The organism is Mesorhizobium sp. LSHC420B00, from assembly GCF_000503055.1.
Lineage (GTDB): Bacteria > Pseudomonadota > Alphaproteobacteria > Rhizobiales > Rhizobiaceae > Mesorhizobium.
Map to the genome: position 1 here is coordinate 1 of NZ_AYVY01000047.1, position 48,027 is coordinate 48,027.

42 protein-coding genes and 7 pseudogenes are annotated in these 48,027 nt (G+C 59.5%); 38 read left to right on the forward strand and 11 right to left on the reverse strand.

The window, feature by feature from the left end:
• The 3 genes from X760_RS0140270 to X760_RS71790 form a co-directional block, all read left to right on the forward strand.
• Positions 1-296, forward strand: a 296-nt coding sequence (locus tag X760_RS0140270) for a DUF1403 family protein (RefSeq protein WP_031195286.1), incomplete at its 5' end; no start/stop codon positions are given.
• 2 nt (positions 297-298) lie between these two features.
• Positions 299-1,000 carry an SMC-Scp complex subunit ScpB gene (locus X760_RS71785; RefSeq protein ID WP_051409785.1) on the forward strand — a complete coding sequence of 234 codons (702 nt, stop codon included), beginning with the start codon at positions 299-301 and terminating at the stop codon, positions 998-1,000.
• A complete protein-coding gene (locus tag X760_RS71790) occupies positions 997-2,814 on the forward strand; it encodes an SWIM zinc finger family protein (protein WP_023722825.1) in 1,818 nt (605 codons plus the stop codon). Before X760_RS71785 ends, X760_RS71790 begins: the two co-directional genes overlap by 4 nt.
• A gap of 82 nt (positions 2,815-2,896) precedes the next feature.
• On the opposite strand, the gene X760_RS71795 is transcribed toward X760_RS71790, so the two are convergent.
• The 5 genes and pseudogenes from X760_RS71795 to X760_RS78615 form a co-directional block, all read right to left on the reverse strand.
• Positions 2,897-5,215, reverse strand: coding sequence for a DEAD/DEAH box helicase (locus X760_RS71795; RefSeq protein ID WP_245278782.1), 2,319 nt, complete (start codon positions 5,213-5,215; stop codon positions 2,897-2,899).
• A 154-nt stretch (positions 5,216-5,369) separates the two neighbouring features.
• Positions 5,370-6,437 carry a TniQ family protein gene (locus tag X760_RS71800; RefSeq protein WP_023722827.1) on the reverse strand — a complete coding sequence of 356 codons (1,068 nt, stop codon included), beginning with the start codon at positions 6,435-6,437 and terminating at the stop codon, positions 5,370-5,372.
• A 5-nt stretch (positions 6,438-6,442) separates the two neighbouring features.
• Positions 6,443-7,320 (reverse strand): annotated as a pseudogene (locus X760_RS71805) (TniB family NTP-binding protein).
• A gap of 7 nt (positions 7,321-7,327) precedes the next feature.
• Entirely contained in the window at positions 7,328-8,971 is a 1,644-nt protein-coding gene (locus X760_RS71810) for a Mu transposase C-terminal domain-containing protein (RefSeq protein ID WP_245278783.1), read from the reverse strand.
• Between the two features lie 44 nt (positions 8,972-9,015).
• Positions 9,016-9,213 (reverse strand): hypothetical protein, encoded by a 198-nt coding sequence (locus tag X760_RS78615; RefSeq protein WP_031195293.1) that lies wholly within the window; start codon positions 9,211-9,213, stop codon positions 9,016-9,018.
• On the opposite strand from X760_RS78615, the gene X760_RS71815 reads away from it, so the two are divergent.
• Positions 9,121-10,152, forward strand: a complete 1,032-nt coding sequence (locus X760_RS71815; RefSeq protein ID WP_280940438.1) for an RHE_PE00001 family protein — start codon at positions 9,121-9,123, stop codon at positions 10,150-10,152. The genes X760_RS78615 and X760_RS71815 overlap by 93 nt on opposite strands.
• Before the next feature lie 349 nt (positions 10,153-10,501).
• Here X760_RS71815 and X760_RS76930 read toward each other — a convergent pair whose 3' ends face one another.
• Entirely contained in the window at positions 10,502-10,783 is a 282-nt protein-coding gene (locus X760_RS76930; protein WP_156948341.1) for a hypothetical protein, read from the reverse strand.
• A gap of 45 nt (positions 10,784-10,828) precedes the next feature.
• Between X760_RS76930 and X760_RS71825 the strand changes: the two genes are divergently transcribed.
• The gene (locus X760_RS71825) at positions 10,829-12,613 is read left to right on the forward strand and encodes a RecQ family ATP-dependent DNA helicase (RefSeq protein WP_023722834.1); all 1,785 of its coding nucleotides are present in this window, start codon (positions 10,829-10,831) and stop codon (positions 12,611-12,613) included.
• Here the strand turns inward: X760_RS71825 and X760_RS77680 are convergent.
• Positions 12,610-12,816: a hypothetical protein gene (locus tag X760_RS77680; RefSeq protein WP_023722835.1), complete on the reverse strand. Its 207-nt coding sequence runs from the start codon at positions 12,814-12,816 to the stop codon at positions 12,610-12,612. The genes X760_RS71825 and X760_RS77680 overlap by 4 nt on opposite strands.
• Before the next feature lie 261 nt (positions 12,817-13,077).
• Here X760_RS77680 and X760_RS74030 point away from each other — a divergent pair, with 261 nt between their 5' ends.
• The 13 genes and pseudogenes from X760_RS74030 to X760_RS71895 all read left to right on the forward strand — a co-directional run bounded on the left by X760_RS74030 (position 13,078) and on the right by X760_RS71895 (position 29,600).
• Positions 13,078-13,521 carry a hypothetical protein gene (locus X760_RS74030; RefSeq protein WP_023722837.1) on the forward strand — a complete coding sequence of 148 codons (444 nt, stop codon included), beginning with the start codon at positions 13,078-13,080 and terminating at the stop codon, positions 13,519-13,521.
• 118 nt (positions 13,522-13,639) lie between these two features.
• The gene (locus X760_RS71835) at positions 13,640-13,969 is read left to right on the forward strand and encodes a hypothetical protein (RefSeq protein WP_051409787.1); all 330 of its coding nucleotides are present in this window, start codon (positions 13,640-13,642) and stop codon (positions 13,967-13,969) included.
• A 404-nt stretch (positions 13,970-14,373) separates the two neighbouring features.
• Positions 14,374-17,370, forward strand: a complete 2,997-nt coding sequence (locus X760_RS71845; protein WP_023722840.1) for an N-6 DNA methylase — start codon at positions 14,374-14,376, stop codon at positions 17,368-17,370.
• A gap of 170 nt (positions 17,371-17,540) precedes the next feature.
• Positions 17,541-17,834: a hypothetical protein gene (locus X760_RS71850; protein WP_023722841.1), complete on the forward strand. Its 294-nt coding sequence runs from the start codon at positions 17,541-17,543 to the stop codon at positions 17,832-17,834.
• A gap of 116 nt (positions 17,835-17,950) precedes the next feature.
• The gene (locus tag X760_RS71855) at positions 17,951-20,935 is read left to right on the forward strand and encodes a TrlF family AAA-like ATPase (protein WP_348633266.1); all 2,985 of its coding nucleotides are present in this window, start codon (positions 17,951-17,953) and stop codon (positions 20,933-20,935) included.
• Between the two features lie 268 nt (positions 20,936-21,203).
• The gene (locus X760_RS71860) at positions 21,204-22,463 is read left to right on the forward strand and encodes a DNA repair exonuclease (RefSeq protein WP_023722843.1); all 1,260 of its coding nucleotides are present in this window, start codon (positions 21,204-21,206) and stop codon (positions 22,461-22,463) included.
• Positions 22,460-25,929: pseudogene (locus X760_RS71865) on the forward strand (AAA family ATPase). The gene X760_RS71860 and the pseudogene X760_RS71865 overlap by 4 nt, the downstream one beginning before the upstream one ends.
• Positions 25,930-26,364: 435 nt before the next feature.
• On the forward strand, positions 26,365-26,811 hold the full coding sequence (locus tag X760_RS71870) for a hypothetical protein (protein ID WP_023722846.1): 447 nt from the start codon (positions 26,365-26,367) through the stop codon (positions 26,809-26,811).
• Positions 26,808-27,011 (forward strand): hypothetical protein, encoded by a 204-nt coding sequence (locus tag X760_RS71875; RefSeq protein ID WP_031195303.1) that lies wholly within the window; start codon positions 26,808-26,810, stop codon positions 27,009-27,011. The genes X760_RS71870 and X760_RS71875 overlap by 4 nt, the downstream gene beginning before the upstream one ends.
• Positions 27,012-27,104: 93 nt before the next feature.
• Complete coding sequence (locus tag X760_RS76935; protein ID WP_156948343.1) at positions 27,105-27,482, forward strand: hypothetical protein; 378 nt, start codon at positions 27,105-27,107, stop codon at positions 27,480-27,482.
• Between the two features lie 158 nt (positions 27,483-27,640).
• Entirely contained in the window at positions 27,641-28,162 is a 522-nt protein-coding gene (locus X760_RS71885) for a hypothetical protein (RefSeq protein WP_198030579.1), read from the forward strand.
• Positions 28,159-28,860 (forward strand): IS6 family transposase, encoded by a 702-nt coding sequence (locus X760_RS71890; RefSeq protein WP_023722851.1) that lies wholly within the window; start codon positions 28,159-28,161, stop codon positions 28,858-28,860. The genes X760_RS71885 and X760_RS71890 overlap by 4 nt, the downstream gene beginning before the upstream one ends.
• A 197-nt stretch (positions 28,861-29,057) precedes the next feature.
• Entirely contained in the window at positions 29,058-29,600 is a 543-nt protein-coding gene (locus tag X760_RS71895) for a hypothetical protein (protein WP_023722852.1), read from the forward strand.
• Between the two features lie 96 nt (positions 29,601-29,696).
• Here X760_RS71895 and X760_RS78620 read toward each other — a convergent pair.
• Positions 29,697-29,792 (reverse strand): annotated as a pseudogene (locus tag X760_RS78620) (DDE-type integrase/transposase/recombinase); the annotation flags it as partial.
• A gap of 588 nt (positions 29,793-30,380) precedes the next feature.
• Here X760_RS78620 and X760_RS74035 point away from each other — a divergent pair.
• Both X760_RS74035 and X760_RS75830 read left to right on the forward strand, forming a co-directional pair.
• On the forward strand, positions 30,381-30,809 hold the full coding sequence (locus tag X760_RS74035) for a DUF309 domain-containing protein (RefSeq protein ID WP_031195309.1): 429 nt from the start codon (positions 30,381-30,383) through the stop codon (positions 30,807-30,809).
• A gap of 1,687 nt (positions 30,810-32,496) precedes the next feature.
• Positions 32,497-32,696, forward strand: a pseudogene (locus X760_RS75830) (cold-shock protein).
• Positions 32,697-32,933: 237 nt separating this feature from the next.
• Here X760_RS75830 and X760_RS71920 read toward each other — a convergent pair.
• A complete protein-coding gene (locus X760_RS71920; RefSeq protein ID WP_031195311.1) occupies positions 32,934-33,404 on the reverse strand; it encodes a MucR family transcriptional regulator in 471 nt (156 codons plus the stop codon).
• A 708-nt stretch (positions 33,405-34,112) separates the two neighbouring features.
• On the opposite strand from X760_RS71920, the gene X760_RS71925 reads away from it, so the two are divergent.
• The 14 genes from X760_RS71925 to X760_RS71960 all read left to right on the forward strand — a co-directional run bounded on the left by X760_RS71925 (position 34,113) and on the right by X760_RS71960 (position 41,755).
• A complete protein-coding gene (locus tag X760_RS71925) occupies positions 34,113-34,379 on the forward strand; it encodes a DUF2285 domain-containing protein (RefSeq protein ID WP_031195313.1) in 267 nt (88 codons plus the stop codon).
• A gap of 348 nt (positions 34,380-34,727) precedes the next feature.
• Positions 34,728-35,114 carry a hypothetical protein gene (locus X760_RS77560; protein ID WP_023722859.1) on the forward strand — a complete coding sequence of 129 codons (387 nt, stop codon included), beginning with the start codon at positions 34,728-34,730 and terminating at the stop codon, positions 35,112-35,114.
• Entirely contained in the window at positions 35,005-35,466 is a 462-nt protein-coding gene (locus X760_RS74045; RefSeq protein ID WP_051409784.1) for a tyrosine-type recombinase/integrase, read from the forward strand. Before X760_RS77560 ends, X760_RS74045 begins: the two co-directional genes overlap by 110 nt.
• A 296-nt stretch (positions 35,467-35,762) precedes the next feature.
• The gene (locus X760_RS75840; protein ID WP_084643138.1) at positions 35,763-35,969 is read left to right on the forward strand and encodes an AlpA family phage regulatory protein; all 207 of its coding nucleotides are present in this window, start codon (positions 35,763-35,765) and stop codon (positions 35,967-35,969) included.
• A gap of 31 nt (positions 35,970-36,000) precedes the next feature.
• Positions 36,001-36,228, forward strand: a complete 228-nt coding sequence (locus X760_RS71935) for a hypothetical protein (protein WP_156948345.1) — start codon at positions 36,001-36,003, stop codon at positions 36,226-36,228.
• A gap of 77 nt (positions 36,229-36,305) precedes the next feature.
• Positions 36,306-36,752 (forward strand): hypothetical protein, encoded by a 447-nt coding sequence (locus X760_RS74050; RefSeq protein WP_156948347.1) that lies wholly within the window; start codon positions 36,306-36,308, stop codon positions 36,750-36,752.
• A 348-nt stretch (positions 36,753-37,100) separates the two neighbouring features.
• On the forward strand, positions 37,101-37,280 hold the full coding sequence (locus tag X760_RS71940) for a hypothetical protein (RefSeq protein ID WP_031195317.1): 180 nt from the start codon (positions 37,101-37,103) through the stop codon (positions 37,278-37,280).
• Positions 37,281-37,350: 70 nt separating this feature from the next.
• Positions 37,351-37,980 (forward strand): hypothetical protein, encoded by a 630-nt coding sequence (locus X760_RS76940; RefSeq protein ID WP_023722865.1) that lies wholly within the window; start codon positions 37,351-37,353, stop codon positions 37,978-37,980.
• Positions 37,981-38,273: 293 nt separating this feature from the next.
• On the forward strand, positions 38,274-38,885 hold the full coding sequence (locus X760_RS76945) for a hypothetical protein (protein WP_156948349.1): 612 nt from the start codon (positions 38,274-38,276) through the stop codon (positions 38,883-38,885).
• Positions 38,886-38,909: 24 nt separating this feature from the next.
• Positions 38,910-39,278 (forward strand): hypothetical protein, encoded by a 369-nt coding sequence (locus X760_RS76950; RefSeq protein ID WP_156948351.1) that lies wholly within the window; start codon positions 38,910-38,912, stop codon positions 39,276-39,278.
• A 34-nt stretch (positions 39,279-39,312) separates the two neighbouring features.
• Entirely contained in the window at positions 39,313-39,555 is a 243-nt protein-coding gene (locus tag X760_RS71955) for a hypothetical protein (RefSeq protein ID WP_023722868.1), read from the forward strand.
• A 15-nt stretch (positions 39,556-39,570) separates the two neighbouring features.
• Positions 39,571-39,789 (forward strand): HK97 family phage prohead protease, encoded by a 219-nt coding sequence (locus tag X760_RS79275; RefSeq protein ID WP_084643140.1) that lies wholly within the window; start codon positions 39,571-39,573, stop codon positions 39,787-39,789.
• Positions 39,683-39,958, forward strand: coding sequence for a hypothetical protein (locus X760_RS76955; RefSeq protein ID WP_156948355.1), 276 nt, complete (start codon positions 39,683-39,685; stop codon positions 39,956-39,958). Before X760_RS79275 ends, X760_RS76955 begins: the two co-directional genes overlap by 107 nt.
• Positions 39,959-41,518: 1,560 nt before the next feature.
• The gene (locus X760_RS71960; protein WP_023722870.1) at positions 41,519-41,755 is read left to right on the forward strand and encodes a hypothetical protein; all 237 of its coding nucleotides are present in this window, start codon (positions 41,519-41,521) and stop codon (positions 41,753-41,755) included.
• 680 nt (positions 41,756-42,435) lie between these two features.
• On the opposite strand, the gene X760_RS75865 is transcribed toward X760_RS71960, so the two are convergent.
• Both X760_RS75865 and X760_RS75875 read right to left on the reverse strand, forming a co-directional pair.
• The gene (locus X760_RS75865) at positions 42,436-42,612 is read right to left on the reverse strand and encodes a hypothetical protein (RefSeq protein WP_023722873.1); all 177 of its coding nucleotides are present in this window, start codon (positions 42,610-42,612) and stop codon (positions 42,436-42,438) included.
• Positions 42,613-43,136: 524 nt separating this feature from the next.
• Positions 43,137-43,205 (reverse strand): annotated as a pseudogene (locus X760_RS75875) (hypothetical protein); the annotation flags it as partial.
• A 380-nt stretch (positions 43,206-43,585) separates the two neighbouring features.
• On the opposite strand from X760_RS75875, the gene X760_RS71965 reads away from it, so the two are divergent.
• From X760_RS71965 to X760_RS78630, 4 genes and pseudogenes are all read left to right on the forward strand, one after another.
• A complete protein-coding gene (locus X760_RS71965; protein ID WP_023722874.1) occupies positions 43,586-43,783 on the forward strand; it encodes a hypothetical protein in 198 nt (65 codons plus the stop codon).
• A gap of 152 nt (positions 43,784-43,935) precedes the next feature.
• A pseudogene (locus X760_RS71970) lies at positions 43,936-47,323 on the forward strand (acyl-[ACP]--phospholipid O-acyltransferase).
• 256 nt (positions 47,324-47,579) lie between these two features.
• On the forward strand, positions 47,580-47,792 hold the full coding sequence (locus X760_RS71975; RefSeq protein WP_023722877.1) for a KTSC domain-containing protein: 213 nt from the start codon (positions 47,580-47,582) through the stop codon (positions 47,790-47,792).
• Positions 47,793-47,923: 131 nt separating this feature from the next.
• Positions 47,924-48,027: pseudogene (locus tag X760_RS78630) on the forward strand (ATP-dependent DNA ligase); the annotation flags it as partial.

Genomic DNA, 48,027 nt, shown 5'->3' on the forward strand with positions numbered 1-48,027 from the left:
AAAAGTTCGAGCGGGCGGTCTGCCTCGCGGTCGCGCAAGCCTCGGTGGAGGCCTGCCGGCTGGCCGCCGACATCGCCCGGAACGCCGCCCGGCTTGCCGCGGCGGCGCCCAAGCTCAGGGCGAAAGGGGCGGGGGAGGCGATCAGGTTGCTTCTCGACGAGGACGCCGTGCCCGGCTCGCTGCAGACGCCCCATCTGTCGCGATGGGGCGCGCGGCGCCTGTTCGAGCGGCTGACCGGTCTCGGCGCGGTGCGCGAACTGTCCGGCCGCGCCACCTTTCGCATCTACGGGCTGTGATGATGGCGGCGCGTCCGACGAAGGCTCGCCGAGGAAATGGGGATGGGCAACGACTGTTGCTTGACCGAGATCTCGACCACCTGCCGCCGGAGGTTCGGTGGCGTGAATGGATGGGGCGGGTCGAGGCCGTCATTTTCGCTTCCCACCAGCCGGTGTCGCGGGAGGTTCTTGCGCGGATGGTGGGCCGCGACTGCAATCTCGATCTTCTGATCGACGACATCCGCGCCGAACTGCGCGGCCGACCCTACGATCTAGTGGCGGTCGCCGACGGCTGGCAGCACCGCACCCGGCCGGCTTTTTCAGACGCTATCCGCGCCGCTTCGGGCGTCAGCGAACAGACCGTCGACCTGTCGCAATCGGAAGCGCTGGTGCTGATGACGGTGGCGTATTTCCAGCCGATCACCCGCGCCGAGCTGTCCGGTTTTTTCGGCCGCGAGATCAGCCGCGACCTCATTGGCAATCTGCGCGGCGCCGGCTTCATTGCTTCCGGACCGCGCGCGCCGCAGCCGGGGGCGCCCTACACCTATGTGACGACGAAGACCTTCCTGTCCCACTTCAGCTTCGAGACGCTGCGCGATCTCCCCGACATGGAGAAGCTCGAGGACGCCGGCCTGCTCGACAAGGCAAAACTGCTCGCCGACTTGTCCGGCGCGCTCGGCATTGTCAGCGAAGACGCAGAGGCGGAGGAGCAGGGGCTGCCATGACGCCACCGCCATTCGGGGAAGACACGATCCGTGCCCTCGCCACCGAGGAATCCTTCGCGCGCGGCAAAAGCTACTTTCGCAGCGGGGCTGTTTCCGAACTCGTGCGCCGCGGCGATGTCCTGACCGCGCAGGTCGAAGGCAGCGAATTCGCGCCTTACGTCGTGTCGGTCAGGCTCCGCGATGGCGGCGTCGCCGACACGCGCGGCGTGATCGAGACACGCTGCTCCTGCCCCTACGACTGGGGCGGCGCCTGCAAGCATGTCGTCGCCGTGCTCCTGAAGTTTGTTGCCAAGCCGGGCGAGGTCGTGGAAAGGCTTCCGCTCGCGGACATGCTCCGGGACCTCGATCGGGCGGCGCTGGCGGCGCTGCTGATCAGCCGGGCCGAGGAGGATCCGGGCTTGGTGCTCTGGCTCGAGGCGGAACTGGCCGTCGGCGCGCCGGACGGATTTTTGGCGGGTGCGCGTCGCACCGCCGTCGATCCGAAACCGATCAGACGGCAGGCTGAGGCGCTGCTGTCGGGGCGCAATTCCCGAAGACGCGGCTGGAGCGACGATGTCCCCGCGATCGACGAGGACGGCGTCGCGGCGCTGATCGACAAGGCGAGGCCTTTCCTCGAGGCGGGTGACGGTCGCAACGCCCTCGCCATTTTGGAGCCGGTCACCGAGGCCCTGGTGCCCGCATGGCTCGAACAGGCCGACTGGGACGAAACGCTGCACGAGTTTTTTCCCGTGCTCGGCCAACTGATCGCCGAGGCGGTCCTGATGAGCGATCTCGCACCTGGCGAACGCGACGACCTGATGGCGCGGCTCGATGTCTGGCAGGGCGAACTCGACGGCTACGGCCTCGACGACCATCTGCAGGTCGCGATCGATGCGCTCGAACAGGGCTGGGATGAGATCGGTCTTGCGGACGTGATGGCCGGCCGGGGACGAACCTGGCCGCTCTCGGGCCTGGGCGACTGGATCATGGAGCGGCTGACGGAAGCCCGGCTGCGGGTGCTCGATATCGGCGGGCGGGCGGAGGAATTTCTCAACCTCGCCAGAGCGGCGGGACGGCATGGCGATCATGCCGCGATGCTCGTGCGGCTGGCACGTGTCGCGGAAGCTGCCGCTTATGCCCGGAAACAGTTTCGCTCCGCCGAAGAGGTTCTGCTGCTCTCACAGGTCTTGAAGGAGGCGGGACAGATCGACGAGGCGCTGGAACTGGCCGAATGGGGTCTGACGCTGAAGGCGGAAGAGGACCGCTCCTATGGGATTGTCGGTCTCGCGCGCTGGCTGCGCGATTGCGCCGCCGCGCTGGCCAGGAGAGAACCCGCATTGACGGCGGCGGGCGCCGCTTTCGAGCACAGTCTGTCGCTCGATGATTTTCGGGCGGCCGAGACCCTGGCCGGACCGGAATGGACGGCGATGCGCGCCCGCCTTCTCGCGAAGCTGGCGGCGGCGAAACACGCTCACGACCGGACCGAGATTTTCCTGAACGAAGGCAGGATCGACGAGGCGGTGCGGTCCGTCGACGTCGAGAACGTTTTGCGCAATCCGTCCAATACGGTTCTTATGCGCCTCGCCGAGGCGGCGCACGCCAGCCATCCCGACTGGGTCATCGATGTCTGCGAGCGCATGGCCGTCAACGTCATGGATTCGGGCCAGGCCGGATTCTACGAACTGGCGGCGCAGTGGCTGGAAAAGGCGGTGCTCGCCTATGATGCGGCGGGCCGGTTCGACGACTGGATCGAAAGAATCGACAAGCTTATCGAAAAACACCGGCGCAAGCACAAGCTCAAGCCGCTGCTCCAAGCGTTGCGCCCGGGCGCATAGGCATGGCCGGACGGCCTTGGAGAGCCAAACCGCCATATCGTCGCACGAACGCGGCAACATCGTCGATAGACCCTGACCGACGCTATTCCAGACGGTAGCCAAGGGTCCGATATCCGGTCCGCCGCTTCGCGGCCATACGCGCCAGAACCTGCACGGCCCCGTCGACATAATCATAGACGAGAACGTCGGACTTGCCCTGATGTTCGCGATGCAGGCGCCCGACATACTGGGCGAGCGTCCCCTTCCACGAGATCGGCATGGTCAGGAACAGCGTGTCGAGCCGATGGTCGTCAAAGCCTTCTCCGAGATAGCGGCCTGTCGCCAGAATGAGCCGTTCCTGATCGTCCGATACGCGAAGGGCAGCCTCGGCCGCATTGCGGTCCGCAGCCTTCATGCCGCCGCGCAGGACCACGAGATTGCGAGCAAACTTGGCAAATCGCGCCTGCAAGCGTTCGAGATGATCCCGCCGTTCGGTCAGCACGACCGGCGACCGCCCCGCTTCCAGCGCCTTCAGCACGTCGTCGAAGATCAGATCGTTGCGGGGCTCGTCCACAGCAAGCGCGGCATAGATTGCTGGCATCGAGGGGCGTTCCATGTTCGCAAGGGAAAGCGGAAGCTGGAATGTGGTCGATCGTTCCAGGACACGGTGGCTCAATGTGCTTTCGATTGCCTGGTGGCGCGCACTCGCGCGATACCGGACCGGTCCGCATTGCATGAAGATGATCGGATGGTGCCCGTCCTTGCGCGCGACAGTCGCCGACAGGCCGAGGACGTATTTCGCCTTGGCGCGCCGCGCCACCAGCTCGAAGCTTGCTGCGGACAGATGATGGCACTCGTCTACGACGAGATGGCCGTAGTCGGCCACCAGATCCGAAACTTCGCCGCGCCGGACAAGGCTCTGGATAAGCGCGATGTCGATAATGCCTGTCGGTTTGCGGCGCCCGCCGCCAATGACGCCGATATGCTGCGGGTCAATTGCGAGGAAGGCTTTCAGACGTTCGACCCACTGGGCGAGCAGTTCTCGGCGGTGCACGAGGATCAGCGTGTTGCGGGCGCGCTGCGCGATCAGTGCCGCGGTGACGACCGTCTTGCCGAATGCCGTGGCGGCAGCTAGCACGCCAAAGTCGTGCGCCGCCAGCGCTTCATTGGCTTCGACCTGCCTGCCCCTCAGCGCGCCGAGAAACCGTGTGCCTTCGGGAAGCGAAGCTCCCGATTCCCGGCGATCCTCCAGGTCGACGTCACCGCCGTGATTCCGGATCAGGCCGATCACCTCGTCCAGACAGCCGCGCGGCAGGCCGACATGACTCGGATGCACCTCCGCGCAGGAAATGATCCGGGGTTTGCCGAAGGTCGACAGGCGCATGGCCTGGGCGCGATAGAACTCCGGATTCTGGAAAGCAGCCAACCGAATGAGCCGCGCCACCATGGTGGCGGGCAGGCCGGTGCGTTCGACATAGGCCTGATCCGCGAGCACGATCTTGATTCGGTCTGGCAGCGGCTCGGTGACTACGATCGGAGCACGCCTGGAAGGCGTCATCCGCCAGGGCTCATCCGCTGCTTCGTCCTCGACCGGCAATCGCACGCCGAGCACGCGGCCCCGCATCTCCGCCTCGTCTACCAAGCGGCTCACCGCGTCGGCGGGCAGAAGCGGCAATGACGACAGGAACGCCCACTGGTCGGCATAGGGACGCAGATCTCGATCGACAAAGACGCTGTTGCCCTGTTCCCGCGCGCGCCGCTGCAGCGGAAGGGCGATGAGGTTCCCGAATCCGCCAATAGGCATGGTGTCCTGGCTTGGAAAGAAGCGGTCGTAAGAAGCAACGCCGATTTCCGGGCGTCGCTCCATGGTCTCGGTCACGAGGAGGGAGCCGAGCTGTCGCGCGGTGCGCGCCGGGATCGGTTCGGAGAAGAAAATCCAGAGATGCCCGCCATTGCCGGACCGCGACCGCTCGAGCGCGGAATCAATGCCCTTGGCATCGCAAGTTTCCATCATGGCGATTGCATCCGCGGACCAACTCTCGCCGTCGAAATCAGCCGCCAGGAACCAGCAGGTTTCGTCGAGCAGCAGCGGGTAGACCCCGGCAACGAAGTTCTCGGAGCCGCGTCGCGACCCGGTCGCGCCACGCAGATGGTTTTCAATTACGTCGTCGGAGACCGGAATGAAGGCCTGACGTGGACATTCGCCACATTTTACCCGCGGCTTGCCGCAGATTCCCTTCACCCACTCATTGGCGCAGGCCGGCGCATAGCCCGACCGCCCCGCCTTCCTGTTTTCCCAGCGGACCGGATGCACGTCCGATCGGCCAGCAAATAGGCGGCGGAACAGAGCAATTTTGTCTACCGCCGTTGACGCATTGGTGACCGGCGCGGCTTCGGCGAAAGGCGCGGACAGGTCCGCCAAGGGGAGCAGTGCCTGTGGCTGATCAAGCTCGACAAGTCTTGCTTCAAGGGCTCGTCGCTCCGCAGCCAGCGATTCCAGGCGGGCACGGATACGGTCAATCTCATCGTCTCTTTCAAAATCGCATTTCGACACAGCCTGAACCACTGTCTGTCAATCAAACGCCAGATATGTCAGCTCGGCCTCCAACAGGCCGATATGCTCTGGTACCATGACCACCTAACTGCCGTTCTCTAACACGTCGATAAGCGCCAATCAGGGCAGAAAGATCGACGCCCTGGATATCAATCGTCCTTTGGGGAGCTTCGTCCTCGATCATGACACGCTTGCGCATCCACTGGCAGAGCGGTTGCAAGGCTGCAGCAAGGCTACCGGCGGCGAGAATGCGCTGACGCCAGAAGATGATTTCGAAAGCCTCCGTCCCGGCCGTCAGATGATCGTGACATTCTTCTGCTATTTGGTCGAAACAGCGGATGCGCGCGGCTGAAGATAGGTTGATCAGCGTCCTGGCCGAGCCGGGATCAACGGCCGTCGGAAGGCTGAGGAGTCGCGCGATCAGCGAACTCTTTGCGAGAAAGCCCTTGGCGGCCTCCATGCGGAGCATGTCATGAAGGCAGCGCTCGAAACGCCGCGTTGCCGCTTTCACGCTGACTTTCGCGGCTGTTCTCAGGTCGAAATGGCAAGTGGCGCAATGATGCTGCGGAATAAGGCCCGATTGATTAAATGCTGCAGTGCCGCTGCCGCAAGACGGACACCGGTCACGCAGCCCGCAGCCGTGCATCGGGCAGGAGATACTGCTCGCCATCCGCCACCGCCGGCGGAAGTAAGGCGCCAAATCGGAGGTGAGGCACTGAGGGCAGAATTGCAGCCAGGTCGAGCGCCCTCGGTGGCCGGTCTGGCGCAGTGGTAGCAGGAGGCGCGTGCGCTCATCCTGCGCAAGGGTCATTGCAGCCAAAGTGTCTCGCGCAACTCCGGAATAGTGATGAAGCAGGCGCGCCGCGCCATCCGGCAGCGCAAGATCGAGCCGCGCCGACCACATGCCGCCGTCTATCCCGAAAACGTCGGCAAAATGGCGCGGTGCGATGCCATTGGCGAACGCCAGGCGATTGAGCCAGCTCGATAGCAGCTCATCCGCTTGCGGCACGACCACGACTGGCCAGCGGTCGGAATGAATCTCCCGGTAGTGCGACTGCACTTCGATCGCGAACTCGGCCGTGCCGGTCATAGCCGCTATAGCAGGGCTTCGCGCACCGGCGCCTGACGACGGGCCGAGAGTGGAATGTGGCCTAACCGATCGATCATCGCCATCGAGATGCACTCGGCGCCGGATCGGACGGCGACCGCCGCCGCCTTGGTGAGGATGGCGACGACCTCGCCGATCAGGCCCTCCGAGAGCGAAAAGATCTTGCGCGCCATCTCTTCCTCCGACAGGTCGGAGCTTTTGGCGAGCGGCAGGGCCGCCTCGAGACTGTCGAGGAGCGCCAGATATTCTTCGCCATAGCGCCACCGCGGGACCGCGCACAGCTCGAACCGGCTCGCCATTTCATCGGTCGCATTGATAAAGTCATAGACGGCGACCTCACCGATCAGCACCGGCGAGATGTCGTGAATCCGGCCAAGCCGACGCAGGAAGGCGAAGATCGCCTCGACGTCGCGGGTGCGGCCGCGTAACGCGTTGTGGAATTCGTCGAAGATCAGGATTCGGGGCGCGAGGCTGGCGAGCAAGTGATCGAGTTGCGCAGCCTTCCGACCACATTGCGGACGTTGCCGATCGGCGCTTTCAGCGCCTGAAGGACGCTGGCATAGAAATGGGCAAGCCCCGCGCCCTCGTGGGTTTGCACGATCCAGACCCGTTGCGTCGGAGACATCCTCAAATGCTCGATTGCGAATCGCTCGGCGACCATCGTCTTGCCGTTGGCGTAAGGACCAATCAGCATCAGGCCGCCGGTGCGCAGTGCAGCCGGACGGGAAAGCAAGTCGGCCAACCGCTCATGAGCGTCCAGCGCCGCGTGATGGCCGATCCAGCGCGGCGAGCGGATGAAGGCGATCCGCTCCTCGATGTTTCCATCGAGATAGGGCCGTACATGGTCGAGAAGATGATCGGCCATTCACGCGCTACCATTCTTCGATCGGCAGCCGCCGCTTTTGACGCACCGGGTGCTCCACCGGGGCCGGCGGCACCGGCGCCATTGCCTCATAAGGCTTGGAAGCTCCCGCCGCATGGCCAGCGCGAACGGCGTTGCGCAATTCCGTCTTCTTGTGCTTGGCGGTTCCGGCAACGGACGCAATCTCACGGCGGAGCTGGACCTTCTCGACATTCGACCGGGCATTCGCCATCCGGCGGTTGGCGCGGTCGCTTTCGTGCTCCCACAGGGTGACCGGCGTCAAAATCCCGTCACGGCGCCGGACCGAGCGAAAGGCGACACCTGCGGGGTCGCGGACATAGACATGACTGATGTCGCGCGGATCGTAACGAATCTCCAGCTTGCCCAACCGGTCGCGTTCGGGAACGAACGAACCGAGCCATGGCGCGTAATAGAACAGGGCAAACATGCTGATGCCTTGCGGCGTCAGGCGCCGTTCGGCACCCGGCAGAAACGTCAGCAGGACGTCATGCGCGTCGTAATTGAAGCGCGGATTATCCACCGCGTGTGCCTGCCACTCGGTAAGCGGCACTTTTAGCGTCTTGGCGTTCTCCTGGAGATTGTGATCGACGACAGCAAGCGCGACGCAACGCTCGAGATCGGCAAAGCTCAGGCAAGCACGTTTCTCGGACGGATATTCGTCACGGTCGGCCACCGATCGTCCGGTCGATCCCGGGTGCGTAGCAAGCACGGCATTGAGCTTGCCCAGCAGACGCTCGACCACACCACCCTGATGGACGCGGCCGCGGTCACGATATCGGATGCCGATGCCGTATTCCTCGCAGCCGCGCTGAAACGCCCGCCCCTTGAACTCCTTGGCCGAGTCCGTGACGAGTCGGCGTGGTCGGCCGAGCATTGGCCAGTCATGGTCAAGGCCGCGTGCGGCCATCCACTGCTCCTTCGGGCACATTGCGTGCGCAAGACAGAGTGCGACGGAGAGGGAAGACGGCTTTTCCAGGGACAGGCAGAAACCCAGAATGCAGCGCGAGAACACGTCGGTGAGGATGGTCAGGTAGGCGCGGCCGACGAAAATGCCGGCACCGTCGACCACCTCGACGAAGTTGATGTCGGTCGGCGTGTGATCGATCTGACAGACGTCGAGCGGGCGCGGGGCATGGATATAGCCCGGCCGCGGCTTGAGGCGACGAAGGTGCTTCGGGTTGGCTGACCGCCCCTTGGCAATCTCTTCCGGCGTGAACAAAGCCGGGATGCGGCGCGCGGCGGCAATGTAGGACGGCGGTCGAAGGCCGGCCTCCTCGCAACGCGCGCGGATTTCGGCGACGACAGGGGCAAGCGGCGGCGCTTCCAGAACAAGCCACTGCTCGCGCAATGTCGCAGCAATGATTTCCTCGATCTTCGACGGCAACCGCTTCCGGCGTGTGTTGCCCGTTTTCGGCAAGAGCACCGTTACTGTTCGGTCGTCACGATAGCGCGCCAGGAGATTGTAGATCTGACGGGTCGACAACTGCAGCTCAGCCGCTACGCGAGCAATCGCCGATCGGCGCGGCGCGGAACCATCGAGGACCTTGTCGAGTTCGCTCGCTATCCGCCGCGCCTGCGACCAGTGGTCGTCGGTCGCAGTTCGGGACGCGGCCGAAGGCCCCTTTTGCACCAGCTTCTGCAAGGCGGCACCCCATGATTGAAATTCTTAGCGAGAAATCAGTCGCGCAATACCACCCAAAGCCAACGCGGATATGACATTCGCAGGATTGAAATCCGCAAGTAAAAGCCACAACCGCGGCACTGACCCGCCTCGACGAGCGGCTGGCCCGCTCGCCCGTCCGCGACGGCTTTGTCGAACGCCAGAACTTTGCAGATGCCGCCGCCGCGCTGTGGATCGAGGGCGAGCTCGTGCACCTTGAGGATCTCGTCCTGCACGACGCCCATATGGACATCCGCACCCCGACCCATGAGCTCACCCGGGCACATGCGGTGCTGCGCGCCCGCCGCCACATTTTTGCGAACAAGCCGAACTGGGCGCTCGGCCGCGACGGGCTTTTGGCGCTGACTGGCCGCGGCGGCGCAGCTGCGGAGCCGGCGCAAAAAGGCCGCGACGGCGAGGGTGCCTGGCCTTCTGAAGAGGGCGTCGATGAGGGGGGGTCGTCGGCCGAGCAGGACGCGTTGGCGCACGAGTTCGCCGAAATCGACGCCTTGCTCGCCCGATCGACAAAGGTGCTCGCCGGCATCGAGGCCGGTCCAAAAAGGCCGATCGCGAACGACCGGCCGGCGCTGGTCTACGACCTCGACTGGGATGAGGATGCACGGCTGGTTGAATGGCAGGCAGTGCTGCAGGCAACAATCGACCTGCCCGCCGTGCTGCGCGTCGCGTTGCTTATCGACGCCTGGACCGAGATCGAGGTCTTGCAGCACGCGCCATGGCTCGGGCCGCTTTTGGCCGCGGCCCTGCTGCGTCAGACCGGCACGACCGCCAACCATCTCGCCAGTCTCTCTGTCGGCTTGCGCGCTATCCAAAGGGACCGGCGGCGCGCCCGTGAGAAAAGTGTGCGGCTGCTCGCTGTCCTCGAGACCATCCACGCGGCGGCATCGGCCGGGCTGAAAGAACATGACCGGCTGGTGCTGGCGCGGTGCCAGCTGGAGCGGCGCTTGCGGTCGCGGCGGACGAACTCGCAACTGCCGCGGCTGATAGACTTGGTCCTGGCGCGGCCGCTGGTGTCGACGGCCATGGTCCAGAAGGAACTGGAGGTCAGCCGGCAGGGTGCGCAGGATCTTGTAGGTGCGCTCAATCTGCGCGAAATCACCGGCCGAAAGCGGTTCCAGGCCTGGGCCGTTGTCTGATGACCGGGAATGCAGCGCGTTCTCGGCGTCCGTGCGTCGCCGCCGGCCCGTCGGGCCCTCGATCACCTCCAGCCGACCGGCATAGCCGTCGCTTGAGGCGTCCAATTGGACGCCCATTTTGCCGTCTCTATCCATGCAGTCACCTCCGTCCAAATCAGAGGATTCTTCGCATGGTCAGGCCAGGCTGAGCAGGGCCGGAATCGAGGGGGTCGGATGAGCGCTTACAGGCGTTCACACACGAGAAAGAATGGTTCGCTGCCATCGTGCGGGCGGCGACGGCTGCGGAAAGCTGCCTGGAAGCCAATCTTTGAATCTGGCGACATGTAACGCCTGGCACCGGATACTCAGATCAGGCCGCAGGCGGAGTAGCATTCGCCGTCGGCGAAAACCGTTGTCGAGAATTTCGGAGCGGGATTTCTGCGCCGATCTGCAGGGCTTCCTTGATCAGGCCACCCGGACTTTGAAGAACGACGGATATCCGCTCCTTTTTCTCTACCAGCTCGTGGAACCGATCGGTGGCGCCATCGGTGATCTCGCCCTTGATGCTGATAATTTCGAGGTCGCCCGGGAGATCGAGAAGTTCGACTTCGGCGGCTATCGCTGAACTTGAAAAGATTGCCAGCCCCATCATCGCGCAGACGGCTGCCCAACGCATCATAAAATTCAAGAACCCCCGTTGCCCAGCCTATTCTCTACCAAAGCGGTGGCGCTGATCAATGGTCAGTCTTTGGTAAACCCACGTCTGCTACAGGTCTGTACCTTCACGGGGGATGGGCATGACCGGATGATGGACCAATCGTCTAACGCAGGCACATGGCAGGTCACTCGCCTCCTGGTTCTCAAACGCGACAACTACCGCTGCGTGGCCTGCTCGACACCCGTGAAATCCGCCGAGGCTGATGTTCACCATCTCCTGCCGCGGTCAATGGGCGGAAGTGACGAACTCTCGAACCTCATCACCCTCTGCGATGGGTGCCACGCATCTCATCATCCAAATCTTGCAGGCGGACTAGCACGCAGGGTTATCGAAAGATGGGCGGTCAGGCTGGCCAGATGGCTGGATACTGACGGTCAGTATTCGGAAGCGGTCGCGAATTTCGGCCCGGCTCTCCGTCTCTTCGGGTTGGATCGGTTCCGCCAAGGGCAACTGCCGATCGTTCTGGCTGCCCTGTCAGGCAAATCCGTTCTCGTCGTCAGCCCAACCGGATCCGGCAAGACGCTGTGCTTCCAACTTCCTGCGGTTCTCCGTTGCGGTCTCACCATGGTTGTCAGTCCGCTGAAGACCCTGATGGCGGAGCAGGTATCGGACCTACTCGCCAAAAAGATTCCGGCCACCTTCATCAATAGCGATCTGAATGCAGAAGAGAAGCAAACGCGGTTTTCGTTGCTCGGCCAATCCGCGATCAAATTGCTGTATCTCGCACCCGAGCGGTTTTTCGTCCGCAGCGAGGAAGAGCGACAGCGCCTCAAGCAAACGAAGCCAACATTCCTGGTCGTCGACGAAGCCCATTGCGTCGACCAATGGGGTCGCGATTTCCGAACTGAATACGGCCGCCTACGTGAGGTCAGGGAGAAATTGGGATCGCCACCCGTGCTCGCATTTACTGCGACGGCAGGGAGGGAGATGCAGGAACGCATCCTGGCTTCGCTTGGTGTTGACGATGCCGTAGTTTTCGTCCGGGACGTAGACCGCCCCAACATCGCGCTCGCCCGTTGGAGGTGTGCGACCGAACACAGGGCAACGGAAATCGCTACTCTGCTCAGATTGCCTCAGCTCCGCGGCCAGAAGGCGATGATCTTCGTGCCGTCGGTAGCAGTCGGCGAGCACTTGCAGCAGGCACTATGCGATGGCGGGCTTGATGTCCCGTTGTACCATTCGAAGCTGGGAACCTCTTGGGATCGTCAGGAACTCGTGAAAAGATTCCTCGGGCAGAGCAGACCGTCAGTCGACCAGATCATTTGCACGAACGCGTTTGGGATGGGTCTCGATGTCCCGAACGTCCGCCTGGTGATCCACTGGCAGCAGTCGGCCTCTGTCGAGGATCAACTGCAAGAATTCGGCCGCGCGGGCCGGGACGGAAGGCCCTCTGTGGCTGTCATGTTCCACAATGGCTCAAGTGTAAACCGCGACGTCTCGCGTCTTCGATTCATGGCCGAGAAAACAGTCGCATCGACTGATGTCTTGATTGTCGATCGCGAACACAGGCTTGAACAACGCTTCCGCCAGATCGACCAGGTGAACGAGATGATGAGGTCGCAGAGCTGTATGAGAGAGGCGATCTCGACCTACTTCCAAGGCCCGAAATCCAGGGAACGTCCGAGTCTGTCAGTCAGAATTCTCGACTGGGTATTCGGGAGCCGCTCGCCCACAATGGGATTTCGAGCTTGCTGTGATCATTGCGACCGGGCCGAAATCAAGAGGCGTGGCATGAGCGGATACGTTGCCGGGGTTCTCAGCTAGCGATCTATGCGCCCTAGCCGATCTCGATCGTCTACAGATTTGTCAGCCGCCCGGATGATGCCTTTGGCAACCGGACGCTGCCCGATCCAGCTCACGGGTATCTTTGCCAAGGCCACCTTCTCGGGGCCCTTGAAGATGACCTCACCCTTGAGGCTGTCGAAATCGATGTCGAAAAGCAGCAGGTGATCAGTACTCGTGTCCATATGCCGAAAGACCGGTCCGCGTCCGTACCGGTTGCCTTCACCTGAACGGATCGCCCGTCAGCCGCATGGCAAACGATGACATGCCGCCTTGGATGACCGGGAAAGCGGCTGTCCGATTGGCAAGCTGACGGCCGACACGTACCAAATCGTGGTGAAAAAGGGGCTTCTCGAGTGAAGCAACGGGAAAGCTGTACGGCTTCATAATTCTGTTGCCGGGGCTCAGATAGATGTGATTGTGTCGACGAAGGGTCGGGCTTGGGGATGGCGAATGCTTCGGACAGTAGCGATGTATCTGGTTTTGATGCCGGTTCCGCTTTCGCACAATCCGCAGAGACTGCCGCCTTTCTCTTTAGCGGGATCTCCGACACCGGGAGTGAACCCGTCACTGAAATGTTTAGGGCACGCAACCTCGAGCGATTGTCGGAAGAACCACCAACCCTCCAGACGCAGATCGACATGATCAATCGGCAAACCCAAGAGACTGTCTATCCGCCTCTCAGCTCGAGCACGGTCTATTGGCCACAGAAGGACGGCGTACCTTACGAGTATCGGCAGGATCCCGGCTTCGGATGCGGTGCTCGGGAGGGTGGATACATCAAGTGCAACAGCGACAGTATGCACGGTTCGATCCTGCGGGAACCGTCCCGGATTATTGCTGCTGTAAGCTACTTCAACGCCAATTTCTGCAAAACCAAGGCATTCTAGAGGTAGAAGGGCCGATTGTCGGCCTGGAAGATCAGGCATGTACCCGCTGAGCGCCATGAATGGTGCTTGAATTCCCTTCCTCTTTGTCCGAGTGTCGCCGCGGTCGTGGAGGGGCATGATGACAATCAGAACAGTGTTAATAGCGTCGTTTCTCATCGTGTCGACGTTGTACGCGCACGCGCAGGAGATCCCAAGGTATGACCCGGCGGGGTACGGCAAGGACGTTTCCGATGTGAGCGGCGGATCAGCGATGATCTACAACGGATGCATGAAAATGGAACAAGAGGCTTACGACGATCTCAGGCCTGTGTGGTCTGGCGTTCCATCACAGACTCGCAGCTATTGTGACGAAGTCGCCAATGTCAGTGGAAGTTCCTACTCAATCCTGAAGGGCTGCGTCGAAATGGAAGCGAACGCGTCGGCATCAAGACCAGAGTTCAAATTCTAATGGCGCGTCGTTTCCTCGCGTCCGCCTGGCTCTTACTGCTGCCAACCATGGCGACAGCCGCCGAACCCACCGTCGTCAGTTGCCAGTTCGAGAAGATGCCTCCCATGATCCTGACATTCCGCGGTGGCATGGGTGCCGACGACAACTCGCTTCAAGTTGGCCAGACTAAGCCCGTTCCTATGAGTGTAGGATCGAATTTGATGACAGCAGCCTACGGCGCTCAAGAATTCACATTTTCCCTAAGGCTCCCTGCGAACGTAAGCGTCAGCGCTCCCGGTCAGGACACCCAGACGTTCTATGGCGAGTGCATAAGCTCGCTGCAGCAGTGAACGAAAAAGCCTTCCGGTTGCACAAGAGGTGCGAACGGTGAATGGTGTGATCGGTTTGACGGGGCGGATACTGTATTGCTCGAATTATTTTCGCGGATAGCGCGGCGGAACGACAAGCGGACGGAATCGGAAATCCAGGCGGACGTGCGACAGTTTATTCTGTCTGCACCGTTCGAACTAGAGGATGACGATGTCCGCATCGTAAATCTTGAAGCCCAGGTGGGTGACGGCAAGCGGATTGACGTCGAGGTCGGCTCCACCGTCATCGAGGTGAAGCGAGATCTTCGTCGTGAGAAAGCGAAGCGCGAAGCGGAAGAACAGCTGGCGGACTATGTTGCCCGCCGCATGACACAGACGGGGCTTCGATATGTCGGCGTGCTGACCGACGGCACCGAGTGGATTTGCTACAACCTCGTTGATGACCGCCTCCATCTGGTATCCGCGATAACGCTCGTCGCTGGCGAGGTCGAGAGGCTCGTCGTCTGGCTTGAGGGTGTCTTGGCGACTGCCCACGGCATCGCGCCGACCGCACAGAACATTGAAATGCGCCTTGGTGCCGGCAGCAGTTCCTATGCGCTCGATCGGGCAACGCTGTCCTCACTCTACGAACGGAACAAGACAAACCCGAGCGTAATCATGAAGCGGACGCTTTGGGCCCGCCTTTTGACATCGGCACTCGGGACCCAGTTCGAAGATACCGATGACCTCTTTATTGAGCACACGCTGCTGGTAAATTCGGCGGAGATCATCGCGCACGCCGTTCTCGGGCTTCATCTCGAATCCATTTCGCCTGCTGCCCTCCTTGCTGGCGATAAATTCGATGAGAGCGGCATCTACGGCGTTGTCGAACCAGATTTCTTCGATTGGGTTGTAGAGGTTGAGGAAGGCGACACATTCGTCAGGACGCTTGCCAAGAGACTGGCGCGGTTCGACTGGAGCGCTGTTGAGCAGGACGTTCTCAAGGTGCTCTACGAAAGCGTCATTGGCGCTGAAACCCGAAAGCGGCTGGGGGAATACTACACCCCCGACTGGCTGGCTCATGTGATCGTTGCCGAGACGGTCACTGATCCATTGGAATCACGAGTGCTAGATGCCGCCTGCGGATCGGGAACATTCCTGTTTCACGCGATCCGAAAATATGTCGCGGCCGCGGAATCTGCTGGCATCGGCATTCGGGAAATGATCGATGGGATTACCAAGCACGTGGTTGGCATGGATTTGCATCCTGTCGCCGTCACGCTTGCCCGCGTCACCTATCTTCTGGCGATCGGGCGCGAAAGGCTCACCGACGAGGATCGCGGCGTAATCCAGATTCCTGTCTACCTTGGTGACTCCCTGCAGTTTCAGGAACAGGGTGTCGATCTTTGGTCGGCAGGAAATCTTGTCATCCGTGCAGACGACGAGCGCGAGTTGTTCGATTCCGAACTCCGCTTTCCCGATGCTCTGCTCGAAGACGCGGCCAGGTTTGACCTTCTTGTGAACGAAATGGCCAACAAGGCGGCAGGCAGGAAAGCGGGTGATCCCATCCCTTCGCTGAACCCTGTGTTCAACCGGTTGGCTATTCCGGAGCAGCACCGCGCGGTTATCAATGGTACCTTCAAAACGATGTGCCGCCTTCACGACGAAGGACGAGACCATATCTGGGGCTACTATGTGCGGAACCTGGCGAGGCCGCTCTGGATGTCGCGTCCAGGCAACCGCGTGGACGTGCTGATCGGGAATCCGCCATGGCTTGCTTACCGACATATGCCAGCAAACATGCAGGCGACTTTTCGTAAGATGAGCGAGGCCCGTGGTCTTTGGGCTGGCGCAGAAATCGCGACCCATCAGGATTTGGCGGGTCTCTTTGTCGTAAGGGCTAGCGAACTCTATCTTCGCAAAGACGGCAAATTCGGTCTCGTGCTGCCAAATGCGGCAATCGACCGGGATCATTATGATGGTTTCCGGCGCGGGCATTATGGCGACGGAGCTGGAGGACTTGCGCTTTCATTCGGCCCTTCATGGGATCTCCGGCGCATACGACCCCACTTTTTCCCGAGGGCGGCGAGTGTGGTATTCGGAACGAGGTCGGAAGTCAGCCGACCGATGCCTGAAGAAGCGGAAATCTGGTCTGGCCGCTTGCGGACACCCAACAGCCACTGGGAAGAAGCCCGCCTTTCTCTCGTGCGGGCTGACGGCAAAGTCCGCCGGGTCGGGCAGATTACGAAATCGCCATATGCTCCGGCGTTTACGCAAGGGGCGACCTTCACGCCGCGAGTTGCTTTTGTTGTCGAGAAACAAGAGGTGTCACCACTTGGACGGGTTCAGGGCACCGTTGCGGTGAAATCGTCGCGAAGCGTTCAAGAAAAGAAGCCGTGGAAGGACTCGCCCGCGATAGAGGGCGTGATTGAGTCGGAATTCGTGCGGCCGTATTTTACGGGCGACAACGTGTTTCCTTACCGGGTTGGCAATCCGCTTCTTTCGGTGATCCCATGCAGTGCGCGAGAACTTCTCGACCAAAGCCAGATCGAAATGCACCCCGGCCTGCATCAATGGTGGTCTCGAGCCGTCGAGTTGTGGGACAGCAATCGCTCAAGCGATCGGATGACACTTGCCGATCGGCTCGACTATCAAACGACCCTTTCCAAGCAGCTTCCGATCCCCCCGCTTCGGGTGGTCTACAACCGTGCTGGTATGCATGTCGCCGCAGCTAAAATCGATAACCGCAGAGCCATTGTCGCCAACGGGCTCTATTGGGCTGCGGTTCATTCCGTCCAGGAAGCAGATTACCTTTGCGCGGTGTTGAACGCGCCTGTAACCACGGAGCTTGCCAGGCCGTTCATGTCGTATGGCAAGGACGAGCGCGATATCCACAAGCACGTCTGGGAAGTGCCTATCCCGCTATACGATGCCAATAATGAAATTCATCGGACGCTATCGAGGTTGGGCAGTGCGGCCGAAAGCATTGTGGCAGGCTTTGCAATCGACCGTGATCTCCATTTCGCGGCCACGCGACGACATATCCGGGAACTCCTGGATTCCACAGACGAAGGCCGCGAGATCAACGAGATCGTGTTCGAGCTGCTGTCGTAATCAAGGGTAATCCGCATGACCAATGCAGTGGAAGATGCTCTCGCTGATTTGCGGGGCGAAGTCGAAGGTGGTGGCGAGCTGGCGGCTGCTACCAAATCGCGGCGGAACACGGACTCAATCCAATTCTTTTGGAACGAAAATTCACGGAACGCTTCGGATCGGCTCCCGCAGTGCTCGAAAAGCTGGAACACGCCAGGGCGTCAGCTCGCCCCGAGATCGACTACGAGATCGACTACGAGAAGGTGAAGTCACTGGTCGAATACCAGTGCAAGAGATTCCGAGTGAAACCTGACAAATTCTTTCCGCTCAAAGGGAAAACCAAAGTCACGATCACCTCGCGGCTCGTGGGCGACCACATGATTCATATCGACGTGGACTTTTACGAATGCGCCGTTATCGAGAGGGTCGGCAACCAAGTGCGCGAGGGCTTGGAAGCATTGTGGGGAAACCGGACGAGCAAATGATCCACCTTCTCGCCTCCAGCAGAGGCCGAGCGCGATATACATTCAATGGCAACAACAATTGACAAGTTGATAATCGTTGCAGACCGCACTAACAAATGGGCGAGATCGGGGGACGAATGAAACCAGGTTCCAAGAATGGGGCAGTGTGGCGCCGTTGGGATTTACATCTCCACCCACCGGGGACCAAGATGTCCAATGGATATGGGAATTCGTCTCCAGAGATCGATGAAAAGTACATTGATGCACTCGAAGCGTCTCCCATCGAAGTTTTCGGAATTACTGACTATTTCAGCTGTGACAGGTCGTTCGAGATAATTGACGCTTTCCACAAGAGGCATCCTGATTCCCCTAAGGCATTTTTCATTAACATCGAATTTCGCCTCTCCGACGCAATTAACGCAGCGAGTGACAGCCCGCATCTTCACGTGATTTTCGACAGCGACGAGCAGTTCTGTCCCCGCAGAAAGATCGAGAAATTTCTGCAGCTGCTGACAACGAAAGGTGTGGATCGTTCCGGCGCCTCCATATCCTGCGCTGAACTTTCAAAGCCTGCGGACTATGAGTCCGCCTCGGTGGCGTTCGAGGATCTTAACAAGAAGCTCAACGAAGCATTCGGTGATAGCCAGCCCTATCTCCTCGCGTTTCCCGCTAAGAACGATGGCATGAAGTCCACCGACATGTCTTCACCTCGGAAAGTGAGGGTAGCGGACAACATTGACCGGATATGCCACGCCTTTCTAGGTTATGGCGCGAGCCGCGACCATTTCTTGCGAAAAGATCGCTATGACGACGGCCAGTCGGAGCCCAAGCCCGTGATCTGGGGCAGCGACGCGCATTCATTTGAAGATTTAGAGCGGCTGCAGGGAAACATCCCCTCCTACCCATACACGTGGATCAAAGCCGACACGACGTTTCGCGGCCTGCAACAGATCTGTTACGAGCCCGAAGCTCGGGTGTTCATCGGAGAAGAACCTCCCGTCGAGACGCGAAAGATCCAACATCCGACGAAGATTCTCAGAGGACTCAAGATAGGGCAGGTGAGAGGCTATGATGGCGCCCAGGGGCAGTGGTTTAAAAACGTAGACCTTCCACTCAATCCCGAACTGACGGCAATCATCGGAAACAAGGGAAGTGGCAAGAGCGCATTGGTCGACATCATCGGTCTGCTCGGCGAAAGCCGCCTTGAGGAATACTTCGCATTCCTGTCAGACTCCCCCGAAAACAAGAAATTTCGGCAGAGACGCTACGCAGAGAACTTCGAGGCCGAGCTTGAATGGCAGAGTGGAAGCCTCACCGCGAAGCGGCTGAGTGACCATGTCGAAAGTACAAAGCCGGAGTTGGTCCGCTACCTGCCGCAGAACTATTTTGAAAAACTCACCAACGAAATCCAGATCGAGAAATTCCGGCGGCAGATCGAAGACGTTGTTTTCTCCCACGTGGACGAGACCGAACAGATGGGTCAAGCCTCCTTCAAGGAGTTGCAGGATCTGAAAACTTTGCGCAGCAAGGACGAGACCAGTGCGCTAAAGACGCGCCTTCGTGCCCAGAACGTGAATCTGGTCGCCTTGGAGGAACAAGCTGATCCGCAGTTTCGCCGGACTCTGAAAGCGCAGCTTGATGCTAAGTATAATGAATTGAACGCTTTAGCCAAGCCGGAGGTGATGGACGCACCGGATGATATTGAAACCCCAGAACAGAAAGTCCTTTCAGCGACCGTCGAACAATACAGCGCCCAGCTTACAGCTCTGCGCTCTCGGGAGCAACCCGCCATCGAGTATCTGGCTGAGCTAAAGAGAAAAAAGCAAGTTCTCGAAGGTGTTAATGAGTCACTTGAAAGTCTTACCAAGCGGGTCGCAGATGCGGTCGAGCAGATCCGATCGGATCTTGGTAAATTCGGGCTTGATGCCGATCAAATCGTTTCGCTGCGCATCCAGAATGCGGCCTTGCTTAGCCTTGCTGCCGACCTGACCAACCAGATCGGCAAGCTCGAAGCTAACAATGAATTAACGTTTGAGCACGGGTTTGACTTCTCGACCCTTGAGAGCCTGCCGGACATCCGGAAGGCCATCGACCATTTGGTCGATGCCGTCAATCTCGCGCGGGACAAGCTTAGCGCGCCGCGGCGCGCATATCAGCAGTATCTGGAGCGCCTCGACGCCTGGAAGAGCCGAAATATCCTGATCACGGGCAATGAAACCGACCCGCAACCGAACACCATTCGATATATCGAGAGCCAGATCACCGCTCTGGACAATGATTTGCCGGCGAAAATCGTCGCGGCTCGGGAGGCGAGGCGTAAGCTTGTCGAAGCGATCTATGCGAGCAAGAACAAGATCCTGAAATTCTATGCCGACCTTAAGAAGAGTGTCGACACCAAGCTATCCGAGGTTGCGATCGAGGGCTTCAGCGTCGAGATCGACGCGTCGTTCGTTCTCAGTAAGGACTTTCAGGATAGCTTTCTGTCCAAGGTCAGCAAAAACAAACGAGGCCCGTTCAATGGCCAAATCAAGGAGCCGGGCCAAACCTTGTCCGACTTCCTCCGCGATGTCAGCTGGAATGATTTCGCCGCGATTTCAGCGGGCCTCGACCGAATTCTCGACGCGATGCAGACGGAGGACTTGAAGTTCACCGACCAGGTGCGCGACCAGAAGGAGTTTTACGACTTCCTATTCAGTCTCGAATACATTGAACCATCGTACAAGTTGCGTCTTAGCGGCAAGGATCTTGAGGAGCTGTCGCCGGGTGAGAAAGGACTCCTTCTGCTTGTCTTCTATTTGCAGCTCGACAAGAACGACATCCCGCTTATCATCGATCAGCCCGAGGACAATCTCGACAATCAAAGCATCTTCTCGGTGCTTTCCAATTGCATTCGAACGGCCAAGAAACGTCGTCAGGTCGTTCTCGTGACGCACAACCCGAACCTAGCTGTTGGTGCGGATGCCGAGCAAATCGTCTATGTGAAACTCGACAAGACCAAGAATTACAAGTTTTCCTACGAGAGTGGCGCAATTGAAAATCCTAATATTAACCGGCGTATTGTCGATGTATTGGAAGGGTCTCAGCCGGCGTTCGTTAAGAGGCGCCTAAAGTATAATTTCTAGCCGTGCATCGTCAGGCCTGCGTCAGGGTTTAGCCCTGTGAGAACTGCCGGCGAAGCGGAACTAGATCGATGGTGCAAAGGCACATAGCAAGTCCCGCCAGAGCTTTGACAACTGCATCCTGCGACGTGATAGGAGCCTAGCGAAACTACGCCGGCATGAGTGCTAGATGAATGGCAGCCTGAGCTCAGGACAGCCAACACCGCGTGTCGTATAATTTTTTGTCGAGCCGCAGTCGAACACCCTATGTTCAGTGGCCGGAGACCGCCGAATGGCATTTCGATTTATACATACGGCCGATATTCATCTCGACTCGCCGCTGCGTTCGCTCGCGATGCGAAGCCCCGATCTTGCCGAACTCGTCGGAGACGCCAGTCGCCAGGCGTTTGTCTCCATTGTGGATCTGTGCCTTGCGGAGCGCGTCGATGCGCTCGTCATTGCCGGCGATCTTTATGATGGCGATCAGACTTCGATGAAAACAGCACGGTTCCTGGCATCGCAGATGACACGCCTCCACCAGGCCGGCGTCAGGGTTTTCAAGATCCGCGGAAATCACGACGCCCTGTCGCGGATATCGAAACAGCTCGTCTTTCCCGACACGGTAACGATCTTCAGCGGCCGTCCCCAGTCCGTACTTCAAACGGCCGGCGGTCTTGACGTCATGTTCCATGGATTGAGCTTCGCAAGCCCCAAGGCACCTGAAAGTCTGCTGCCCAAGTATACAGCCGCCCGTGAAGGGGCGGTCAATGTGGGTGTCATGCACACGAGTCTTGCCGGATCGCCCGGTCACGACGTCTACGCCCCTTGCAGCGTCGCTGACTTGCACGGCCATGGTTTTGACTACTGGGCGCTCGGGCACATCCACGTCCGCAAGGTTCATCCTAGAGCGAGCACGGTGGTGATGCCAGGAATGCCGCAAGGCAGGGACATAAACGAGGCCGGCGAAAAGTCAGTCACTTTGGTAACGATACGTGACGACCGTTCCGTCGAGGTCGAGGAAAGGCTGACCAGTATCGCGCAATTCGAGCGGGTGAACGTCGACCTGACAGGGACTGTCGAGTGGCCAGAAGTCGTCGGGCGAATCCGATCCGCGCTCGAAGATATCCGGGCTTCCGTCAGATCCCGTCACGTTGTTGTCCGTCTCGGTCTGACCGGTGACTCGCCTTTGTCTTGGGCACTGATCCGCGACAGGGACCTGCTCCTGGCCGAAGCCGAGCAGGTAGCGGAACAGGCCGGCGACACATGGGTGGAAAAGCTCGAGCTGGGCCTCTCTCCGCCCAGGACGGAAGCACTCGAAGGCGTCGCGGATCCGATTTTCGAACTCGCTGAATCCATGCGCGCCGATGCAAGTTCAGAAGCCTTCCGTGCTGAAGCGAGGGAATTCGTCCTGAAAACCATCGCGGACCTTCCGCCCGACGGGCGCGACTTCGCCGGAAAAGACGAGGCCGCGCTGGAATTATTCCTCGACAGGGTTCTTGCCAGCGGCGCTGACCTGGTCACGGCCCGCCTCAAGGCAGGTGGATCGCAATGAGGCTCCGGCGCCTTGATCTCATTCGTTATGGAAAGTTCACCGACAGGACGATCGAGTTCGGACCAAAACCGGATTCCGGGCCCGACTTGCATATTGTATTCGGGCTGAACGAGGCCGGCAAGTCAACCGCGCTTTCCGGCTATCTGGACTTGCTGTTCGGGATTGAAGAACGCAGCCGCTACAATTTCCTGCATGAATATAGCGCGATGCGCATCGGCGGCGTGCTCGAATTCGGGGGAGAGGAGCATACGTTCTCACGCACGAAACAGCGCAACAACTGTTGTTGAACGCAATGGGCCAGCCGGTGAGCGAACTGGCGATTGCGGCACATCTCGCAGGTCTGTCCCGGGACGCATACGGCACCATGTTCTCGTTGGACGACGAGACACTGGAAGCCGGCGGAAAATCGATACTGGAGTCGCGTGGAGACCTGGGCAAGCTCCTGTTCACGGCCAGCGCCGGTCTTGGACACGCGAGTGACACATTAAGCGCGCTCGAGGCAGAAGCGGACGGGCTTTATCGGAAGCAGGCACACGGAACCGAACTCGCGCTTCTCAAGAAGCGACTTGCGGAACTGAAGTCCCGGAAGGATGCTATCGACACACTGGCTTCGACGTTCGAGACCCTCGAGGCCGAACGTCTTGATGCGGCGGAAAAATACGATCGCAGCATCACCGAACGGTCGGTGCTGTCGGCTAGGCTCGATACCATTGCCAAGTATCTCCGCGCAGTCCCGATCCTCGCGGATATCCGACGTAAGGTAGCCCGGCTGGCTGAGTTGCCTGACATCGCTTCACCGCCACGGACCTGGACAGGTAGTGTCGCCGAAATGATCGATGAGGACGCCAGCCTGAGAACTCGGCTGTCAGCAAACGTCGACGAAGTCGAGCGAGTGACGATGAAAATCGCGTCGGTCGAGGTGGACGAGGTGATCCTTGCAATCTCCGAGCGGGTTCGCGGACTGGCGGATCGCAAGGTGCGCTATATCTCGGCAGGCTTGGACCTGCCCAGTCGCAGGACGGAGCTGCAAATACTCGATAACGCCATGGCAACTTGCCTTGCCGCACTGGGAAGGTCCTCCGAGCCAGAGCCTGCCGCCCTGATTTTGCCTGCTGCCATTGCTGGTGCTGTTCGCAATATGGTCGAGCAGCGATCCGGAATTGCTACCAGCGTGCGCGTCGCCCGAGACGAAGCCGCGGCAGCCCTTGATGCGCTTCAGACGGCACGCGAACGGGTCGGTGAAGAAAGGGCCGTGCCCGAGCCTGCCAGGGCAAGGCTTACCTCGGCTTTGTCGAAAGCGAGGGGGAGTGGGCACCTAAAGGAGATCAAGATGGCACGGGAGGCAGAGGACGAGAGCGGAATTCGATGGGAAACAGCGGTCCATCGCATGCATCCCTGGTCCGGAGATGCTCAGGCGCTGGCCAAGATCTCAGTTCCGACGGCCCGGCAGATTGGTGCATGGAAAACTCGCTCAGCAGAGCTTGGGACGAGCAGGGCAGTCCTTTCAGAACGTCTTGCCGAATACCAGGCCAATCACGAGTTGCTCTCGGCGCGGCTGGACGCCCTTCGTGGCTCGGTTGACATAACGGACGATGAAGCCGCCGCAGCCATCCGGCGTGCCCGGGACGAGGCTTGGACAAGGCATCGAGATGACCTTAAGGGCGAAACAGCGGACGATTTCGCGGTAGCGTTGGCTCGTGACGACAGTGTTGGAGCAGTTCGTCTGGCCAACGTGCGGGAGCTCGCCGAGATCCGAACCACGACCCGCAGCCTTGCCGAAACCGCGGCCTTCATCTCGCGTGCGAGCGCCCAACTTTCCCAGGTCGATTTGGACGTGGAAGCAGCACTGTCGGAAATCCGCGTATCGGCAAGAGATCTGCTCGGAGATAGCCTGGAATCTTCGCCTGAACGAATGATCGAACTGATCGAGGATCGTACTTCTGCCCGGACCGATGCGCTCGCGGCGTGGGAGGGGATCGAGGTCGCACGTAAGAAGGCTGGTCGGGCGGCCGACGAGGGAGACCAGATACGCCTGGAGTTGAGCGGGGCGCTGGAGAGCGTCGGAATACAGTCTGACTCCGAAGAGAGTTTGGAGACGATCATGGCCGTCACAGAGCTGTTCCTCGACAGGCAGCTCAAAGTGGACGCTGAACGTGCCGAGGCGCTCCGAACAGTCAGCGCGAAGGAGGAGGATCTGGCTGCCAGACGACGGGCCGTGGACGTGGCAGAAAGGCGTGAGGAAGAATGGCTGGCCGGCGTTGCGGAGGCGCTTAAGGGTACCTGGCTCGAGAGCGGGCTTTCGGCGCCCGGAGTGGGGAGCGTACTCGATCAATTGGCTGAACTGTCCAAAACCCTTCAGGATCGGGATGCCATGCAGCTCCGCATCGGGAAGATGGAGGCAGACAGAGATAATTTCATTGTCGAGATTACCGCAGCTGCAGCCGAAGCGGGTGAACCGCCGAACGACGACGAACCGGAACAGTTGGCGATCCGGCTTGCTGAGCGCCTGGAGCGCGCCGATCGCACTCGCGAGGCGAAGGCAAACCTCGTCAATGACCTGCAGCGCCTTCAAGATGCTCGTGGCACACTCGATGTCGAGATCGCGGCGCATGAACGCCGCAAGAACGAGGTCTTGGGCGTCTTTGGCGTAACCACCCTATCCGAAGTCGTGGAACGCGACGAGCTGCTGCGGGACAGAGATCGTCTGCGCGCTGCTGTAGCCGACCTTGAGGAGCAGTTGTCGACCGAGCTCGCTGTGGAGGGGATCGAACAGGCGTGTTCAATATTGAATGCTCTCGATTTCGATAGCCTTGCAATCGAAAAGGCTGAAGGCGAGCAGCGGCTTCGGGATCTTGATGAAGCGATACAACAACAGCTTATCCGGCAGACGCGAGCGGCGGACAAACTGGACGCCATTGGCGGCGATAGTGCTGTTGCCCGAATAGATGCCGAACGTCGCACCGTCCTTCTGGAAATCGAAGAAAAGGCCGTCCATTATATCGAGCTGAAACTGGGAGTTATGTCGGCTGGAAACGCTCTGCGCGTATACCGCGAGCGTCATCGCTCCGGGATGATGGCGCGGGCATCTGACGCTTTCGCGCTCATCACGCGCGGTCAGTACTCGGGCCTGGCAACCCAACCGGTGAAGGGCGGCGAAGTCCTCATCGCATTGCAGCGCGACGGGCAGTCCAAGGTCGCCGACGCGTTGTCAAAGGGCGCGCGTTTTCAGCTCTACCTGGCCCTGAGGCTTGCCGGGTATTACGAATTTGCCCAGTTTCGACCCTCAGTGCCATTCATTGCCGATGACATAATGGAGACTTTCGACCATTTCCGGTCCGAGGAGGTTTTCAGACTGTTTGGCGAGATGGCAAGTGCGGGTCAGGTGATCTACCTTACGCATCACCAGCACCTATGCGAGATCGCCAAGGCTGTCGTGCCGGGCGTAACGATCCACGAGCTCGGATAGTTGCCTGCTGTCGCGTAGCATGAGTTGATGCACCTGCTGCCCAAAGACGACTTCCGTAGGCCGAACCTTGGATGGCCGCTTTGCGCCCCATCTCCGCCTTTCGGACGACGACACGCTTCTCCCGAAACCGGTCATTCCTCCGAGGTCTCGGCGGCGAGCGACCCTAGCGACTGCGCCGGGACAAAGCCGTCATCCACGCGGGTCACACCGAACGACAATTTTCTGCAGGACCAGGCATTGTTGATTGGGATTGGACCCCGCCGCGAATCCCGGATGCTGACCGCTCGCTGACAATCGACATTGAATTGTAGGAGAGTGGACATTCGGACCGGTATAAATGCTTCCGTGTACTTGATCTCTCTACCGCATTGAGCAGAGGTAGGCACCGCAGCTGCTATCATGGCGTGACACAACAACAGCTCCGGGGGAAAAACGATGGATGAACAAGAGGCGAAGAGCGCTTATGATGAAATATCGGATGTGCTCCGAAAGGTCGGGTTGAATTGGGTAGTAGAGCAAGTTGAGGAGAGCATCTATCTCGGGAAGACGGTCATCACTAAAGCTGATGCCAGCGAGTTCATCGATGACCAAGTCGCGGGTCAGCGGCGCGGCAGACGGCAAATGCAGGAGTTCGTTACGACTCAGCTCTTTTCCAACATTGAGCGCCTAAATCTTCTTCTCGATGCCATCGATCGCATATTGGCTCTCCCGCAGTTCGCAACCGATGCGCTGAAGATCTTGGAAGTAAAGAGCGTGACGTTCGTTTCTGAACGAGAAGGCGATGATGGCCACAGCTTGCGCAGCGATTCAGGCAAACAGCAGGAGGCAGCCCGCCGCCGCTTCCGGGAACTGCGCCAGCAAGCTGGAGTTACCGCCGCATGATGACCGCATCGACTCTCGTCGGACAGATCTCCGCGATTCTCGGTCCGGCACATGGCATGAATTACTCCGCGGCGTCGGACGCCAACGACGTGTTCGAAGGCTATACGCTCGCGATCGTCGTGAGGGCGGCCCGCGCCGCTGGGGCCACCATCGCTTTCGAGGCGAACGATGGAAATGCCACCACCAACTTGATTTTCTGAACCTCGCCGGGCGACATCTTCAGCCCGAAGAAGAAATACACCCACGCCGTTATAGGCTTACCAGGCTGCCCGCCGCTTGAGGCGCATATCGGCGTGAAAGTGTCGGGGCGCTCGGGTGTCCTCCACGAATGCGATCTCGCCGTGATCGATCAACACGAAGCGCGCGTCTGTCGCAAAGAAAAGGTGCATCCTCGTGCTAGCAAGGTCCTGAACGCAGCCGAATGTAAATTTTACGCGAGCACCCTGAAGTTGGGTTTGGCGCGAGGATATCTCGGACTCGCCGAAGAACTCGGTAAGCAAGATCGGTTGCTGGTGACCAACACGACCTCCGATTCCGCAGCAAGGATGATTGCCTACCATAAAGCCGGTTGGGAGTTCGACCTGTCGTCACCGACTTCGGCCCAGGCAGTAGATCTCGAAGCGAAATTCAAAGAGGCCTTTCGCAACTATGTTGCGAAGCGCAAATCGTGAGCGCTGGTTCGATCCTAGTCAGCGGGAGCATTCCGCTGACGGAATCTAGCATTCGTTCGTCTCCGCATCGCAGAGGTGTCCGTTATGCGCTCGAGTACTAAATTGCTCTCGCCGCCCGGCGTCTTTAGAGAATGCGCTTGGCGAACGGAATGGGACTCATGACGGAGAACTTCAATTACATCTCTTTTGGCAACTGGGAATATGTCGAGGGGAACGTCGATGTCGTCACCATCGGGCGAGGGCGCATGTTCGAATACACGCCGCCTGACACCGAGAAGCGGCTTGAAAGCCTCGATTCCACTGCGATCGCCTTTCTCGAAAAGTTGCCGACTTTTCTGTGCAGTGAGATCAAGTCGGCCGGAGACGCCGTCTCCATGCTCATCAAGTACGGTCGGATCTCCGACACCACGCCAGGGCGAAGAGAGGTCTCCACCACTTTCGAGACATTGGTCGATTTCGGCGAGGTGGGTTTCGACGACATTGAGATGGCCGGGTCGGTGTTCGGCGCGGACCGGTTCCAGCTCTACCGCACGCATTGGGCAGTCCGTGAAGGCGATGCCCAAGAGGTGCTGGCCAGATTGGCCGATCTCAAACCCAATCTTGCCCATCTTATCGGGGAGCAAGGGGGGCATCGTCAACTTAACGAAGCGTGGATACCGATGTGCGATGACGGGCTATGACAGAGCGTGACCCACTCTACCGCCGCCATCGCTTCCCCGCCGAGATCATCGCCCATGCTATCTGGCTCTATTTCCGTTTTCCTCTCAGTTTGCGAATGGTCGAGGACTTGCTGGCGGCACGAGGGATTATTGTCTCGCATCAGACAGTCCGGCTTTGGGCAGAGAAATTCGGGCGGACCTTTGCCAGCGAGATCCGCCGCCGCTCAGCGGGTCGGCTGGGTGACAAGTGGCATCTCGACGAGGCCGTCGTTTCGATCCGCGGCAAGAAGCACTGGCTCTGGCGCGCCGTCGATCAGGACGGTTTCGTCCTGGAAGTTCTGGTGCAAAGTCGTCGCAATGCCAAGGCGGCCAAGCGTCTGATGCGCAAGCTGTTGAAGGGCCAAGGCCGCGCGCCGCGCGTGATGATCACCGACAAGCTTCGGTCTTACGACGCTGCAAAGCGAGAGATCATGCCGGGCGTCGATCACCGTTCGCATCAAGGCTTGAACAATCGGGCGGAGAATTCCCATCAGCCAGTCCGGCGACGGGAACGGATCATGAAACGCTTCAAGTCACAACGCCATTTGCAGCGCTTCGTCTCAATTCATGATCCGATTGCCAACCTGTTCCACATCCCCCGCCACGAAATCTCCTCCAGCCATCATCGCGAACTGCGTTCAGAGGCAATGAACCTCTGGGCAAAAATCGCGCGGGCTTGAACCGCCGTGGGGCAAGCGGGCTACGACCGCCTCGCGCTCTTTAAGTTTACGATGCCCCCGCAACTGCTCAGCAGAAGGAAGTGAACGTGAGTGCATCCATTTCGTAAATGTGTGTCTATCCAAGCAATCGATTTCTCTAATTATCCGATGAGGAATATGAACGCGCCAGGCAGGGTGCATCATTAGGAGTATTTTCGATGGCAAACATTATCGAGGGTGGCCCGGGTTCCGAAACACTCCTCGGCACCGAGCTTGAAGATTGGATGGAGGGTTTCGGGGGCAATGACTGGATTGACGGTCGTGGCGGCAACGACGAGATCTCGGGTGGCGCGGGCAGTGACCGAGTCATCGGCGGCGAGGGTAACGACCGCATCTTCGGCGGAGATGGCTGGGACGATCTCTCCGGCGACAACGGCCGCTTCAACNACTTCGTCAACAACGCCAGCATACAGTCCGGCTACCCGGTGAGCAGCTTCTACAGTGGTGCGGCCTCGGGTGCGAACGGCGAACACGTCGTGGTGATCACTGGCGAATCTTTCAACTCTGCTTCTGAAGCCGCGAGTGCGATCTCCGGCGAGCACGCCGGCGACATCATTGTCTACCAAAGCAGCTACAGCGACAGAGTCGCAACTCTGGCCTATGTCACCGCCGACAACAGCGCGCATGAGTTCGTCCACCTGGGCGGTGTGGTCACCGTGGCCGACCTAGGCCTGACCGCGTCGGACTTCACCTTCGTTTGATCCAGAAAACCCATACGGAACAGCGCCCCGCCCCCCTGGGCGGGCGCTTTCCGTTTCCGCTACTTGCGATGGGCCGGGGCGCCCGGGAGCAGTCGCAGCGTGTAGAGCTTGATGAAGCCGATACATCCATTGGCCGCGGACCTTGATGTACGTCTCGTCCATATGCCACTTGCTGCCGACCGTACGCTTGCGTCAGCTTCGGAGCTCTGGTCACTTCGCCCGTTCTAGCCGGCTGAGCGCCGCTTCCTAGCTTGCGGGCTAAGCAGATGGCGCGGCGGCGATGAGGCACCAGCGCGCGAATCCCCGCCAGCAGCAGCCGCTCCGCAGTGAGACCCAGCTTCGTTCCCGTCATCAAACTGCTCACGTTGAACGCCGGCGCGACTGGCTCCGGGGCAGAGATCGATCCGAACTACCCTGGCGTCGCCTTCGGCCTTGCGACCGGGCTTGCTGCTCGCAGAAGCAGCGTCAGTCTTCGGTGCGCGAGTAGTCGGGCTTCAAGACGGTCAAGCGCTATCGGCGTCTGCCACCGAAGACGTCCGGCGTCGTGCGTGTACGGCGGAGGCTGAAATCTCAGGGATGGAAGGACCCAGCAGCCAATGCAGCGGTGTCCATCAGATTCCATATGACATGATTGTCATCGACGTGCTTTCATGATTGCTGGGGTCTATGTCACGTCGTCGCTTGCTACCCGAAAAGAATTTCCCGGGCTACGCATACCTGCCTGGCAAACATCCGCATCCGGTTCGCGACCCGCTGGGTCACAGTTACCAAAGCGACCCGATGACCGTTGTTGCCGTCGAGGAATCACTCAGCTCAAACGGGTTCCGATGGGGTATCGACCTGTTCAATCACGGTTATTACTGGGAAGCCCATGAGGCTTGGGAGCCTCTTTGGCACGCTGCGAAACAAAGCACTCAGCATCGCCTTTTGTTCAAGGGATTGATCCTGTTGGCGGCGGCCGGGGTGAAGATCCGCGAGGGAAAGCCGGTCGCTGCCGCGCGCCATGCGGCGAGAGCTGCAGCGCTTTTTCGTCGGGTGGCGCCTCTGCCGAGCCGGCCCTTTGAGGCCGCACTCGGAATGACACCTGCCGCGCTCGCGGTACACGCCGAAGCGGCCACAACTTTCCCGGCTGTTTTGCGAGAGCCGATGCCTGGCCAGCCTGAGCCCGTTTTCGATTTCATTCTCGCCCCTAAATCCGAGGGCGTCTGATAGGCAACCCCTACAGTACGGTTCAAGCCTCTTAGTTATTTGGGTGCACTGCCGACCTGTCATGGACAGTTCGACAAGGGCAGCTTCAATCCTGGCGCAGTTGACCTACGGCACAGCCCGGCGCTGGCGGAGCACCCATGGCAGGCGCCGCTTCCATCGTTCATCTCGCGGCAAAGCAACATCTTTCTGCCACCGCTTCTTCTTGCGGGTCCGTCTGCCTCCAGTCGGTGCGTTCGATGCCTTCGGAACCGGCGCTTCCTCAACCGTCGGCGGCTTAGGAAGCGATACGTCGGGCATGATCACGTCCTTGGCGTCGGGTACTGCTTCACCAACGGCGGCCATGGGCCGAGAACGGATATCTTCGCAAGGAACAATCGGCGCTTCAGCGATCGGACCTTCAGTCTCGCTTCCGCGATATCGTTCGTGATGGCGGCCAAGTCGATGCCGGCCCAGATTGAGTGTGGCCGCTTCACGAGCCAACGCTTCTGTTTGATCTCGACGACAAAGGGTCGCTGCTGCCTCATAGGCTCTCGGCAGACTCAGGAGAGTTGCGAATGTCGTCTAGGCCGATCGCACGCTTTCGTCCACCCGCCCCCACGCATTCTCCAACGGTTTTCCAAGACGTTGCTGTCGTCCAAGCCACGACTGAAGCGGCTAACCGCTGAGGCCGGGGCCCACGCTCCCGATCTCTTGTCCTGCTGTCAGCATGACCGCCATAACGACAATATCGCCCACGCAGTCGCCTTTATTAGGCCCATCGCGAAGCCGCAAAATATTCAAAATGCAATGAAGATGGCCGCCACCCTTGTCCATGCTCGCATGTTCCCGTGTAAATCGGACCCGTCCAATGCATTTTTTGAATCGGTCACCTGCGACTGATTATGCTGCTGATGGTCCGCATGCCGGATGTCATGGGTGGCCGGGCACGGATTGCGCTCCGCAAGCGGTCGGCAATCCCAAAGCTACACTTGGTGCACATCGCATCGGCTTTCCTCCACCGATCAACCCTTAGTGTGGGTTGAGAAGTCGCAAGAGGTGGCGCTGACCAGGCTTGTTCCGCAGCCCTCGTTGTCGTTGATCCAGACGCTGGGTGGTGAATGAGGAATCGCAGCAGCGATCACCCACAGGATACAGGTCAGCTTTGCTGCGCTCGATTTTGTCGATGATCAGATCGGCCCCCTTCTTCGCGAGAGTGGGCGCTCTAATCAGCCTAGAACGGCCTGATCCTGGTCAATCTCACGCGCGCCAACTGCCTCGCCGGATTGTAGAGCCTCTTGCGGGTGTTTTCTACAACAACCACCAGGGTCATCAAATCAAGCAGGAAGTCGTCGATCGCTTGGGCGGTTGTTCCTGACTCACCTTTGGACTGATCCCAGCAAAACGCACGCCCGATCGATCGCATCCGCGCTGGCCGCAGTGATTAACGCTCCGACTCCTCTTGACGATGGCGATCGTACGAGGTGCCGGCCCCCGACTCCTCATTGCAAGGTTCACCACGTGATGCGTTAGTTTCGTCTGCCTTTGCGACTGCCGCTTGGTCGCGGCCAGTCCACTGGCTGCACGATGCGCTTACCACGGCGTGTCGCTCCGGGCCTTCCGGTCTTTCGCATTTGCTGCGTTATACTATGAACGGCCCGGCATGATCGCCGAACCAGAACGTGTTGCAAACTTTACAAGGAATACGCACATGGCAACTGGAACCGTGAAGTGGTTCAACAGCACCAAGGGATTTGGATTTATCCAGCCCGACAATGGCGGTCAGGATGTTTTCGTCCACATTTCCGCTGTCGAACGCGCGGGCCTCTCGACCCTCAGATCAACTATGAGATCGAACAGGATCGCCGCACTGGCAAATCCTCCGCTGGCAGCCTCAGCAAAGCTGGCTGATTTTTCTCCTGCCCCCCGGCAAGAGCCGGGAGGACGCGGCAAGTCCGGATGTACTGACGGCCGCTCGACAAGAGCGGGCGAGAATAGGGCTCGGCGCAGCAGATTGCTGCAAGCGGACGCGCTTCTTGTGAAACGAGAATGTTTGCAGTTGAAGGCGGGCTGTCCCCGCCTTCTCGTATTCTGCGCAAATGCCGACGGCAGTTGCGCGCTCCAGAACGAACCTCGATTGCCGAAATTCTAACCTGCGACCTTCTTGCGGGTCCGCTTCGCCACTGCCGGCTCCGGCGCTTCCGGCGCTTTCGGTTTGCGGCCGAGCCCCATCGTCTTGGCCAAAGTCGAGCGCGCCGCGGCGTAGTTCGGCGCGACCATGGGATAATCCGCCGGCAGGCCCCATTTGGCGCGATATTCATCTGGCGTCAGCCCATGGTGGGTCGACAGATGGCGCTTTAGTGATTTGAATTTCTTGCCGTCTTCAAGGGAGATGATGTAGTCCGGTGTCACCGACTTCCTGATTGGGACAGCAGGCGTAAGCGCAACCGGCTTTTGTGCGGTGACGCCTGCGGCCGTGCCTTTCAGCGCCGCGTGCACTTGGCCGATCAGGGCAGGGAGATCCCCCACCGGGACCGGATTGTTGGAGACATAGGCTGAGACGACATCGGCGGTGAGCTCGATGAGGGTGTCAATGTTTTTTGCGGCTTCTTCTGTCATGAAACTCTCCAGGCGGCGTGAAACACAGTCGGCGAAGCGTCGCTTCATAGTNCTTCTGTCATGAAACTCTCCAGGCGGCGTGAAACACAGTCGGCGAAGCGTCGCTTCATAGTGGCGGTCGCCGCTGAAAGCAAATACAGCCCGGCAGGACTATCGCGATGCTCGTCGGCACCGAGGACCATAGCGCTGCATCCGCCGTCGTGGGCGTGTTGATCTGCGCGCTGTCGGCCGGGCAAAACGAAGGGCCAAAGATGCTTTGCGCCACCCATGAAGCCCCAAGGTCGTCCTTGCGCAGCTCACGAAGCCCTCACGGACGCGGTAGCTAGTCTTCGGTTCTTGACTTTCGATTTGACCTGCGCCCCGGCCAGCGCGCCCTCGGCAGGCGCTACGAACTCGAATAAGGTGGTTGAACCGATGCTGAGCATCACGGTAATTCAAGCACAAGCTTTGCCTGTTAATCCTGTGGTCACAAACGACCTTGATGGCCAACAATGCGAAACCCGATGTGCGCGCCGCACGGTCTTGAGCTTTTTGCAATTCATCCCTCACCTGGGTCGAACCGGTCAGAAGATGCGCATATCGCCTCGAGCGGGCGCTTGCGGGTCATGATCGCGATGGTGTCTTAGCTACGATGTTTCCCATCCTTGGTTAGGCTGTCGAAAAGAACAATCGCTCTTCGATCACTTACTTCCGGAGCCCGATGTCATGATGAAATATCCAGACGTTAAACCAGGTCTTAAAGAAGAAGTGCCCTGGTCTGACAGCCTGACCAGCTACGACCGTCAGCACTTCACGACCTACCTGAGGCTCCTGGATGCAGGTGCCGACGAGGCAAGCTATGAGGAGATGGCGCAGGTCATCCTCGGCATCGATCCGGTGCAAGAGCCGGAGCGGGCCCGGAAAACTGTGCGAAGCCATCTCGATCGGGCGAACTGGATGGTGACGACCGGTTACAAGGAATTGTTCGCCGGATGAGGGCGAACAGGCGGCGACACGCTCCGCCTGTTCAGATGTGGTTACGGCGTCCGCGAAAAGAGCGGTCTCACGGTCGGGGCTGCGGGAATTAGGTTCAAATTGAAAGACCTCAGTTCTTTGCTCCATCATGACGATCGACCAGATGGCGGCGACCGGTGCGAGCACCAGACCCGCCACGCTGGACGACAGCAACACGAGGCCAACCAAACCCGAACCGCCAACATGAAAAGCCAACCATGCAGGCAGGACAATTCCGACGCCAACGATAACGAAAGAAGCCGATGAAAAAGCTATAAACAGCGGGTCTTTCGAATCGTCAAGCGAGACACTTTCCCGGCTCGCTTTCCGATGAAGATAGCGGTGAAGGAGAAGTCTTTCCGCAATGGGAAGCACAAGGCGCAGTGGTCGATGACGTTGCGTGAATATGCCAAGCCGCTGCACAAGAGGCCGATCGCCGAGATCGCGCGCGACGACGTGGTCGAGACGCTGAAGCCGATCTGGGAGAAGATACCAGAGACTGCTGACCGCCTCCGCATGTGCATTGCAGCAGTAATGGATCACGCGAAGGCGAGGCGGCTTTTATGTCGGCGACAACCCTGCCGACTGGCGGAGAGGCCTGAAGGATATGCTTCCGGCTCGACAGAAGCTCACGCGCGGCCATCACGCAACAGTCGGCTACAAGGAACTGCCTGCCATCATCAAGCGCCTACGAGCCGCCGCTGGCGTGTCAGCTAGGGCTGTGGAGTTCGCCGCATTGACCGCAGCGCGTTCCAGTGAGGTTCGCGGCGCAGTGTGGCCGGAGATCGACCTTGATGCGGCCTTGTGGACGGTACCCGCCGCAAAGATGAAGGCTGCGCGCGACCATGAGGTTCCGCTTTCCGAGCGCGCCGTGACAATCCTCCGCGCTACACAGCAGCAGTCGACCAGCGATCTGGTGTTCGAAGGTGGACGCGACGGAAGGCCAATCAGCGACACAGCGATGACGAAGGCGCTTAGGGCCGCTGGTGCGGGCGATGCGACCTTGCATGGTCTGCGCTCATCGTTCCGTGATTGGGCTGGCGATAGACCGATTACCCGCGCGATGTAGCCGCGGCGGCCTTGGCTCATGTGCTCAAGGACAAGACCGAAGCCGCATACAGACGTGGCACCGCGTCGCAAAAAAGACGCGGCTTGATGGTAGACTGGCACAGTATTGTGAAAATAAAGCCCGTTGACCATATCGACATTACAGGCGAAAACGCATATTGTTCTTCACCTTGGCTTACCTCGCCTAAGTTAACGGCGACCCGAATCCCTCTCTAAAGATTCAGAGTTTGAACGTGCCCCTTCGCACGTTGGATTTTCCGCACGCTCTTTTTGCGCCGGGTTGCACTGGGGATTCCGATGACAGCAAACGACAACCGACCGCGCCTGATCGCACCAAAAGACGCGGCGGCAGCCACGTCTCTTTCTCGTACACTATTGATTTTGATGGCCGAAGCCGGGGGGTTCCCGAAGCCCGTTTCGCTATCCGAACGACGTAGTGCATATATGCGTGCCGAGGTCGAAGAGTGGATTGATAAGCATATCGCCGCGAGCGCGGCAGCATGAGCCACAATGCCGAAACTGTTGCGAAATGTTTATGCTTTGGAAGGCTACCGAGAAGGCGTTCCTGCAGCATCTTCTGATCCGCTTGATAGAGGATGTTCCGGACTTCAATAGGGAAAAGTTCGCAACCGGCTTGCACCTACTGCAAGAGGAGTGGCCCATCGACCGAACAGACAAAGATCGAGAAGCGCAGGGCTTAGTCAGCATCCGCTTCCTTGGCGAATTGATTGAAATGACAGCAATGCGCATCGCTCGAGAGTGAGCACACTGACGGGCCGCGGCGTTTCTTCAAAAAACACCGCCGACCAACGGCGGCACTCCAAGACTGGACCGCTCCCCTTGAAAATCCTTGATGCCCGACCGGAGCCGCCAGGCTGCGGCAACGTCATTGCGCGCGTCGACGTAGCACTGAATGATGCCGTGAAAATCTATAATCTGAAGGTGTCCAAGCGACCCGATGGCGGCTTCGCCGTTTTCGCGCCGAACGCTCATGGTGGGCGCGTCGTCACGTTTTCTCGTTCTCTTGTTGCCGAAATTGCCAGCGCCGCTGTTGCCGCGCTCATGGAGCCGACGCCGAATGACCGCACCCACACTGAAGCAGAAAGGTTCCTCGACCTTATCAACAATGGCGACGCAGAGAGGCTGGCCAGTTTTCACTACGGCAATATGGCCAGGACAGGCGGATCGATCATGGTTGCGCCGGAAGACGTGGCCTGGGAACCACTACACGTTCAAGCGCGAACTGTTACAGCCGCGATCCGACAACGAACCTGCAGATATCAGTGAGGCCCTCCGCTGGTGCGTTGTGGTCGACAACATTCCAGAATGTGACGCCGACACGGCCGGGATTATTTACATCGAGAGAGAGACGCCCTTGATGAGAAAGTTCTTAGGGCGGCTATCAGCAATGTCGTCAAACCAGGTCATCTTGAAGCGGGACTTAGGAGGATTGTCGTTGTAAGTCTCGGCCGATTTGGAACACCGCATGAGCGCGCCAAGACCAAGTAAAAATTTTAGCATGATCGTCCTCCTTTCAATGGAGAAACCAATGCGGCGGGCAGATAGTTCCACAGGTCCGGAACAATGCTCGCTAGCGCTCGTTGCCTCTGATCGATGGGCGAGGAGCGCGGAGATATGGCCGTGAAGAAAAAGAGCGACGATAGCCGCGTTAAGAAGGGCGCAGAACTTGAGGTAGAGCACCTTACCGAAGTCACGGACCTATCGGCCAAACAGGCGCGCACATTATTGCGGAAGCACGGCGCTGACTGGCAGAAGCTCAAGGACGAAGCCGAAGATTTAAAGGATGACGACTGACTACCCGTCCCGCGCATTGCGGAAACGGACTACCCGGCCTGGCCGGTTTCTCGAATTGGGATGACCACCCATGACAAAGACCACCCGCAAGGAAATACTAGAAGCAACAGACGCCTTCCTGAAGGCCAACCCGGCGGAGAAGCGCACCGCTGTACGGATTCGTTTTCGTGGCGGTCGGCCAGCTTGGAATTGGCTGAAAAAGCACGACGGGAAGGGGGCCGCCGCATTGTGGCTCATCGTTCGAGAGCGCCTTCCGCAGGCCGCCAACGACAACCTGCCCACTGACGCGGGACTGCATGTCGACCGGAGCCGAAAGGACGGCAGGCCAAGAGGGAAGAATCCAGATCCACGTTCGTTGGATGCCTGCATAGCGCTGCCGTCTGCCCAACCGCGGCTCGGCGATGCCGAACCGGAACCGGCACGAGCAGGCAACTGGGATACGGTGTCGCGAGGTGTCTCTATAAAATCGCAGGAGTGGATACATCCCGACGCAGTATTCACGTCGGCAACTTGCTTCAGCTTCCATCCTCCAGAGATCGCACCTGGCGCATTCTTTCTGGGTGCAATAGGCGGACTAGGCCAGCTTAAGTTGGGCAGGAGTCGTGGAGACGTACGGCTGGCTGGAACTGCCGATCCGATCACCCCACCGGCCAATATCGATACTGTCATCGAGGTCATCTTAGCAGGCGGCAATTGCTGAGGTCGGCAAGGCTTTCGGCGCTAAAGGCGGATATGCAGACCGTCGCGGAGGCGCTGAGCTATTGGCGGCTGGCAAGTGGGCGAAGTTGGCGGTGGCGAATGACAACCCGAGAATCAGGGCCGCTTAGGGACGTGTGCCAAATCGTGGCCCCAAAAACCTAAAGGGGCAACAGCAACGAATGGGGCGCTTCGGCGTCCCACCCGCTTTGGGCCCTACGCCTCGTCATCGTCAGGCGCAACCCGTCAATCTGGCACCAGAGGCGGGAATTATTGCGCGCGTTCCGGCCAGGCTGCGTGCGCTCACCGTCCAGCCTTCAGGGCTGCGACGGTGTTTTTTTTAAACCATCGCAATCACGAATTTCCAAACTCAAGGATCAAATATGCCTACAAGCCGTAGCCGCCATTGTGCGGCGTATCGGCTTCGATGAAGGGCGCGTGGGCGCGGTAGCCCGCATACTCACGGACGCCGCTGTTCTGCCGCCCGGTGCGCCTTGGACATCTCCAGATCTCAGCCCGCAAGACGTGGCGTCACTCATGCTTGGCGCGGCGCTGGACGTGCCTTTGCGTGCTGTTGTTGACGCGGTGCGCGATTACCGCGCCCTGCGCCGTGAAGGCGTTCCTGATGGCGCGCCATTTGCTATCAGTGTTGCCACAACTGGTGAAGAGCTAGACGTCCTGGCCGAGATCGCTGCAACTGGCTCGCCAGAGGCGAAAGCACGGGCAGCAAAGACCATCATCACCGTAGTCAATAGTTGGCCGGAAGTCGTGCCGATCGACCAGATCGACACCCGACGCTTCAGCGCGGGCGCGCCAAGTCACTGGCAGGCCTCTCGCCATCGCAAATCTGTCGAAATCAATGCCGCCGCGCTTGTCGACGTCATCAATGAACTTTTTGGAGACCAGTAAAATGTCAAAAGCTGACCTTTCGTAATGCCCGAATTGACCGATGTCGACCCGGAATTCGCAAAACTCGAACGGCAACTTCAGGACCTAAACTCCCAAAAATGTTTGGCCGATCGCGAGCTTGCGAGCCCGCGTGAAGAACTGGCCGAAGCGCGCGGTCCGTCCATTCCGTCCAGCGTTGCAGCCCTGCTTGGTGATGAACCCGACTCGGCGACGGGAAAACGGCAGCGTGCCGCCGAACTGAGCAAGTTGGTCGGCGATCTTATGGTTGCCATTGACATCATTTCTAAACGTCTGCGGGAGCGTCGCGACATACGGCAGCCGTGCTGCTGTCGCGCGCCGCCGCATTGGAGGCCGCGATGGTGCCGCTTCGCGAGTTGGAACAGTTGCGCATAGATTTGGAAGCTCACGATGCATCAGGTCATTTTCAATGGCCGCACGGGAATCTTTCGCATTTTTCCAGCGCGTTCTGCGCGGCTGTGCGCAAGGGAGTGTGAGTATGGAACGGCGAGAATACGAAACCGCCACGGATAAGGGGCGCCCTGGTCAACGTCTGGTGAGACTGCCGGGCGATAAACAGCACACCAAGCGTGGTGACAGCGCAAAGGTCATCGCGCGCCGCATTGCGCTAGACAAAGCGGAGAAGCGCCTGCAGAGGCTGACGAATGGCTGAGTATCGGGCTACGCCATCCAATGGAGCCAACCCGCGACTATCGCGGGTCTCTTCGTTGAACAGTTTGCGCGCGGATCTTTCGACAACTCATTGCTCCACAATCCTGACGTGGCGGCTCTGTGGTCGCATGACAGCAGCCGGCCACTTGGGTGTGTTGGCCGCCGCGACAGCAAATATCGCAGCGGCCGGTCCACCCGCCGAGCAAGTCATATTCTTCCACCATGTAGCTCTTGATCTTCAGCCAACTGCCGTGCCGCCAACCGGCTTCCATGGATGCAGGTCAATTCACGATTTGCTGAAACGCGCTGTTTCCGCCCGGGTGGAGCTAGCCTGTCAGTTTAGTGAAGTCGTGGCGCCGCGCGCCAACATGTGCCAGCAAATTCGTTTCGTTTACGACCCCTGATTGAAAGAGATTCAGCGTGGTCGAGGCCAGAATCTGACCGTCTATCGGGGTGCTGTACCATTTGGCGTCGGCGGTTACCTGGTCGACAANCTAGCCTGTCAGTTTAGTGAAGTCGTGGCGCCGCGCGCGAACATGTGCCAGCAAATTCGTTTCGTTTACGACCCCTGATTGAAAGAGATTCAGCGTGGTCGAGGCCAGAATCTGACCGTCTATCGAAGTGCTGTACCATTTAGCGTCGGCGGTTATCTGGTCGACAACCCGCTGGCAAATCGCCCGATCTTTAGGTTAAGGAACTGACTTTTCGGCGCTCGTAGCATCTCGATGCCTTTAAAGGGGAGTCACTTGTCTCCCAAGCGACACCCAGGCGTGGGTCTCCCGAGAATGGATACTAAACGCATCCAGGCCATTCGTTTGAGTGGTACGATGCGGGGCGTTGGCATCGGTGACGTGGTTGCGATCACGGCCGCGGTACGGAGGCGGTCACCGACGACCGTATCAGTGATACAACGCACTTCCTTAGCGGGCGGCCCAGCAGCTTGGGTTAGGGGGGCGGCCGCTGGGCCTGACCAGCGAGCGTTCGGGAATGCTCGACTGGCTGGTTAGTATATTAGATCAAGCTAATGTAATCGAACCATGCGAACGAAGTACGCGCGGCAAGAGGCTGGCACGCTTCACTTACCGCGCGCTCTTGCCTTGGGTTCTGGCGAGCTTTCGGACGGGTTTGCAGCCAATTTTGCAGATCGCCGATCTGTTACCCACAGGGACTTTTTCCTCGCCACCAAATCGTCACGATCGCCCTCAACGGTCGCTCGGCTATGCATCGCAGCTGTGGCGTAGTCGGCTCTGTTGGTTCGATAGTCTTCTTTTTGGACAGTCATCGTTTGCTCCCAGTTTCATAGCCCCTCTTTTTGCCCTGGCGGGGAGATTAACTGCCGGTGCATTACGCGAGTCAATCGAATTAAACGACCACTCCGCAGTCGCGAGGGCGGGAAGCAAGCCGACAATTTTAACGTTGGAACGGCTTACAGAGTGCCGGCAACACAGCCGCCCTTTCGTCGGNCGGGAAGCAAGCCGACAATTTTAACGTTGGAACGGCTTACAGAGTGCCGGCAACACAGCCGCCCTTTCGTCGGGCTGCGTTGATCGCGTCCATGTTGCCCTTCAGCTCGCTGATCGTGGCTTAACGTGCCTTCATGTCTGTGTTGTCCATCATGCTGCCAACCGGCAAGCCAAGCCAAAACACGCCGTCCACGTCATGGCGGGCGGTTCTGTCTTGTACGGCCATTATTCGGCACCAGGTCGGAACTCGTTCGGCAAAGTTCGGCTTCCAACTGGCTGCAGGACTTGCCCGCGTACGCTGGACGAAACCAGCATGGGCTTGGTGTCGGCTGGGCGAGTAGCGCAGCCCGACAAAACGTCGATGGCTACAAACGCACATAACTTGATTTTCATGCTTCCCCCAAATGTCCGCGGCGAGCATGCGCTGAGGGCGGGACGAAGTCTATGTGCCTTGACGGCATTAGGAATATATTCCTATCCTGTTCACCCAAGGAGAGCGGGATGCCACGCTATCGCCGCCATGAAGAGATTTCCGAATTCCATCTCGCCAAAATCGAACGGCAGGCATGGCTTTTGACGGTAGAACTCCGCGATGCGCAGTTGGCGCTCAAGCCGTTCTGTGCGCATTGGGAAACAATCGACCAGTTGCATCGTGATATGCGAAAGGCGCTCAATCTGCTGAATAATAGGCCGGCGGACTACGAGGAGCCGCATTTCGCGCCCATGTCGCGAGGGTGAAGAACTAGCCTGTCAGTTTAGTGAAGTCGTGGCGCCGCGCGCGAACATGTGCCAGCAAATTCGTTTCGTTTACGACCCCTGATTGAAAGAGATTCAGAGNGCTGTTTCCGCCCGGGTGGAGCTAGCCTGTCAGTTTAGTGAAGTCGTGGCGCCGCGCGCGAACATGTGCCAGCAAATTCGTTTCGTTTACGACCCCTGATTGAAAGAGATTCAGAGTGGTCGAGGCCAGAATCTGACCGTCTATCGGGGTGCTGTACCATTTCGCGTCGGCGGTTACCTGGTCGACAACCCGCTGGCAGATCGCCCGATCTTTAGGTCTAAGGAACTGACTTTTCAGTGCTCGTAGCATCTCGACGCCTTGAAACGGGGAGTCACCTGTCTCCCGCGCGACACCCATGCGAGTCTCGAGCATGGACCCTAAACGCATTCAGACAGAAAATTGCCATTCGTTTGAGTGGTACCGATGTCGCGTGGATAAGCGGCGGTCCGCGAGCTAATCCACCATGTCGCGCAGCGGCTTCTTGCGCTTTGGCGTCCTGTACTTCTCGACCAGCCTGACCTTGTCGATGTCGATCGTCACCAGTGGTCCCAGATCGACGGTCACCCTGCCGCCTTCCTCGTCTATGAGCGTGATCTCTCCGGCAAGCTCGATCTGCTGCCCCTTCTNGGCGGTCCGCGAGCTAATCCACCATGTCGCGCAGCGGCTTCTTGCGCTTTGGCGTCCTGTACTTCTCGACCAGCCTGACCTTGTCGATGGCGATCGTCACCAGCGGTCCCACATCGACGGTCACCCTGCCGCCTTCCTCGTCTATGAGCGTGATCTCTCCGGCAAGCTCGATCTGCTGCCCCTTCTTCACCTTGGTTGTTCGATGATCGAATGCGGAAAGCTATAGCTCGCAATCGAGACGTTTAGGTGCTGAGTGACCCGTTTGCGAAGGTGGCCTTGATCGCCACCTCGTCACGAATGGAAATTCCGCGCGCGGTTCCATGAGTCTGGTGCGCTCGGCGCCTTACTCAAGATATTGCTAATTATGGATGAGCCCGCTTCCTCCGATCGATGGATGAAGCCGATCGTGGGCCACTGCTACTTTGATGGATCGCGCGACTTACCCGACAAGAGCCTGGCTCCAGGGGCAAAATACGAGCAAGACGACTCTCATTGCTATCGCAATCCTCGCCATCAGTGTCGGCTGTGCCGAAGCCAAGGACCGTAAGGTCGAAACCGCGACCCTCGGCACGTACGCCAATTCGAAGAACCTGCCGGTTTGTGCCGCGTCAAGCTCACTCTTCGAAGTCCTCGGTGATAAATGTTTTCTCGTCACAGGTTCGATGATCTATGGCGACATCGCCGAACTCTCCCGGACAATCACTTTGAGTTNCAGACGATGGCGCGGGCAAGCGCGACGCGCTGGCGCTGGCCACCCGACAATTCGGACACGCGGGCCTCTCCAAAATTCTTATGCCGTCCCCACCTGCGGTCGAGCGTGTCGCGCCAACACAGCAGCGCCTCTGGATCGTTTGGGCAACCCAACGCATACCTTCCGGTCGGGAAACTCGCTTACGCGTTTCATCGTCCATTCGGCAGTGGAAAATTAGGCCGATTTGGCAGTGCTCAGATTCGCGTGGCCGTCCTGCGATCCGTTCGGAGACGATCCGCGAGTGGTTGCGGCAACTGCGCCTCAAGCTGGCGACCGCCGTCTGCAGCGTGCTGCTGCGGAGCAGCGCTGACGCTGCGCTCGTCCGGACCGTCGCAAGACCGCTTGATTGTATCCGGCCTGGAGACAGACCAACGCCGGCGCAAGCTCACCCTGAAACCAAAAGACAATATCGATGACGTCCAACAGCTATGCTCCCAAGGGTTCAAGCGCCTGCAAACATTTCACCATGCCAATTTCGCCATCGCCGCTTGCGACCAAGCTCGTGCATACCTCGATCACCATCACCAAGACCCTGCGAGACGCGGAAGAGGCAAGCCGCTTCATGAAGAGGCTAGAAGTCCCCAAACCCAAAAGCCGCCGATCGATTTGAGCCGCAGTAACGAAGTGTAACCGGGTTCGCACTACAAGAAGCTCAAACCGCGCAAGACCGCTGATCGATACGACCGCGATGTTCAACGGTCTTGCCCAATGGAAGCCGCCCCAATGGAAATCGTCACGAACAACCCTACGACTAGCCATCTGATGACTTCACGGCGTTTTGCGCCTCTCTTCTGGACGCAGTTCCTGTCCGCCTTCAACGACAATTTCCTCAAGAACACGCTGGTGTTCCTTATTCTGTTTACCCTGGCGGCGGACAAGGCAGCATCACTGGTCACCCTGGCGGGTGCCGTCTTCATGGCTCCTTTCCTGCTCCTGTCTGCCCTTGGTGGCGAGATCGCCGACCGGTTCGACAAGGCGCTCATCGCCTGTCGGCTGAAATTCACCGAAATCGCGGCAGCTGCTGTCGCAGTCGTTGGGATCGCGCTGTCGTCGATCCCGGTGCTGATGATGGCGTTGCTCATGTTCGGCATCATCTCGGCACTGTTCGGACCGATCAAGTACGGCATCCTGCCGGATCATCTCGAGCGCAAGGAATTGCCCCGCGCCAATGCCTGGATCGAATCGGCAACCTTCGCCGCCATCCTCGGCGGCACTATCGCCGGAGGCGTCGTCTCGGCCGATGGCATAGGCGTCTCGCTCTTCGGGCCGATGATGATGATCCTCGCCATCGGTTGCTGGTTTGTCAGCCGCTACATCCCGCCCACCGGTTCTGCGGCCCCCGACCTAGTCATCGACAAAAACATCTTTCGCTCAACGTGGCGACAGGTCAACGGCTTGCGTGCCGACAAGCGGATCTGGCGCGCCGGACTGATGACCTCGTGGTTCTGGCTGATCGGGGCCATTGTCCTTTCGATCCTGCCTACGTTGGTCAAGGATTCGCTCGGTGGCGGAGAAATCGCTGTCACCGCCTATCTGGCGGTGTTCGCCGTCTCGATCGCCATAGGCTCTGCCATAGCCGCATGGATGTCGCAGGGCCGCATCGTGCTCTTGCCAGCCCCGGTTGGCACGGCGTTGATGGCGCTATTCGGCATGGACCTGGCCTGGACCATCTGGAGTATGCAGCCTTCGGTCAGGGCCGAAACGCTCGCAATATTCTTCGCCGGGCCAAACACGGTCCATGTTGCGATCGACCTTGCCGGCATGGCTATTGCCAGCGCATTTCTTGTCGTACCGACCTTCGCCGCCGTACAGGCCTGGGCGCCCGAAGCCAGCCGCGCTCGCGTCGTCGCCGCGGTGAGCATCGTCAATGCAGGCTTCATGACGGTGGGCGGCATACTTGTCGCCGCGATTCAAGCAGCGGGCGTCTCCACTGGAGGTATCCTGTTCGGCCTCGCCGCACTCAACGTGGTCGCCGCCTGGCTAATGCTGAGATATCTGCCAACCAACGCCTTCCGCGACTTCGTTTCCATTCTGTTCCGAGCCTTCCATCGTCTGGAGGTTGGAGGGGCTGGAAAACCTCAAGGCGGCCGGCCCGGCACCCATCCTGGCGCTCAACCATGTCAGTTTCCTCGACGGCCCGCTGGCTTTGACTCTGACCGATGAGGAGCCGGTGTTTGCCATCGACTACACCATCGCCCAGGCCTGGTGGATGAAGCCGTTCATGAAACTTGCGCGCGCCCTGCCGCTCAATCCGGCCAAGCCGATGTCGACCCGCACGCTTATCAAGGTCGTGCAAGGCGGCGATCCGCTTGTCATCTTCCCCGAAGGCCGGATCACCGTGACCGGCGGCCTGATGAAGGTCTATGACGGTGCCGCCATGGTGGCCGACAAGACCGGCTCGATGATCGTGCCAGTGCGCATCGACGGCCTGGAGAAGAGCTATTTTTCGCGGCTGACCTCGCAGCATGTTCGTCGCCGGCTGTTCCCGAAGGTCAAGGTGACCATTCTGGAGCCCGTCAAACTTCAAGTAGCGCCGGATCTGAAGGGCCGGAAGCGCCGCGCAGCGGCGGGCGCTGCCCTCTACCAGGTCATGTCCGACCTCCTCTTCCGCACCCAGGACATCGAGAAGACCGTGCTGGAGAAGATCGTCCAGACGGCGAACGAACGCGGCATGAAGCAGCTGGCCGTGCAGGACCCCGTTAGCGGGTCGCTGAGTTACGGCAAGCTGCTGACGGCGGCTGCGGTGCTTGGCGAGAAATTCGAACACCTCTATGCCGGCCAGCAGACGCTCGGCATCATGCTGCCCAACGCCAACGCCGCCTGTGCGACGCTGCTCGGCGTGATGTCCGCCGGCAAGGTTCCGGCGATGATGAACTTCACTGCCGGTGCGGCCAACATCCTCTCCGCTTGCAAGGCCGCCGAGGTGCGCACCGTGCTGACCTCGCGCGCCTTTGTCGAACAAGCGAAACTCGGCGCCGTGATCGAGGAACTCGGCCGATCGGTCGACATCGTCTGGCTCGATGATCTGCGGGCCACCATTGGCCTCAAGGACAAGCTGCTCGGCCTTTTGCGCAAGAGCGCACCCCGGGTCGCCCGCAAGTCTGAAGATCCAGCGGTGATCCTGTTCACTTCAGGTTCCGAAGGCACGCCCAAGGGCGTGGTGCTCACCCACCGCAACATCCTGGCCAATGCCGCGCAGGCCGCTTCGCGGATCGACTTCCATTCGGGCGACAAGGTCTTCAATGTGCTGCCGATCTTCCATTCCTTCGGCATGACGGCGGGCACGGTGCTGCCGCTCATCTCGGGCGTGCCGGTCTATTTTTATCCCTCGCCGTTGCACTACCGGATCGTGCCGGAGTTGGTTTACGCCTCAAACGCAACGATCATCTTCGGCACCGATACGTTTCTTGCCGGCTATGCCCGCACCGCACACCCTTACGACTTCCGCTCAGTGCGCTATTGCTTTGCCGGCGCGGAACCGGTCAAGCCTTCGACGCGCGCGACCTATATGGAAAAGTTCGGGCTGCGCATCCTCGAAGGCTATGGCGTGACCGAAACCGCGCCGGTGATCTCCATCAACACGCCGATGTACAACCGCTCCGGCAGTGTCGGCAAAATCATGCCGGGTATGGAGTATCGCCTGGACCCGGTGCCTGGCGTCGAGGATGGCGGACGGCTGTTCGTGCGCGGGCCCAACGTCATGGCAGGCTATCTGCGCGCCGAGAAGCCGGGCGTGCTCGAACCGCTCGAAGACGGCTGGCATGACACCGGCGACGTGGTCGCCGTGGACGACGTCGGCTTCATCACCATTCGCGGCCGCGCCAAGCGCTTTGCCAAGATCGGTGGCGAGATGATCTCACTGGCCGCCGTCGAGGCGCTGGCGGGCGAATTGTGGAAAGGCTCGCTCTCGGCGATCGCCGCCGTGCCAGATGCACGCAAGGGCGAAAAGCTGATCCTCATCACCGAGGCCGTCAACGCCACGCGTGCCGAATTCCTGGCCTTCGCCAAGGCCAACGGCGCCATGGACCTGATGGTGCCGGCCGAAGTGCACGTCGTTGCGAAAGTGCCTGTCCTGGGCTCAGGCAAGCTCGATTTCTCCGCTGTGACCAAAATGGTGAGCGGCGAAGACATGAAAACCCAGGCGGCTTGACAATAGCGACCGGGAAGTCGGCCTGTTTGCTCAATCAGGTGAAACTGGGCTAGACGCGGATGCATGCAGTTTCGAACGAGGCTTCGACTCGTTTTTGCGGCTAACTTTTTTGTGTGTCTCGGTTGGGAACACGGGACCGCCGCGAAAGTTCGGTGCACGCAGCGAATCCTCCCCTCCGGGTGTTGCTGCAGATCGGTATCCCGATCGGCCCGCGCCCCCGCATGGGCGCGGGCCTTGGCGCGTTGCTGTGGTGCTTATGCCATCTACTTCGATCCGCAAAACGGAATATGATCCCGACAGCAAAACCCTTTCGGTGTGGTTTGTCGCCAGCGGCAAACGGTACGAATTTGAGAACGTGCCGCCGGACATTTACGCCGAATTCCGAGCCGCCTTCGCCAAGGGCCGCTACTTTAACGATCACATTCGCAATCATTTCCGTTACCGGCTTGTTCCTACCGACGACCGGTGACGACCCTTGGAGGAAAGGATAGCGCATCCACCGTTCGAGGGATGCGTTCTGGCGTAACAAAAACCTAGACCTGTGTCGTGAGCAAGGGGTCGACTGCCGGCGCAGGGGGTCTAGAGTTCATACCTCCCATGATGCCTACTCTGGTAGCGAAGCCGCCCCAGGGCGACGGATGGACTCACGAGGTCAAGTTCGACGGCTACCGCTCCCAGATCATCATCGACGCCGGCCGGGTGCG

Coding starts and splice junctions, on each gene's coding strand:
- X760_RS71885 (WP_198030579.1), top strand. CDS start 27,641: ATGACGGAGAACTTCAATTACATCTCTTTTGGCAACTGGGAATATGTC.
- X760_RS76955 (WP_156948355.1), top strand. CDS start 39,683: ATGACAGCAGCCGGCCACTTGGGTGTGTTGGCCGCCGCGACAGCAAAT.
- X760_RS71835 (WP_051409787.1), top strand. CDS start 13,640: ATGACAATCAGAACAGTGTTAATAGCGTCGTTTCTCATCGTGTCGACG.
- X760_RS71975 (WP_023722877.1), top strand. CDS start 47,580: ATGCCATCTACTTCGATCCGCAAAACGGAATATGATCCCGACAGCAAA.
- X760_RS71965 (WP_023722874.1), top strand. CDS start 43,586: ATGACGTCCAACAGCTATGCTCCCAAGGGTTCAAGCGCCTGCAAACAT.
- X760_RS77560 (WP_023722859.1), top strand. CDS start 34,728: ATGAAGATAGCGGTGAAGGAGAAGTCTTTCCGCAATGGGAAGCACAAG.
- X760_RS74030 (WP_023722837.1), top strand. CDS start 13,078: ATGGCGAATGCTTCGGACAGTAGCGATGTATCTGGTTTTGATGCCGGT.
- X760_RS71940 (WP_031195317.1), top strand. CDS start 37,101: ATGGCCGTGAAGAAAAAGAGCGACGATAGCCGCGTTAAGAAGGGCGCA.
- X760_RS71800 (WP_023722827.1), bottom strand. CDS start 6,437: ATGACCGGCACGGCCGAGTTCGCGATCGAAGTGCAGTCGCACTACCGG.
- X760_RS71920 (WP_031195311.1), bottom strand. CDS start 33,404: ATGACAGAAGAAGCCGCAAAAAACATTGACACCCTCATCGAGCTCACC.
- X760_RS71790 (WP_023722825.1), top strand. CDS start 997: ATGACGCCACCGCCATTCGGGGAAGACACGATCCGTGCCCTCGCCACC.
- X760_RS76940 (WP_023722865.1), top strand. CDS start 37,351: ATGACAAAGACCACCCGCAAGGAAATACTAGAAGCAACAGACGCCTTC.
- X760_RS71860 (WP_023722843.1), top strand. CDS start 21,204: ATGGCATTTCGATTTATACATACGGCCGATATTCATCTCGACTCGCCG.
- X760_RS71955 (WP_023722868.1), top strand. CDS start 39,313: ATGGCCGCACGGGAATCTTTCGCATTTTTCCAGCGCGTTCTGCGCGGC.
- X760_RS71855 (WP_348633266.1), top strand. CDS start 17,951: ATGAAACCAGGTTCCAAGAATGGGGCAGTGTGGCGCCGTTGGGATTTA.
- X760_RS74045 (WP_051409784.1), top strand. CDS start 35,005: ATGCTTCCGGCTCGACAGAAGCTCACGCGCGGCCATCACGCAACAGTC.
- X760_RS71785 (WP_051409785.1), top strand. CDS start 299: ATGGCGGCGCGTCCGACGAAGGCTCGCCGAGGAAATGGGGATGGGCAA.
- X760_RS71890 (WP_023722851.1), top strand. CDS start 28,159: ATGACAGAGCGTGACCCACTCTACCGCCGCCATCGCTTCCCCGCCGAG.
- X760_RS71875 (WP_031195303.1), top strand. CDS start 26,808: ATGATGACCGCATCGACTCTCGTCGGACAGATCTCCGCGATTCTCGGT.
- X760_RS77680 (WP_023722835.1), bottom strand. CDS start 12,816: ATGGACACGAGTACTGATCACCTGCTGCTTTTCGACATCGATTTCGAC.
- X760_RS71935 (WP_156948345.1), top strand. CDS start 36,001: ATGCTTTGGAAGGCTACCGAGAAGGCGTTCCTGCAGCATCTTCTGATC.
- X760_RS75840 (WP_084643138.1), top strand. CDS start 35,763: ATGACAGCAAACGACAACCGACCGCGCCTGATCGCACCAAAAGACGCG.
- X760_RS71925 (WP_031195313.1), top strand. CDS start 34,113: ATGAAATATCCAGACGTTAAACCAGGTCTTAAAGAAGAAGTGCCCTGG.
- X760_RS74035 (WP_031195309.1), top strand. CDS start 30,381: ATGACCGTTGTTGCCGTCGAGGAATCACTCAGCTCAAACGGGTTCCGA.
- X760_RS71870 (WP_023722846.1), top strand. CDS start 26,365: ATGGATGAACAAGAGGCGAAGAGCGCTTATGATGAAATATCGGATGTG.
- X760_RS76950 (WP_156948351.1), top strand. CDS start 38,910: ATGCCCGAATTGACCGATGTCGACCCGGAATTCGCAAAACTCGAACGG.
- X760_RS71960 (WP_023722870.1), top strand. CDS start 41,519: ATGCCACGCTATCGCCGCCATGAAGAGATTTCCGAATTCCATCTCGCC.
- X760_RS76930 (WP_156948341.1), bottom strand. CDS start 10,783: ATGATGGGGCTGGCAATCTTTTCAAGTTCAGCGATAGCCGCCGAAGTC.